The organism is Paenibacillus qinlingensis (genome assembly GCF_013204845.1).
Taxonomy (GTDB): domain Bacteria; phylum Bacillota; class Bacilli; order Paenibacillales; family NBRC-103111; genus Paenibacillus_E; species Paenibacillus_E qinlingensis.
Genome location: NZ_JABMKY010000011.1, coordinates 115,344 through 173,014, shown reverse-complemented (window position 1 = coordinate 173,014; position 57,671 = coordinate 115,344). Strand labels below are relative to the sequence as shown.

The following is a 57,671-nucleotide window of genomic DNA, read 5'->3' as shown; positions in this document are numbered from 1 at the left end:
AGTAGTCCGTTACAACTTGATCCAACTGCTGCTCACAGGACTCAGCCAACTGCTTTAAACCCTCTTCCTTGGTATCACGGTATAATAACCACAACAACCCAGGCCAGAAGCCCGCTGTCCACCAGTAAGCAGGCTCCAGTTTATACTCTCCACCTACACTTGCATGTGGAAAACCATCACCAATGCGTTTACTTGTTTTGTCTACTTTCGCTACGGTTTGTGCCCATGCTTCTTGAGCCCAACCCTTCTGAATTGTCGTCATCTATTACACTCCTCGCCAGGTTTAGTGAAACGTTTAACCTATTATACCACCTGGCTTCGCGGAATGCTCGCTTGTTTAAAATTGGTTATTCTGTTGTATCTACAATGACACTTTCCATGCGTCCAAACTTTCTAAACAAGCTTCACCATGCCTTGCAAAAAGCCTAACACCTAGACTGTCACCACTCGGATAAATCCGATTCGTTATCGTTTTCACTCCGTTATTCGCGAACAGCTCCAACGAAGTTTGATCCACGAACAGATGAAGCTTGATGCTCCCATCCTCCATCGGTTCCACCTGAGCTTCGCTCACACCGGCTTCACCTGCACCGGCGCATGTACGATCAACGCGGAGTGTATGCTCCGCTACGGAGTACGAGACTTCCGTGTATTCAGATCCATCCTCTGAACAACGAATGAGAAGTCCAAACACGGCTTCCCCGTTAGATTCCTTTGTGTTAAACACGGCAATCAGTTCTAGCTGATCGCCTTGAATAGCTGGCAATGAAACAATCGATTCCGCAGGTATCACCTGTCGATCGATGAACTCCCTGCCCTTCCGCAGCGCCGCCAGTTCCGCCACAGGCTGCATCCGCAACGTGCCATCCTCTGCTAGCGTCAATTCGCGCGGCAAAGTAAAAGCCCCCATCCAGCCATCTACTTGCTCCGGCATTTGAGCGCCCCATATGTTCATCCATCCCAGCAGGATGCGCCTTCCCTGTCCGTCCACCAACGTTTGTGGCGCATAGAAATCGAACCCATAATCCAACCGTTCTGCATAACGGTAGTCGAAATTGCCTATCTCATAGTTTAATTTGCCGGTGAGGTACATCGTCTTTGTAGACCCCATGTTCATCGGGGAAATAATAAGCACATGATCATCCCCAGCACCGAGTGGAAATAAATCAGGACACTCCCACATATCTCCCATGGTGCCGTCACTCTCTGCTGCAACACCCAAATAACGCCATGTGAGCAAATCAGAAGACGTGTACATCAGCGCTTTGCCCAAGCCATCCTTACCATAACCGACGACCATGTACCACTGACCGTCATCCTGCCAAACCTTCGGATCGCGGAAGCCGAACCCACCCTCCTCCGGTGCGTCACCAATAATAGGATTTGCCCCTGATTTGCTAAAAGCAACCCCATCTCTGCTGGTCGCGAGGCACTGAACCTCCACCGGCGTACGTCCATCTACATGCCCCGTATAAACCAATGTCAGAACGCCGTTATTATCAACTGCACTGCCCGACCAGCAGCCATAACCACCTGTTTCCCCGCTATCATAATCTTCGGAAGGCGCCAACGCGATAGGCAAGTGCTCCCAGTGCACCAAATCCTTACTTTTGGCATGCCCCCAATGCATCGGGCCCCATTTCGACTCATAGGGATAATGCTGATAAAACACATGATACTCTTCATTCCAATAAATAAGCCCATTCGGATCATTCATCCAGCCCGCTGGAGGCATAAGATGATAACCAAGCCTATATCCATCCTCCGCGATTAACTTGACGGCTTGCCCCAATGCTTGATTTGCTTGTTCCACGCGTTCCATGTGGAGCTGATTCTTTTCGCTTTCTGTCCGCTGACTCATCCTAGAACATCCTCCCTAGCTCCATCTCGTATCAACGCTTGAATTTCCTCCATTGTTCCAAGCGACGGAATCGCACCTTTCCGAGTCGTCGCCACAGCTCCCGCCGCATTCGCAAAGCGCAATGCGAGCTGAAGCTCCTCTTCTTCCCACAACTGCAACGCCTTTCCCTGCTCCAACACTTCATATAACAATGCCCCGAAAAACGCATCCCCAGCACCAGTCGTATCAAGCGTAAGAACGGGGAAGCTCTCTACCTTGCCCCACCACTCCTTCATCTGATAGAAAGAACCCGCTCCTCCTGCCGTGACCAAAAGCAAAGTAATTCCATACTGTTCAACTAGTTTTCTCGCTGCCTTTTCTAAATCCTGCTCAGCCGTCAAGAAGACAAGCTCCTCTTCGGAAACTTTTACCACATCTGCGAGGCTTAGGCCAACGCGAATTACTTCTCGTGCGTGCTCCTCATCTCGCCACAAGGAAGGACGCCAATTCGGGTCATAGGAAATAAGAGCACCCCTATCCTTCGCAAGGTGAACAGCGTTTAAAGTAGCCGTATAAGCAGGCTCTGTGGTCATTGAAATCGAGCCAAAATGGAAAATACGAGTCTCCTCCAGCATGGCAAGATTCAACTCATCCGCTCTCAACAGTTGGTCAGCGCCAGGATGCCTTGCAAAATGAAACGATCTATCTCCATCTGCATCCAGCTGGACGAAAGCCATCGTCGTATGCGCCTCGTCCGTCTCGACTAGCCCACGATCTGACACGCCCACATCGAGCAAAGTTTCTCGTAAATACGCACCGAATGGATCGCTGCCCACTTTCCCGATGAACCCCGTATTCTTGCCGAGCTTCGCCAGCGCAGCTGCCACATTTACCGGTGCTCCGCCTGGGTTGCGCTCAAACAACGTCTGTCCCGCTTCGGATCGACCATAAGGTGTAAAATCAATTAAGTATTCCCCAAGCGCAACTACATCGTAGTTCATGCCATCTGCTCCTTTCTTTTTAGCCTAAACCATTTAACCCTTAATACCCGACATCGTAATCCCCTGAATATAGTAACGCTGCAAAAATAGAAAAAGCAGGAGAATTGGCACCGTAGATAACGTATTCGCCGCCAAAACCTTCGACCAATCTGTCCCCTCATTCGAGGAAAACGTAGAGATCCCGACTTGGATCATCTGCATTTTCTGATCATTGATCACAATAAGCGGCCATAGATAGGAGTCCCAGTTTCCTAGGAAAGTCATCAGTCCGAGCGTAATTAGCGCCGGCACGGCGGCTGGCAGCACAATCGTTACAAAAGTGCGCGGCAATGTCGCTCCATCAATCCGTGCAGCCTCCATCATTTCGTTCGGAACTTCCGCGAAAAATTGCCGCAGCATAAAGATGCCGAACACGGACAACATCGAAGGAATAATAAGTGCTTTATAAGAATTGAGCCAGCCCAAATCATGCATCAACAAATAGTTAGGTACTAGTGTTACTTCACCTGGGATGATCATCGCAGACATAAATAAGGCAAATACAACCGTTTTAAATGGAAATCGAAGCTTCGCAAACGCAAACGCCGCCATCGAATTAATAATCAGCACCAGTATCGTTACGATGGTAGCTACGAGCCATGTATTCCAGATATAGCGCAAGAACGGATTTCGTGTATTAAAAATGACATTGTGGAAGTTCTTCCATGTCCATTCTACGGGAACTATTAAATGAATATTCAATGATGTATATTTGAAAAGCTCCTGATAGGGTCGAAAAGCGCCACTAACCATCCATAGGATAGGAGCGACAGAAATCAGAGCAATTACGATCATGACGATCATCGTTACGACGTTTGTTAGCCTCTTCACTGCGAATCCCTCCTCGTTGTTAGTCTGTGTCTTTGTTAAAAAGCTTCATTTGGATTAGTGAAATGGTCAATACAATCGCGAAAAGCACAAAAGCCGCCGCCGTCGCGTACCCCATCCGCATTTGCGTGAAAGCTTGTTTATAAATATAGAAAACAACCGTTTCCGTTGAGCTATTGGGTCCACCATTGGTTAATACGAAAACTAAGCCCGAGAGCTTGATCGCATCGATTGTCGTCATGATGACCACAAAGGACATCGTCCGATTCAATAATGGAAGTGTGATTTTGAAAAACTGTCCAATCCGTGATGCGCCATCCACTCTGGCTGCTTCATAGAGATCGGGTGAGATATTGTTCAAGCCTGCTAGGAAAATAATCATGAAAAAACCGGCACCCTTCCAAATTCCGAGTACAATAATGCCGTTCATCGCTGTTTTCGGATCAGATAGGAAGCTTGTAACCGGCATATGCAGCGCTTTGAGCACACTGTTCAGGAGGCCAAATTCCTTGTTATAAATGAGCTTAAAAACCGTAGCCGCCACCGCTGTCGAGATAATAACCGGGATAAAATAAAGCGTTCGGAACAGCCCGGCTGTCGCGGTTTTCTTCTGAATTAACAGGGCAAGGCCTAGTGCGATGCTCGTCTGAATCGGAATCACAATCAGTGCGAAATAAAACGAATGCTTCAAGCTATTAAAGAAGGCACGATCCTTCATAAGATGCACATAATTGTCCATGCCGACGAACACATCACCGGCGCCGACTAAGGAATAGTTCTTGAAACTGATTAGAAAAGCTTGCAACATAGGATAGAATACGAACACAAGCAGCAAGGCTATTGCCGGGAAAATAAACCAGAAGGCCGTAGCTTGCTCATGCTTGCGAAAGCTTTGTGATTTTTTATTGCTTGAACTAACCGATTTCACTGTTTTCATCGTTTCAACAGTAGCCATAGCTCACCTCTCCATTCACATCTGTCATTTGCCATCATAAACATACACTTGGAGACTCGACATGACAGTCCCATCCTGGCTAGTCGCCTTGATTTCAGCCTGGCCAGTCTTAATACCACGCACCGTTGCCCCTCCGTTATTCACTGAAACAGACGCGATTCCTTCATCGCTAGATGTCCACTTCAGCTCCTGTGGTGCACTCAGTGGATTAACGGATGCTGCGATAAGTTGGCTGCTGTTCACCGCTACATCAAACGTAGTATTGTTCAGCACTACTCTCTGTGGCGTTGTACCGTTCACATCTTCCTTACGCCAAACCGTCCCCATCGGATAAAACTGCGCTTTTTCCAGCGTGACAGTGCCCTCTAACGCAGTCAGATCCAGTCGATTGCTCGTGGGATCAGGGAAGATCAGGCTAGAAACAACAGCCTCGCCATCATTAGCAAATACCTCCAAACTAGCCTCATCCACGAAAAATTGAAGCTTGAGCTTGCCGTTCTTCAGTTTCAGCGGGGCCGATACTTGTTCGGCAAAGCCTTTCTCGAATGAGGTGATACCCGATTGGGTTCTGTCTATCGTTAGCTTTTCCGTCTCAGCATCATAGGTAACTTTCGTTGCTTGATCCGTTCCTTTGCGGAGCTGGAATTCGAACTTGCTTTTCGGCAGAACTGTAAGCTCCGAGATCAGCTCATAAGATGTACCTTTTATAGGATCAAACGGATTAACTCCTTCCGCTAATTGCTGCTTATTCACCATTACTTCGTTGCCCCGCAGCGTCTGTAATTCGTTGATCGGCTCCTGAATCAAGCGTATGCCTTGATCAGGAATATTCCTCAACCGCAGCTCACGCGGGATAGACATATTCCCCTTCCAAGCTCCTGTCGGCATCGCAAACGGATAGCGCCAGTTCGACATCCAGCCTAGCCAGATTCGTCGGCCATCCTTTGCCGGAATGTCCGAGTAGGATACTGCTGCATAGAAATCCTTCCCGTAATCCGTCCACAAGACATCGGAAGCCGGATTGTCGTTCTTGAACGTGTGACCGTCGAACGTGCCAACGAAGTATTGAGCCGTGGAGCCTTTGGTCGTGTTGTTGCTACCGATGCTGACGGCTAACACCCATTTTTTCGTTTTGGCCCCCTCTACAGGCAGCTCAAACAAGTCCGGACATTCCCAAACCGCCGCATGCGAGCCCTGATCGCTTCCAAACTCACTTGCGAGCTTCCATGCTTTGAGGTCAGGTGATCTGTAGAATTGAACACGATTATCTACAGACACCACCATCACCCAGGATTTCGTCGGCTCGTGCCAGATCACTTTGGGATCTCGGAAATCCTTCAAACTCGGATTCGGAATCACTGGATTTCCTTCATATTTGGTCCAGGTACGGCCTTTATCTGTGCTAAATGCAATACTTTGCGATTGCAGGCCGCCTTTGAAATGCGTAAAAATCGCGACTAGACCCGCCTTGCCGCCAAAAAAGCCACTCGTATCCTTCGCATCCACAACCGCGCTGCCTGACCAAATTTCACCGAGCGAATCCCTAGCTAGCGCGACCGGCAGATGCTCCCAATGGATTAAATCGCGACTAACCGCGTGACCCCATTGGCCGCTATTTTGATAGAATTGATGATACTCTCCTTCAAAATAGACCATGCCATTCGGGTCACTTAGATTGCCTGATTCCGGTGATAAGTGATACTGTGGGCGAAACTTTTCCGTATAATAAGTCGGATCCTTCGCGTAAGAGAAAGCCGATTCTTCCGCTGAGTCCGTCGATTTGTTATCACCTGCTACCAAAGCCGTCCCCCCCCAACCCAGAAGTATGATCACAACGCTACCCGCCACCCATAATCCAAATTTCTTCCGCATGGTACCTCCCTCTATTCGCTGTCTATTATGATGTATCGTTATTGTACCGAGTCAGCGAATAGAAAGATTTCAATATCATTGGGAGTTTGCTTTTAAAATGATTTGCAGAGACGTGCCCCGTCCTCGCTCCCCCCTGTTAGCGCTGTTTTTTAGACGGCTTGGCACACCCCCGATCACTAACTGGAAAACCTCCCGTTATTTTTCTGATTTCAGCTGGAATCTATAGATTAACTGGAAAATAAGTAGGTAATTTTAGTGTTTTCTGGCTGTTTTGGAACAATTACTTGAAACTAACTGTATTTTTTACAGTTACTTTTATAAAATCAAGGATTCCCGCGGAATTACCTGTATGTTTTCCTGTTATTTTTGTGCAAGCAGCTCTTGACTTAGCCAGACAACAAAAAGCCCCCAAAGCCATACACTTACATGGCTTTGAGGGCTTTTTACTAATCACTAACTCGTAATTCCTCCCGATACTCCTTCGGACCTTTCCCGTAGAACTTCTTAAAAGCCGTACTAAAATAGCTCGAACTAGAGTACCCCACCAACGTAGCAATATCCGTTAGCTTAAGCTCACTTTCTTGGAGCAAATCCGCAGCCCGACTCAAACGCAACCTCGTGACGTAGTCACTAAAAGTCACGCCCACACTCATCTTAAACAAACCAGATAAGTACGTTTCATTAATATGAAACATCTCGGCCAAAGAGGCCAGCGTAAGCTCATAGGAAAAGTTCTCATTCACATAATTGCGAATGGCTTCCATCATTTGCTGACCGCTGGAGAACCTGGTTTTCCTCACTTCTTCCATAACTAGTCTGGCCATGTCGTGCAGCTGATCGAGCACTTGCTCCCGAGAGGAGTAATCTCTCACGCTCATCTGGCAGTTCCAGAGATAGCTCTGTAGGGACGCATCCCCTAGCTCAAATTTCTTCGCAATGGCGTTAAACAAGAGAATTATGCGTAAGGTCAAAAAGGTGAACACAAACATCGGCGTATCTCGATCCAAAGCGAAAATAGCGTGCAGCTGCTTGGTAAAAGCAGGCATATCGAGATTTTCGATGGTTTGCATCAGCTTTCTCTCCACCTCTGGTGAAAAGCTATGCGTCATGGCGAGCACATTTCGGTCCGGCTCAGCTTTATCGGAATGAATCGTGCCCTGACTCCAGGCGAGCATACTTGATGCGTAGCCGTCCTTCAGCTGCCTCAAACCATGGATAGGCTCGCCAATACCGAGCACACTATCTACTTTGAGGTAGCTTTGGATATCCCGCTTCAGCTTGCGTACGAAGTCAGCCAAGAAGCGGTCATGCTGGGCATTTTGAATCCGAATGACAAAATGTATCATCGCAGGGTGACTCATCGCGTAGAACGGATAGATGTGCTCCCATTTCTCGGCGGACTCCCGGCACAACATCTGAAAAGCTAAGTACAGCAAGTCTTTCCGCTCACTCCAATCGTCCAAACGTCCTGGGGGAATACGCATCTCTACGGTTACAAATTGAGCATGAACATCGTCACTTGCTAACGTTGATAACTGTAACTGCTCCATCCGCTCCTTCATGGTGGATATGCTGAACCATTCGTCCTTCACCAGTTGCCAAAGAAGCTGCTCTTGCATCAGCACAAGCTGTTGATGGTTTTTGATTTCCTCTTGATCTTGCTCCCGCAAGCGATTGCGATCTTCTTCCAATTCCGCGGCTAGCTTGCCAAGAAGTGCGGTCAGCTCACTGCGAACCACAGGTTTGAGCAGATAATCTTTCACCCCAAGCTGAATAGCAGCCTTCATATATTCAAAATCCGAGTAGCCAGAGAGCACAATAATACGAAGCGCGGGGTACTTTTCCTTGCATGCGCTAACGAAGGAAATCCCATCCATTTGCGGCATGCGAACGTCTGTAATTACAACGTCCGGCAACGGATGTGCCTCCAGAAGTTGCAGCGCTTCCAGACCATTAGCCGCTTCCTGCGCAATCTCGTACCCGGCGGATGTCCAATCGATTTTGGCTTTAATGCTATTTCGAACGCCGACCTCATCATCAATCAACATGATTCTGTACATCTCGGTTGTCAGCTCCTTATCAGCGGCAGGATCAGGTTGATTTCCGTCCCCTCACCAAGCTTGGCATGCAGCTCTAAATGAAATTGCTCACCATAATTCAATCGACAGCGGGATAACACATTGCGAAGCCCTATACTCTGCCCCTCGGTACTAAGGATTGCCACAGGATCACCCATCTTGATCTCTTCCCGCAGATTTTGAACCAATTCCGGAGACATGCCAATGCCATTATCCTTCACGGAGATCAGCAATTTATTCTCTTGCAGCTTCGTCCTTAGGGTAACCCGCGCAACGCCATCCTTCTCTAAACTATACTTCACCGCATTTTCGACCAGAGGTTGAATGATGAATTTGGCGATCAAGAAATGGGCTGCCTCGGGATCTTCTTCGATCACAATTTGCAATCGCTCTTCATGCCTCAAATGAAGGATGAACAAATAATCCCGGATATACGCCATTTCTTCCCCTACTCGAACCAAATCACTACCCAGGTTAAGCGAGTATCTCATCATTTTGCCCAAAGATTCCGTGGCATCCATCACAAGGTCTTCCCGCTTCATCGCCGCCAGACCACTAATGATTTCAAGCGTATTATTATAAAAGTGCGGATTGATCTGCAGCAGCAGTGCTTTGTACTCGGCATTTTTCCTACGCAGGTTCGTCTCGAACTCGGTCTCGATTAAATAGCGCAGCCGATGGGTCATCTGCTCGAAAACCCTTGTCACATAGTTCACTTCACTATGGCCCTGGCCAACCTTCGGCATCATGTGCAGCGCCTGCTGAAACTCCCCGCGCTCTACATGTTTCATTGCTCTCCCCATCGCACTCAGCGGCTTGGTAATGCCTGCAGACAGCCAAAAGGCTGCCAATATCGCAACGATTAGCAACAAAATACTAACGACAAGCATCGTTTGGCGAATGTGTGTGATTTTTTCATACAATTCAGCCTCAGGCACACTCCCGATAATCGTCCAATTCTGAGCAGGCAGCTTGCGGAAAAAGAGCAGATTCGTCTCTCCTTTCGCCTCCATTGGGAAAATGCCACTAGCTTCCCCGTCATAACGTGCATCAATCTGCTGAAGCCCCTTCCCTAGCATGTCCTTGTCTTCAGACAGATTCTGATCCAGCACACTGTTGCCGTCATGCGTCAGCAAAACAACCTTCCCTGTCTTCCCCACATGAATCTTTTCAATGGCATTGCGAAGCAGGGTTGTTGGATAATTCACTTTGATGAAGCCCATATTTTTTAGCGATTGTAATTGAACGAGTGGGAAAAGGAAGCTATTAATCGATCGAGCTCTCATAAAATCATCCGACTGATCGACATCCTTGTGTGCGGTCGTCCAACGCTTGTTTTCATGAATAAAATCCTGAAACCACGCGCTGTTCTTGTAGGTTCTGTCTTGCGTCCACACACCGCCTGCATCTTCGGCGAACGCACTAATGGAAATACCGCTGGAGTTGTTCACCCCATAGGAGGAGAAATACTCCCGCAATCGTTGCTTCGTGAGCACTCGTTCCTGAATGGTGCTATCTGGGTTCAAATGAACGGTCAGCCAGTCCTGTGTAACTCGGGAGCTCATTACCTGATTGCCTGTATCCTCCACTTGTGTCAACAGCGTCCCCACATGCGAGGCAAACTGCTCGATCGTTTGAGAGGTTGAAGCTTCGATCGACGACTTGATTGACTTGGCCGCTTCCTCACTAAGGATATAGGCCAAAGTGGCAAAAGGGAGAAGCAGTAGAACCGAGAAAACCGCCATTAATCGGCTCCGCAATGAGAAAAACATGATATCCCCCCGTTATGTCTGATTCTTTATATCATACCTCTCGGCCGTCTGACGAAACAACGACAAAGAGACGATCATCGAAATGATTCGTCTCACTTATCTGGAACTGCTTACTTCTTCTGCTGTGCTAGGACATCTGCGTACGCTTTATCAATTGTCGTAACGGCCTCTGCGATAGACGCATCAATGTTCCTTTTGCCGATCGTGACATCCTCAAACATTTTGTTCACAGCATCTGACATTTGCGGGAAGATCGGCGTGATTGGACGTGGTCTGCCGTACTTCTGATTCTGAATAACGAAGATGTTCTTCGGATATTCATTCAGCTCTGGGAACGCCTTCGCAGAAGAATAACGGGATGGGATATCTTTCGTCATACCTGCATACGTTTTCTGACCTTCTTCACCCGTTACCCAGTTGATAAACTTCCAAGCTTCATCTGGATGCTTGCTTTTCCCTGAAATGCCGAGTGCCCAGCTGCCGTTAGCTACCGCTTGCGCTGTTCCTTTTGGCAATGGCGCAATATCATAGTCTTCGCCCAACTTGAAATTAGGGAATTTCTCCTTCAAATTAGCCAAGGACCACGAGCCATCAATCGTAATGGCCAGCTTGCCGTTCGGGAACGGATCCGGTGGGTACTCCAATGCAGATACTTTATCTTTGTTATACAAATCGGAGAAGAACTGTACGGCTTTTTTCGTTTGCGGTGAATCTAGGTAGCCTTTGGACGTTTTACCATCTGGGCTCATGATCTCGCCACCCAGCTGCCATATAATTGGATACTTGAAGTAAGCTGTACCTCCCGCGTTACCAAAGCCCTGCGCAGGATCGATACCAAAGATCCCCTTCGCTGGATCGTTCACTTTCTTGGCAGCATCCAAAACTTGATCCCATGTCCACGGTTCATCGGGGTTTTTGGAAGGAAGCGGAATGCCTTTCGCTTGGAATAGCTTCTTGTTATAGAACATCGCAATCGAAGACTCGGTTAGCGGTGCCATGTAGATTTCATTTTGATACGTGTAGGTCGCAAGTGTTGATTTCGGAACATCCTCCATATTGCCGTCTGCTTTGAAGTAGGCAGTTAAAGGTTTAAGAGCTCCCGCGTTCGCATACGAACCAACGGTTGGCGCATCAAGGGCCATGATGTCAGGTGGACTTCCGGAAGCGATGGATACACGCAATTTCGTATCATAATCCGAGTATGGGATCGGTGTCATTTCCACGGAAATATTCGGATACTTTTGCATAAAAGAGGCTACTAACTTGTCATAAGCTGCATTCTCTGTATCATTCCCCGAGTTTCTCCAAAATGTAAGTTTTACTTTTTCTTCTTTTTTCACGGCTGTGTCTGTTTGGCTTGGTACGGATGACGAAGATGTGCTTGCTGTGCCTCCATTATCACTTTGGGAAGAACATCCCGCCAACAAGCCACCAACTACGAGAGCGCTTACGACTGTTTGACTGAGCTTTTTCATACGATTATTGCCCCTCTCAATACTCTATTGTTGTTCTTGTCATCATCTTATCAAAGGGGACGAAACATTAAATTCAAAATGCTCTGCTTCTAACTTATAAAATTATCATGCCTTGGAGGGAAAGTAAAAGGGGAGGCGTTGGCGGGTGCTGGGTGGGAGAGGAACTGTATGCAGCTGACGTGGGACTTGGGGCGCTAATTGGAATTAGACATGCTAAATTGAGATGAAGGGGAACGTGCGTGCACTATTGGATCATTTTATCGGCTAATTGCATCACGAGAGGAACGTCAGTTCGCTATTCACCCAATTAAGGTGTGTTTTCCCTTTGTTTCTCGGGAATAAGGCATCCACGTTCCCCCTCTGCTTGAATGTAGCCATTTTCGTAAAAATAGCGCATCCTCGATCCCTTTCGAATGTACTTCGAACTACTGGGAGGCTGTCGATTCTGTTGTATCTACAATAGTCTCCTTTAAAGAAACGCAAAAACGAACCCCCTAAAGGGTTCGTTAGTCTGGATAGCAGTTCCAGAACAGGTTCTATTACCAATCAACCCACTGTGGTCGCACGCTGGCCGGCTTGAGTCACTTCCAACTCCCTCTTCCGTGATTGGTAGCTTCCAATATGAAAAGCTTGCCAGCAACTTACGCCAAAGACGAGCATAGCGGTAATGAACCAGCCACGAATGCCGAAATGAGCGACGATAACGCCACCGAGAAGCGGTCCCGTTAGGCAGCCAAGGAACATCCATGAGTTCACCATGGCGAAGGTCTGCCCTTCCATCCCCTTGCGAACTAAGCCTCGCACCTGGGCTTGAATGTTGGGCATCATCCCTGCTACGCACAGACCGAGCGTGAAACGACACGCAAGGATGAGCGGATACAGATGCGTCACAGCTTGCACGATGCAGAGGAGAAATGCGGTGCTGGTCGCTATTTTGAGCAACAGTAAAGGTCCTACGCGATCGGAGAGCATGCCCAGCAATGGGGAGAATACGATAACGGCAAGTGAGGTCGCCGATAAGGTGATGCCGAGCAGCCATTGATCGTTGAAAAAGGTGAGCGTATGCGTGGCTTGCCGCAAGTAGTAAGGGATAATCGGATTCGTCCCGACTAATGCGAAATTAATGCATAGGGCACTAAGCAGCAGCGAGGGGAGCGGCTTCATCCTCCAGATGATCTTCCAGTCCGATAGCAATGTGCTCCGTTCACTTTTAGAAACAACAGGTGCACGTGGTCCTTCTTTGACAAAGCAAAGGACGCTGACGGTCGCAAGCAAAATGCACACACTCATAGCTGGATACGCGCCTCGTACCGAGTAAAATGTAAGTAAAGAGGAAGCGATCAGTGGTCCGACTAGCGATCCGGTCTCGCCCATCATTTGCATGGTGCCAGCCGAAACGCCAACCTTATTCTTGGCAGCTCCAATCAAGATCAGCACCATGGTGAATGGCAGGATGCCAGTGAAGCAGCCCTGTGCCAATCGCAGCAGCGCCAACTGCCAAGGCTCGGTGGCAAGTGACATGCAAGCCGTAACGATGGTCATCCCGAATCCAGACCATAGCATCACAGGCTTACGCCCGTAGCGATCTCCGATACGCCCAAGGAAGGGCATGAGGAGCATCATAATCATGAAATTGGCCGAGAATATAGCGCCTGACCATATGTAAAGCGAATCCCCCCTTACTTGCCCAACATCCTGAAGAAAGCTGGGCAAGAGGGGAACGAACATGCCGTGCGCGGTCGATACAAGCAATTGTACAGAGAGCAACGCTGCAAACTGCCGGTTCCACGAGTCCATCGAACTAGAAAGAGCCTTCGATGATACTTTCGCTCAATGCACGTCGTCCATTCGGCAGCTCACGCTGTTGAAAGTCTTCTGCCAACGTTTCACGTGCTCCACGGTAACCTAAAGCAATCACGGCATGAAGCTCATACTCCGCCGGAATTTGAAGTACTTCACGTGCCTTTTCTCTCTCATAGCCGCCAACAGCACGCGTAGCCAGACCTAACAAGTGAGCTTGGAAAGCAATGGATGCCCAAGCCGCACCCGCATCAAACGCATGCGCACCACTAGGTTCACCATCCTGACGGAACTTGTTAGACAGGATCAGCAACAGAACAGGAGCGTGCTCCGTCCACAATTGATTGTTCGGCTTAATAAACGATTGAAACTTCTGTTTCTGCTCTTCTGTGTGGGCGACTATGAATCGCCACGGCTGCAGGTTCGAGCTGGAAGGTGCCCAGCGAGCAGCCTCCAGAATCGTATACAAAGTCTCTTTCGTTACTTCCTTCTCTTCAAAAGCACGCGACGACCAACGATTCAGAAACAGCGAATGAACAGGATAATCCGCTTTACGATGGGCCTCCACTTCTGGAGTTAAAACAGCTTGATCAACTACTTGTGAGGATACAGTCATGTCATCATTCCCTTTCCGAATAGGCGTGTCGCCTTTATTTAAGTAACCACTGATTCAGATCAAAATCCTTCTCGGCCAACTTCTCTTCAACCAAGAATTTCTTCGTTCCATCAAGCAGCTTCACACCATCATCCTTAAAATTAACCTCTTTAATCGTCTCTATTGGTGTAACCTTCTTGTTTAATTCCGGTGTGAACCCATTTAACTGAGATAAAAATTGGTAATATTCATCCGGTTTGGATTGTAAATCCTTGAGCGCTTTCTCCCTAGCTGCATTCCACACCTTCGGGAAATCAGGGAATTTCTTCAGGTAATCCTCAGAGACAACCGTAATGCTGCCGCCAATTAAATTCGGATGCTTGGTGGCATCATCAATTAATGGGAATCCATTTTCAATTTGTTTCAAAGCGAAGATCGCACTGTTCGTCATCGCGTCCACTTCGCCACGAGACAACGCTGCTTCACCATCAGGACGCAGCATATGGATGAACTTCACGTCGGGCACATTCTGTTCCTTCACGAGGCCGGCAATATAGCGATGCATGAAGGAGCCTTTTTGAATTGCGATCGTTTTACCTTTCAAATCAGCAATCGTAGTTGGTCCACCTTTTTTACCAATCAAATAACCTATATTGTCTGTTGAGTTCTGGGTAATCGCTCTCGTCTTCGCTCCAGTCGAACGAGCAAGTATCGCTGGCGTATCGCCCAAGCTGCCGAAATCCAATCTGCCGCTGATCAACGACTCACTTTGGTCAGGTCCGTTCGGGAAAGCTACTGGCTTAACCTCGGTGATGCCGTATTTTTTGAGCTCCTCTTGGATAATCCCTTTATATAAGCCCCAACCCTCTGCGCCACCTGGAAAATTCAACTTGTTCGTGCCAATGTATCCGTAATTGATCACTGCTGGTGGTTGTACCTTGGCGGCTCCGCCACTTGTCGCTGCTGCACTAGCACCAGCTGTCTTGGCGCCTCCATCGGAATTGCCGCAGGCCGCTAAGAAAGCGACCATGGCTGTTAAAATTATAACCAAATGCGTGGTACGGAAAAGTCCGAATCCCCTTTTAATATGCTTCTGTCTCTCTATCATGTTTCATTCTCCTTTCAAGTTAGCCACACAACGGGTACCTACTGCCTTACCCGATGGAAGTTATTTTCGATAATTCATACATATATGGATGCTCAGCAACTGGCTTACGACCTTTACCCCAGCCGACTTTCTCACGATAACCGCCAAATAATCCCTGCTCATCGAGGATTTCCTCGCTGACTAACGAAGGTCCTTCAGCATCAGGCGCCACATACAGCGCATCCGCTGGGCAATACAGCTCGCACATGAAGCAGGTTTGGCAGTCGCTTTGCCGAGCAATGACAGGAATCCCATTTTCCACGCGATCGAATACATTCGTTGGACATACTGACACACAGAGGTTACATTCTACGCATTTGGACTCGCTGACTAGCTCAATCATGGTGTAACAGCCTCCTTGTTTACTTCAGCCTTTTGCGTCCAGACCTTATCCAGCCCTCCGCTAATTAATCGGTACCCTTGCGCTGCATCAATTTCAGGGAAATCTTCCCGCTTGTGCATGCCTCTCGTTTCAGTACGCTCGCGTGCCGTGTTGTACATAAGGCGAGCTGTTGCTGTCATAGCCGCTGCCTCACGATGACGAACACCTGCGATATCTAGCGTCGTCACGCGTTCACGCAAATCGTTCCAAAGTCCATCCAGACGAGTGATTGAGCCTTCCAACCCTTTCTGAGTACGGAACAAATTGCGATCATACGGCGTGACTTCCTCTTGTACCGCTTGAATGGCTTCGCCTGTTTTGCTTAAAATCTGACCCGATCCCGACTTCGTGAAAGTTGTCGTTGAGACGCTTTTAAGTGTACGATTATCTGCTTTATCTCCAAGATCCTTAGCAAATTTCGCAGCACCTTCTCCTGCAAATGAACCAGAAGACATCGCCCAAGCCGCATTATGGCTGCCACCGCCTGTGAAACCTCCACAAATCAGCTCACGCGTCGCCGCATCGCCAGCCGCATATAAGCCTGGAACAATCGTTGAACATTGCTCATCCACGATCCGAATACCGCCTGTTCCACGCACCGTGCCTTCTAAGCGAAGGGTAACAGGGAACTTATCTTTGAATGGATCGATGCCAAGTCGATCAAAAGGCAAGAAGAAATTCGTTTGATTCACACGCAGCAAGGGACGAATCTCTTCCGGCGCTTGATCCAAGCTGGCGTATACCTGACGGCCTTGCAACAAATTGCGTGCAATGATTGAGCGGCCACGTTGTGACCCTGCGCCTTCTACAATGGAACCATCTTCGTAGTAGAAGGAGGCATATCGGTAGTAAGCTGTTTTGGTTACGGAAGAGAAGGTTGGGCAGATTGCGTAGGCATTCGAGAATTCCATCCCGGAGAAGTCAGCACCGGCTTCAGCAGCCAATAGATAACCATCCCCTGTTAACACGTTCGTACCTAATGCTTTGCTCAAAAATGCACAACCGCCTGTCGCGATTACCACCGCTCCTGCACGTACCGTCCAAGTCTCCCCGCTCTGCGTTCTCACACCAGTTGCACCGCCAACGCCATTCTCATCGGCAAGCAATTCGAGCACAGGACTGTGATCGAGGATTTTCACACCTGCTTTTTGAACCAATTTGCGCATCAGCTTCATATATTCAGGCCCCTGCAAACCGCGTTTATACGGATCGCCGATATCATCCTTCGGAAACGGATACCCTAAGGAACCTAGCTTATTCATATTTTCATAAGTCTGATCGAGCACTCGGTTCATCCAAGGAATCTCCGCCAGCTTGCCACCCAACAAATAGCGACTCGCTCTTGCTTCTTCTCGCAACTTTTCTTCAGGTTTAACGTACCAAACTCCCGTACCTGATGGTGCTGTTGCTCCGCTTGTTCCGCAATAGCCTTTGTCCACCAAAACTACCTTAGAGCCTTTCGTTGCAGCCGTTAAGGCCGCCCAGGTCCCCGCTGGTCCTCCACCAATTACCAAAACATCCGCAACTAGACGCAAATCATTCTCTTCCAAAACCTTTGCCATCTACATGACCTCCTCTAAAATGAAAATAAAAAGAGGCATCCCTTTTATGTAGGAACGCCTCCGTGTGTACGGTTGGACAGGATATGCATTTGTATCACGACAAAACCAAGTTGTTTACTAAGATTAAACACATAGTAGCACCGTATTTCAATGCCGTCAACACTATTTATTAATATCAACCTATCGTCTTGAAGGTAAAATGCGATCGATAAACGGGGTTGTGTCCAGCTCCGCCAACGTTGTTCGCCCCTTGCCCCAGCCGAGTGTTTCTCGCCAGCTGCCCAGCAGATTGGCTTCAATCAACTCCTCTTCTGTCGGCACTTCCTCCAAAGGGGAGTCATACGGAGATACATACAAAGCATCCACGGGGCAATACGCTTCACAAATAAAACAAGTCTGGCAATCTTCCTGCCTTGCGATGCTCGGAATGCCATCCATCCCTTTATCAAACACGTTGGTCGGACACACCTTCACACAAAGCGTGCAACCCACACACCGCTGCGTACTTACGAATTCAATCATCGTGCCGCAACCTCCCGATCCGCCGCCAGCTCTTTGCGCAGCTCAATCTCCTCAATGCCAGAGACAATCAGGCGGTACTGCTGCGCAGGGTCTGTTTCCGGATACTCCTCAAGCGAATGCAAGCCCCGCGTCTCCTTGCGTGCAAGCGCAGCGGTGTACATCCATCTCGCCGTCGCGATCATCGCCGCGACCTCACGCGCCCGAACCCGACCCTGCACCGTCGGGTGCACGGCCGCTCCCCGCAAGCTCGCCCACAGACCGTCCAATCGCGCCAGCGATTGACGGATCACGGGCTCACTGCGGAAATAATTGATGTCCAGCGGGAAGACCTCCCGCTGGACGGCCTCGACCAAGCCCCCCGCATCAAGGATGCGATCGGGGGCTGCATCAGGGTCGACCAGGCCGTAGCGGCCTGCTGGTCGCAGATCTCTTGCGCTGCGCCTCAGCGTCAGCGCATGCTTCGCAGCTCCGGCACCGGCCCATGTGCCGGAGGAAATCGCCCAGGAGGCGTTGAACGCGCCTCCGCCTGACTTGGCACCCGTAACGCGTTCACGGGTGGCTGCATCACCAGCGGCATAAAGACCCGGAACCGTTGAGGCGCAGCTCTCATCGGTAAGGCGGATGCCGCCCGTCCCACGGACGGTTCCCTCGTAGCGAAGCGTGAGCGGGAACCGCTCGGTGAAGGGATCTATGCCTGCGCGGTCCAGCGGCACGAAGAAAATCGCGTGCGATTTGCGCAGGATCTGCTGCTTTTCTTCCGTGTCCGCGTGGTTAAGAACCGCGTAGACTGGGCCTTTGCTTAGCATTTTAGGCAGAAAATCCCCTGCTCTCGGACCACCACCTTGCAGCACCGTGCCATCTTCCGAGGTATAGGTAGCCCAGTTCAGCAATCGACCACGGGTCACCGTGCCGAAGGCTGCGCTAGGCGCATACTGACGCGTGAATTCCATGCCGGAAAGCTCAGCTCCGAGCTCCGTCGCCATCAGAGTTCCCTCTCCAGTAAGGACATTACACCCTAAACCTTTACTTAAAAAAGCACATCCGCCTGTTGCAATCACGACGGCATTCGCTTGGATTTCCCATTCCGAATCATCTAAGCGTGAAATACCTCGGGCACCACCAACCCCATGCTCATCGACGAGCAGCTCTAAGGCTGGCGATTGATCAAGGATCTTCACACCTGCCCGACTGACCTGACGACGCATTAGCTTCATGTACTCCGGTCCCTGTAAGTGATCCCTTAATGGAATACCCTGCTCATCACGGCGAAACGGATAACCCCACTTCTCCACGAGCAGCAAGCTTTCATACACTTGATCAAGCACACGGTGAATCCAGGCAGGCTCTGCCAAATACCCACTTTCCTTGTACCGCTGCTGGACTGCCTTCTCTCTCAGCTCAGGATCTGGCGGCAGGTACAACAAATTCGTACCTCCTGGTGCGGTAGCTCCGCTGGATCCTAGGAATCCTTTGTCTACGAGGATGACCTTCGCATGCTGCTGGGCTGCGCTCCAAGCTGCCCAAGCCCCAGCGGGACCTCCACCGATGACTAAGACATCGGCTACTAATTTCGTAATTTTGCCCGAGCTCATCGCTACCCCTCCTTGATGTATCCTAGCCCTGGAAGCTGTCACGCCAGCTCAGCCATCTTCTTTCTAGCCAACGTACAAGTGAATCTACCAGTTTCCCGATTACCGCAAAAATGATAACCCCAACGAAAATAAGCTCAGCGCTTGAATTTTGTTTGCCATAGTTAATGAGAAAGCCAATCCCTTCCTGCGAACCAATAAGCTCAGCTACGACGAGACCCAGCCAAGAAATAGCCACAGATAAACGTAAGCCTAAAAGAATGCCAGGCAGGGCGGCAGGGAGGATTAAGCGGAAAATTTGCTTCGACTTGCTGAAATTCAATACTTTAGCGACCTCGAATAATTTGTGATCCACATTTCGAATACCGAGAAAGGTGTAGATATACATTGGAAAAAAGGCACCATTCGCAATGATCACGATTTTCGACACCTCACCGAAACCAAACCAAAGTATGATTAACGGTGCAATCGCGAGATGAGGAATCATGCGCAGCATTTGAAACGAAGGATCGAGCATGAACTCCAGCTTTTGAACAAAACCAACGATAAATCCGAAAAACAGCCCAATAGATCCACCAATTAAAAAGCCGATGACGGCGCGTTGTAAAGAAATTGATAAATGCTGGGTCAACTCACCCGAAGCGATGAGTGAGCGAAATTCCGCAGCAATTTGTAACGGTGTGGGTAAAAATGATGGCGAAAACAGCCCCAAATCCCCAGATACTTGCCAAATAACAAGGAGTAATACGGGTACGATCGCGCCGATGACGAAATCGTTCACTCTCTCCCACAACCATTTGATCCGAACAAGCTCTAACTTCTGCCCCTTCGATTTGCCGATTCCTTGCGTAGCTTGGCTTAGCGCCTCGACACGATTGCTCATACCTTCTCCCCCTTAACTTTGTGCGGTAATCTTTGTAGTGATTATTGCCCTTTGTAGCTGTCTTGCCAGCTAAGCCATTTACGTTCAAGCAGCCTCACAGCGGAGTCCGCGACGATACCGAAAACGGCAAATATGAGAATCCCAACGAACACAACGGGTGTTTTGGAGAATTGCCGTGCATCCGACATCATATACCCGATCCCTGCGGTCGATCCCATTAATTCAGCCACAACAAGTCCAAGCCAAGACACACCTAATGAGATACGAACGCCTAATAAAATATGAGGCAGCGCTCCGGGAATTGTTAACCGGATGATTTGTTTCCATTTGCTAAACCCTAGCACACGTGTCACATCGAAAAGCTTGTTATCCACGCCTCGGATACCCAAGAAAGCATTGATATAAAGTGGAAAAAAAGCGCCTTTGGCAATGAGAAGAACTTTGGCTGTTTCGCCAATACCAAACCATAAAATAAACAAAGGCGCGATCGCCAAGTGAGGCACCATGCGAAGCATCTGGACCGTAGGATCTAGCGCTTTCTCCGTTCTACGGAATAAACCAACGAGAATCCCGAAGGCAAGGCCCAAAGATCCGCCTAACAAGAAACCTGATAGTGCTCGGACGACACTCACTCTAATATTGTCATAGAGCTCTCCTGTTTGAATGAGTTGAATGCCCGCGTTTATAATGCGAAGCGGCGTTGGAAATAGCAAGGATGAAATCACACCCAGGTGGCCAAGAATTTGCCAAGAAAGCAGTACGAATATTGGTACCAAAGCGCCAAGAAGCACGCGATTTAATCGTTGCTTGTATCTCTGTTGATCAACACCTACCAATTGTCCTTGTTGGCTCATAGAGATCCCCCTTTCTCCTTAAATACCGGAACTATCTATTAATTCTAGCTCTTCAATTTTCTCGAATTCACTAAGCACCTTAAGCCGCAGCTCCTGAAAAGACGTCGTCGTCTTCTTTCTCGGGATCGGCAGATCGATAGGCACAATGTTCCTGATGGCGCCAGGGCGCGGTTTGAGGATCACGACTCGATTGGCTAAATAGATGGCTTCATCAATATCATGCGTGACGAAAATCATCGTTGTTTTATTTTTTTGCCAAATATCAATCAACACTTCCTGCATGTGCGTTCGGGTAAAAGCATCTAGTGCACCGAACGGCTCGTCAAGCAGCAGCACTTTCGGATTACGGAGCAGAGCTCTCGCTATGGCTACACGTTGAGCCATTCCGCCAGAAAGCTCTTTCGGAAACGACTTCTGAAAGCCTTCCAAGCGAACGAGTTTAATCAGTTCATCGACTTTCTTCCGAACTTCAGGATCTCTCAGCGAAAGGTCAGCAGCAATATTCTTCTCGACATTCAACCACGGGAACAACCTTGGCTCTTGGAAAATGAAGCCCTTGTCAATGCCCGGCCCTTGTATCACCTGACCGCCTAGTTGAACCTCGCCGGTATGCGTAACATCCAGTCCAGCAATGATCTTGAGCAGCGTGCTTTTGCCGCAGCCGCTGGGTCCTATGACTGTAATAAATTCTCCTTCTTTCACTTGCAGCTGAATATTGTGCAAGGCTTGAACTGACCCTTTACTGGACTGAAAAGTTTTGTTCACATGCTCGAGTTTCAACAACGGTTGGCTCATTCCATTCAACTCCCTTTTTAATAAAAAAAAAGACACTTTTCTCCCAAAAGAGAATAGCGTCTCCGTTCATACGGTGGTCACATTTCTAGAGTACCACTTCGGATGAAACTTCGTCAATGATAATTTGTTATATCCCTATAAGTTTTATCGGAATTAAAATATCCATCTTATTTAATGACCCACATGCTCCTCCCGCATCCCCATAATTGAATTGCCCGTTAAGCACTGCTCGAACATATCAATGATGGCTAGGAAGCGTTCCGCCTCACGGAACACGTGATCCGCAAGCAAGGGATGGATAATACTCTTAATTTTGCAGGCCTCAATTAAATCACGGGCTGTCTTTTTGAAATCACGCAGGGCAACGACAGAGACACGATTCTGGTCAAGGAACTGATCCAACAGCGGATTCGTTTGGGACTGCGGCCGCATCCCGCTTAAATCAATAGCTTGAAAGAGAAGTTGGTCAAAATCATGACTAAAATTCCTTGCTTGTTCCACTAACTGACGCTCGGATGGGTCCAGCAGGTGACCAATGAACTTGGCGTGATCCGCCATGATGCGCAAGAAGAATATATTTTCATCTATAATCGCGTCCGGTAAAGGCTCTAATCGCCCTGTGTTTAATTCATGTAACCGATTTCGAAAATAGTTTGCCTCACGGCTCGTATGGTCGACTAACAACGGAAAGTTGTTACCACCAGGCAGTTTGCATTGGATAATGAGTCCGAGAACTTTTCTTTTGAACGCCCAAATATGTGCAGCAGCCGAAGATACTTCGGTATTGAAGCGTCGAATTTGTTCGGGATCTGTCAACTCGTTATAAGCATGTGATCGACCCTCGATATGTTCAAACATATGATAATAATGATTCGCTTCTTGGATTAATGTCGTATCCTCACATCGAAAACCCAGTTTGAGAAACAAGGAATGCTCCTTCATAATACGCGACCAGAACCGGATCTCATCCAATGAACGCATCACGAACTCATTTGACAATTCACGCACTCTCCTCACCTTGATGTTCTCCTACCCCATGTATAATGAGCAAGTGTCGTACATATGCTACGTCACCACAATTAGGACAACCACGAGTGCGGTATTCTTTCGTTCATATTCTTCCATTCGTATTCTTTCAGGCATGCCATTGCAGTAAATCATCTAAAATTTGGTTTTGGCCGCTAGGTGCCCAGCTCATACTGATCCAATTCGAAATTACGCGAACCTGGTTGTTCTGTACAGCTTTCATCGCATCCCAAGAGGTTCCCTTAAACATGCTATTGTACAGATTAGCCTCTTCTTGCGAGGTAAGTCGTTTATCAATCAGGAGGAAATCCGTATCGAACGACGGCATGATTTCTACCGCATACTCCTTCGTTCTCTCGTTCAATGGCACACAACTCCCTGGCTTTAACCCAAGCTCTGTATATAATAAGTGGCTTAGCGGGTGATCGATCATGCCGTGCACGCGAATTTTCTCACTATATAATCGAATGACTGACACACTTTGGAGTCCGATGGTGTCCATCAACGCTTCCCTCGTAAACTTCACGCGAAGATCTAGTTGACTGAACGTTTGTTGTGCTTCTTTTTCCCGTCCAACCAATTCAGCAATCCTCACATAATACGCACGCCAGTCCATTGAAAAATCTACCATAACCGTTGGTGCAATAAGCTTTAACTGGTTATACATCGGCAGATGCCTATAATCTGCAATGATTAACTCTGGTCGATAGCTGCGCATCTCTGCTAGTTGAACTTCAATTTGCCGTTTATTCTCCTCGATGCCTAACTCCAAATGTCGATAGCCATTCAATTCATAGCTGTCCTCCACGCCAAGATCTCGCAAACAATCCTGAAATCGAAAACATGATGCGACAGCTACCTTCAATTGTTTCCTTTTCACATACATCGTTGGTGAGATGCCAAAGCTATTCTTAAACATTCGGCTAAAATAAAACTCATTCCCGAAACCAACAGCTGTTGAAATGTCCTTGATGGAAGGCTCGTGCAGTAGTAAGAGTTCTTTCGAAGCATCTATACGAATGTGATTTAAATATTCAACTGGTGACATCTTCTTCGTTTTTTTGAAGCTTCTTGAGTAGGACGTTGGCGTCAATCCTGCGATGTCCGACAATGTTTCTAGTTTGATTTTGCTAGTAAAATGCTTGTACATATACGTGATGCTTTGATCAATTCCTTTGGACGCATCCTCAAGTTCAATCGGTTCCGGCACTTCCCCCGGTATTTCTTGGATAAGACTTTGAAATTTGAGTTGAATACTTGGATCCTTAACTGACTTGGATCGGCATTCTTCATAGAGCTGTGCTATGCCCTCGAGATGCGGCTTCCCTTGTTTTAACTGCAGCTTGCCCGTCTGAAAGAGTGAGGGATCGGATACCGCATTGGCACAATGCCAAGTTCCCTTCTTCTTGGAAAATGTCACGCGTCTTATCACTAGGACGTAGAACTCGATAAAGTCCGACTCCAGCATCACTTCAATAGGCTTATTTCCAACTAAATAAAAAGTCTGATTCGGTTTGATCGGTATAGCCTGATTATCGATGCAAAGGATGCCCTTGCCTTGTGTTACAACGAAGAGCATATCGCCTGGGATATTTTTTTTATGCAGCGTGTTTCGTTTGTGGAAACGACGTTTGCGTATGGATGAAAGCATTAGAAGGGAATATTCCTGTCCTTGAACCGGCAGCATATACAGCTTTAACCCCTTTCACGGTCATCATTGATAATGATTATCAGTAGATTCAGTATAAATGCTTTCCATTTAATTGAAAAGGGGTTAAACGGGTCATAGCTAGACGCGCGTTTGGGATTAGCTGTAGAAACTACAGTTATTTTTGAGAAATTAGTTGGAAATTTAAAATTAACTGGAAAAAATGTAGGTAATTCCATCCGTGTTAACCTCTTTTGGGTTAAACAAAGAAAAGTAACTACATAAAATCCATCTAAACGATGATTTCGTTGAAAAAGTCGCGAAATAGCTGGATTAAATCCAGTTATTTCTAAGTTGGTTTGTGTTTGGGGTTGGGCCTCTCACGCAGAAATGCAATAATACAACCTTTGCGGCTAGTTTATGCTTGAGATTGGTAAATACGTGCAAATAGGCAACCTTTTTTACGTATTTCATGATAATCTCCTGAAATCACTCTGAATTGATGCCTATTTGCATCAATTTCCAATAACGAAGGTGGGGACCCATTCGAAAAGTGCTCTTTTGCATGTTTGACAAGAGGGAGAGAGCTTGAAATGGCGAGTTCTTAGTAAATTAACAACCTTACTCTATCGGACTATCATTTACTGGCTTTGCTACCTCGCTACACCATTACTCCACATACTCCTCCTACTTCACATCACTCCACTTTTCCCACATTCTTCTCCTTATCCTAACTACTATTTAATTACGCATCACTCTACATTACTGTCCTTATTACTTACTACTCAAATATGTGGAGAGTCGAGGTGTGTTGGGCGGCGGGGATGGAAGGGGTTCGGGGGGTCGGGGGGTCGGGGGGTCGGGGGGGGGGGCGCCGGTCGGGGTTCGGCGTTCCGCATTCACCGTTCGTGATTTGGCGGGCGGCGTTGAAATCAAAGCTGGCGGGGCCCCCCGGGGGGCCAAGTTGCGAAGGGCACCGGACCCTACTAATTGACAGACAAAAAAGTGACCCACAGCAACGGGCTGAGGGTCTAAGTTTATATATTTAAAAAGGGGGTCGAGTTCAATTATAGTCCTAATACATTAATGCCAGATGAATATAATATTTCAATTATATTACAATTTACTTATATTTAAGTCAACGCGGTTGGTCTAACCATAATTTCGCTGATTAGTGTGTCATCGGGTTCATTAATGGCAAACGCAATGGCCCTAGCAATACTGCTGGGAGAAATCCCTAAGCCGCTTATTTGATTGGCTATCGCTTGCACTTCCGGGCTGGTAATGCTGTCAAAAAGTTCGGTCTTCGTCAGACCTGGTGCAATCAAAGTAGATCTAATCCCCGAAGTCGCTGATTCTTCCAGACGAATTCCTTCGGAAATGGCTCTAACGGCAAACTTTGTGGCCGCATATACGGCTGATGTTGGGGACACCTGGTACCCAGAAGTTGAGGATAGGTTGATGATATGACCGGAGTGCTGCTCACGCATGATAGGTAATACCGCGGCGATACCGTACAAAACGCCCTTAATATTCACATCAATCATGTGATCCCATTCGTCTACTCGTAATTCATTCATCCTGGAACTTGGCATGACCCCTGCATTGTTCACCAGTACATCAATTCGGCCATACGCACCCAATGCAAACTTAGCCAAATTCTGCATATCATCAGTAGAAACGACGTCTGCTTTTATAGAAACAGCTTCACCTCCCGCCTGTTTAATTTCATTCACAATCATATGCAGACGTTCCTCTCTTCTTGCAGCCAATACCACCTTTGCCCCACTTTGGGCCAACAATTTCGCTGTAGCTTCTCCTATTCCACTGGAGGCTCCCGTAATAATAACTACTTTATTTTGAATGTTGTCCATTGTTATATGCTCCCTTACCTTCAATATTGAACACCTGTTGTATATTTAACGGCCGTTGATTAATATTATAGACAGAAGCACTAATTACTCAATGGTTGATATATACGCAATTGTTTCATATACAACAAAACCCGTAGAATTGTTGATTAACTGAAGGAGGTAACGCAAAGAATGGAGTCCGTTGTTAAGACCGACCGCCGTATTCTCAGAACCAAGCAATCCATAACGAAATCGTTTCTGGAGCTTTTTTCGGAAAAGGATTTTGAACAAATCACCATTAACGAGATCGCGGAGCGCGCCAACGTTAACCGCGGCACCGTGTACCTGCATTACAGTGACAAATACGATCTTTTGGACACATGCATTGAAGAGCATATTAATGAATTGATCTCATTGTGCACGAAACGGGAGGACGATACGGTTAACCAAGCAATGGTTCAAGAACCTAAACCGGTTTTTGATTACTTTCGTGAGCATTTCCCGTTTTTCTCAGCTATGTTTTCCAATCAGAGGGCTTTTCTATTCCGGGATCAATTGCTGAACTTTATTTCCGTCAATCTGATGATTAAAATGGAACGGCCGGACAACCTGCCCATTATCGACAATAAGATCAAAGCCCAATTCATGGCCTCTGCTTTTATTGGCATTGTGGAGTGGTGGATACGTCATCACATGCCGCAATCGACACAATTTATGGCCGACCAGGTTAGGAATTTATTTGAAAATAATCAAGTTTACCCGAAGTAGACTGAAATAGCTACAGAGTGCTGTCACTAAAATTAAAAAAGCCACGAATCTATTTACACGATTCGTGGCTATCGCTCATTCGTTGGAGTCTCACTCCGCCCAGGGTTGCGTCGTCGTCGTCAGTTCCTCGCCCGACTCAATAGCGGATTGCATCATGATCGATACATAATGGTCCTGCATCGCCTCAGCCAAGTCATAGCAAGATGGCCCACCCTGTAGATAGTCCGCCATTCGAATCAAACTAGTAGCAATCGCGATCTCATCATCGGATAAACGCCCGGGAACGACTGGGTTTTCGTACACCCAATCTTCACCCGCGATAATCCCTTGGTGATAATATCCTTCCAAGTTACCGTCATGACCGGTATCGACTCTACGGAAATTGCCTGTGATAGGTGTTTTAAAATCCCTCAAATACCGGAACGTTTCATCCGATAATTCGCCACGGTTTCCGCGAACAAGGACACGGTTTTGGCGAATCCAAGAGAAATACTGATCACCTGTAAAATCAAACAGCGCCAGTTGGTTTCCAAAACGAAGCGTAGCGATATCCTGCACCGAGTTGCCAATCTCTTCACTTTCCGGAGGCCCATTACGCCCCGGACCTTTCACGATTTCAGAGGTAAATCTCTGTCCGCTAATAATGGCGTTCTCGAATTGAATGCCAAGCAACTTTCGGATCAGACTGATGCCATGATAACCGTGAGCGGCCGATACTTGCACCTGAGAAACGTCACCTAATTTACCTGATCTCACGAAAGCAATACGTGCAGCATGCATCGGCTGATACAAATATTGTTCGGCTACCTGTACGCGCCCCTTTAGCTTGGACACCGACTGATACAAGTCAATCATACCCGAGATGTCATTGGCCGGAGGCGTCTCTGTCAATACGGGTATGTTCCTTTCTGCCAACTCCAGTGTGCAGCCAGGCATGGCATCCCTCGAAACGCAAACAACCACGAATAGGAGCGGTCCGCTTGAAACGAAAGATTCCATGTCTCGGTAGGTTTTCACGCCCCATTTCTCCTCGATTTCCCTGCCTCGTTCCTCATCACGGACTAGCATCGCACGGACGGCGAAACGGTGAGGCTGCATTTGCGCAATGCGCAAATAAAATTCAGCTCTCCACCCTCGCCCTACAATTCCAAATTCGATTAAAGACATAACGGTTATCCCTCACTTTACGTTGTACACCGCTTGACTTGGCAGTTCTAGACAATTCAATTGTCCACCATAAACGGCGCCGCCATCGATGCCAATAATACGATTTACACCAAAATAAACATGATAATTATCCGAATCGCCGTGCAGTGTATCGGTGGATGAATGGCCGAAAACCACAATTTTTTCACCTCTATACCCTGAATGAAATTCGCCACGAATCCACATCAGCGTAAATGGATCCGTTTCCGAAACGGGCACTCCTGGCTGCACACCGGCATGGACAAATATATAGTCATCCGTTTCGATATAGTGCTCCAGCTTCGTTATGAATGCCAAGTGCTCTGATAATATATCCGACTGCAGTTCTGGTTTAGTGAACGACTCCGCGTTCTCATCGAGGGCATAATCAGCTTCCGTAAACCCATAGCTTTGCAAAGTCATATCGCCGCAATTGATTTGTGCCCAGCGTTTCCATGCCCGTTCATCCTGCGTCGTCAATGCTTTGATCATTAAATCCTCGTGGTTCCCTTTTAACACTCGCGCTCCGGCCTCTTTTAAAGCCATAACTCGTTCAATGACACCCTTGGCGTCTGGCCCTCGATCCACATAATCGCCCAGCAAAATCAGTTGATCTTGTTCCGAGTTGTATTGCGCGGCTGCTAATAAAGCTTCGAACTTGGCAAGTTCGCCATGAATATCGCTAATGACAAGAATTCTTTTCATCTGTATCCCCTTGGTGTCTGGTTAAAGTCCCTTTATTATAAAAGGCCAAAGGCCGAGATGCAATTATCGAAAAACCCCCGAATCGCCTTAAGCGTTTCGAGGGTTTTTCTAGGTATCACTTTTGCTATTTACTATCCTATTGAGAATCAACGATCATCAGCATATCTTCCGCGGCCTTACGCGGCTGTACTTTGGGAATGGATGCTGGATATCCAACATGCAGAAGGCCGACAATTTTCTCATCTGCCTGCAGTCCGACGGATTGTTGGAACTCAGACTCGTAGTTATAATTGTTTGTTTTCCATACGACGCCGAGCCCTTGCTCCCAGGCAGCTAGTTGGAAATTTTGAATGAGGGCGCAGACGGCGCCGTAGTCTTCATCCCATTGCTTTTGGCGTGTATCTTCTTTCAGAATCACAACGAGATGCGCGGGGATCGCCATGAAATCGTTCCATTTGGGTTTCCCATGTTTTTCTCTCATCTCATCATCATCATAGGTCTGGAGCATCGCATCTGCCAATGCCCTGCGTCCATCTCCTTTATACAAAATGAACCGCCAAGGCTGTCTATTTCCATGATTCGGTGCCCATACGGCTACATTCAGTAACTCAAGCAGCAATTCGTCCGAAACAGGATCTTGTTTGAAATCACGAATTGTTCTTCTTTCTTTAATTAACGCAGCTACCGTTCCCACCGGTTTAACTTCGGATAAGCTCATGCTTCACATCCTCCTCATTTTTTTTAGGTATGAGCTTGTCGGATTTCCGACCTTTTCCTTTCGGAATGCACATGGGCGTACCGAAGAACGGATCCCCGATAATTTCACATTCCATGCCAAATACATGCCGCACAAGCTCCGAATTAATGACATCCTCTGGCTTCCCCTGGGCAAAAACGGACTTATCTTTGATCGCCACGAGATGATGCGCATACCGACACGCGAGATTGAGATCATGCAGTACCATGACAATCGTACGCTGTTCACGCTCATTCAGTTCAAACAACAGATCCAAAATATCAACTTGGTGAGCCATATCCAAATACGTTGTAGGTTCATCCAACAGGATGGTTTGGGTCCCTTGCGCGAGAGTCATCGCGATCCACGCCCGTTGACGTTGTCCGCCGGACAAGGAGTCCACCGCGGTTTCCGCCAATTCGGTTGTTTTGGTTACCGCCAAAGCATCATTCACGCAGCGCTCATCTTCATCTGACCACGATTTAAGCCAATTCTGATAGGGGTACCGGCCTTGTTTCACCAACTGAAAGACTGTTAACCCTTCCGGGGCAATCGGGCCTTGCGGCAAAATCGATAGCCGCTTCGCGATTTCTTTGGTTGGAATTTCTGCGATATGTTTGCCATCCAGAATGATTTCGCCATGAGCTGGCTTCAATAAGCGAGCCATCGCACGCAGGAGTGTTGATTTCCCACAGCCATTAGAACCGATCAACACCGTAATCTTTCCTTTGGGAATAGACAGATTCAGCCCCTCGATGATATTTGCGTTGCCATAGGTCAAATTGAGATTTCTGGTCTCCAAGGTTGGCACTCTCTTCACTCCTATCTTGAATTTCGCTTGGTGTACAGCAAATAGATGAAAAATGGTGCCCCTACTGCTGCCGTAAATACACCGACTGGCACATCGAGCGGTAGAAAGAACGTTCTTCCCGCTAAATCAGCCAACATCACAATAGCGCCTCCGAGAAGAGCTGAGACGGGTAACAGACTGTCAAAGCTCGAGCCTACCCATTTGCGTGCCATATGTGGTGCGATTAAGCCTATGAATCCGATCGCGCCAGCTACAGAAACAGCTGAACCCGCTAACGCCACGCTGATGAGCAGCAATAACAAACGATTGATCTCCACTGCGCTTCCCGCGCTTGCTGCCACATCATCCCCGAGCTGTCCAATATTGACATGGCGTGCTAATAGAAATGCAAGTGGAATCAAGATGACTGTCCATGGCAATACCGTCATCACATTTTCCCAATTAGCCGCATAGACCGATCCTGTCAGCCATAAGTAAGCTGTGCCGGGATCGTTCTTCGGACTAAACACGATCATCATCGTCGTCCCAGCCGACATCAGCGAGGACATCCCGATGCCGACTAGAATAAGGCGGATGGGGGTGACCCCTTTTTTCCAAGCAAGCATATACAAAATGACAGAAACAACTGCCGCACCCAGCATCGCCGAAACCGGCAGCCACCGAATGCTGATCATGCCATTAAAATACGTGAGGAATGTGACCGCAGCCACCGAAGCTCCACCGGTTACGCCCATCATATCTGGCGATGCCAATGGATTCCGAATGATCCCTTGCATAATCGCACCTGCCGCAGCCAGGGCTGCGCCAACTAACATGGAAATGATAATGCGCGGAAGGCGGAGCTTTTGAACGACCATCGTGTAATCATCAGCGCCAATACCTATGACACTTTTGACAACATCAATCGGAGATATGTACATTTCCCCCATCCCCGTGCTCACAATCGCAATTACGACGCAAACCACGAATAACAAGAGGGAGATCTTTAACGCTTTCTTTTCGACTAAAAAAGAAATCCTACCTCGCCGCAGTCGAACCGGAACATGACCCTTCATGATTTGATAATCCCCCTTCGTGCAATATAAATAAAGAATGGGGCACCAATGATGGCCGTCATCACGCCGACAGGCATTTCTTCAGGAATCATAATAAATCTTGCAGCCAAGTCCGCCAGTATAAGCAGAATCGCCCCCAGTACGGCACAATAAGGAATGACCCAGCGATGATCGCCACCGACGAAAAACCGCGAGACATGCGGAATGACAATGCCAATGAATCCAATTGGACCTGCGACCGACACGGAGCAGCCCGCAAGCACGACAATTAGAAGGCCTGCAACTGATTTAACCCAGATCGTCTTTTGACCCAAACCTTTCGCCGTATCCTCACCCATGAGAAGTAAATTCATATCACGCGCAATGAACCAGGCAGCTACCCAGCATATAGCCATGAAAGGGATGACTGTAATTAACATTTCCGGAGATCGTCCGGCGATTGTACCTGTCAGCCAGAACAGCACCGTGCTAAGCCCCTGTTGGTTCAACACCAAGATGCCTTGTGTAAAGGAAGAGAACAGAGCGGTCATGGCTGCACCTGCGAGCACGATTTTGAGTGGCGTTAAGCCATCTCGGCCAAAAGAGCCCAAGATATACACGGATAAGGCACCGACTGCCGCTCCGATAAAAGAGATCCACATCAAGGCTTGCATCGATGAGATCGATAACGCAACCGCTGCAAGAACAACGAATAGCGTTGCTCCTGCATTGACCCCGAGCACACTCGGCGAAGCTAGTGGATTACGTGTGAGCGTCTGCATCAACGTACCTGCGATTGCTAAGCTTGCGCCAATGGCAACAGCAATACAGGCCCTCGGCACACGCGTTGTTCGAAGAATGATTTGATTATTGATATTCTCGTCGTAATGAAAGATGGAAGCCCATGCCGTATGCCAATCAAACTGCGTCGCACCAAACAAAATACTGGAAACAAAACTCCCAAACAGGATAAGAATCAGCGCGAACAGTCCGGCGGACTTCCATAAGCTCGTATTCATAAGGTTCATGATGACAATCTCCTTGTAATCCACAAAGGAATGAACATAACGTTCATCCCTAAGTGTTTCAACTATTTAATATCAAAATATTTGTAGAGATCCGCTAGCATGGCTTTTGCAGCCATCGATCCTCCAGATAAGTTCCATGTAATCGTGTCGACTTTAAAGTATTTACCGTTTTTCACGCCTTTCAGATTTTTCCATAGCGGGTGAGACGTCCAATCGTTCTGTGATTTCTCTACCGCAGGTTCTTCCGAACTCAAACGCGTAATATCAAAGATATACTCGCCATCCAACTGAGACATTTGCTCCTTCGTTGTGATGTTTACTACAGCCTTACCTTCTACAATCTGTGCCTTCGGACGCGGTAAGCCGAGTTCCTTAAAGATCGTTCCTGCAAATCCTGTTGCATAAAAACGTGCACTGCCATCTCTTTCAAAGCGGATAATCGAAACTTCGGATTTCGCCAGTTTATCTCCGGCTTTTTGTTTAAACTCCGCTACCCCTTTATCCCAATCCGCTAAAATCTTCGCACCTTCTTGCTCCTTATAAAGGGCATCCATGGCATATTTCAAATTCGCTTTCCAATCAAAGATCTCTTCAGTCATGATTGTAGGCGCAATACTCTCCAGTTGCGGGTAAATTTTCTCGTGACGTGGTTTCGTCCCAATGATCAAATCTGGCTTCAATGCAACGATTGCCTCTACATTCGGCTGTGTTTCTTCACCCAAGTTCTTTACACCTTCCATATTGGATCTCAGAAAGTTGTACCATGGCTTCTCTTCCCATGACTCAACCGAACCGACAGGCTTCACGCCTAAGTGTGTAACAATATCCGTCATACCATTGAACAGAACGACGATCCGCTCTGGTTTTTTCTTCAACGTAACTGTCCCCATCGCATGCTTGATTGTTTTCTCTACCGCAGCTGCAGCTGTTGCTTTAGCCACTTCTGGTGATGCCGTCGCACTACTTGCATTTCCGCCTGTTGTTGTTGCCCCGCTGCCACAAGCCGTAACGGCTAGTGCTAGCAACAGCACGATCATCATTTTTAAAGATTTCATTCGGTTTCTTCCTCCTTGTACAGCAGAGCACACACTGGTGATGAACAAGCCATCTATTTAGAATGCTAATGCTGACTCCCTATTTTTATAATTGATAATAATTCTCAATCTCAATTATAAGGGCATGAAAAAACATTGTACATATCCGATTTTATCCGATTCGTGTACTGAATTTATCTTAAAAGCCTGCATTCACTTAAAAATAGATACGAGCAAAATATTCACAAAAATTGGATTATCTCTTATACTTATACATAGATATCCGATGCATCGTAATTCTATAGTAGAGAAAGGAGTCATCCATGAAAATCAGTAAAGAGCTTATGAAAGGAAGCACTGTCATTCTAATTCTTACCCTTTTGGATCGCAAAGACATGTATGGCTATGAGATGACCAAGGAAATGGAGAAACATTCCGATGGCGTGTTCACCTTAAAAGAAGGAACGCTCTATCCGATTCTGCACTCGTTGGAATCTGAAGGCTTTGTTGAAGCCTACTGGGATGAGAAAGATGGACGTAAGCGGAAGTATTATCGGATAACGAAGCAAGGTAAAGGTGAGCTCAAAGTCAAGAAGCAGGAATGGTCGCTTTTTCGCAATACGGTAGATCGTGTACTTGGGGAGGGCAGCGTATGAATGGCTATCGTCAGCATGAGGAGATTACCCTATTCCTTAAGCAAGTTTGTCGTGAAATTAAAGCGAAAGACGTCCACAAAGAAGTACGCGCGGAGCTTGAGAGCCATTTGCAGGAGTTAATTGAAGAGAAGCTCCGTACAGGGGTTGATTTAAATACAGCAGTGAAAGAATCCATTGCTCAAATGGGGATGCCTGCTGTAATCGGGCAGCAATTTCATCTTGCCCATCGGCCTCGTTTTAATTGGGGGCTACTGGTAATTATCGTTGTTCTAATGGCAGTCGGGTTAGTAGCTATATTTTCTGCACAAACCGCCTCTTATCGTCAAAACCTCACTTCGATCGGGCTGAAACAAATTGTCTATTTGGGCATCGGCTCAAGCTTAATGCTGCTTATTGGTTTTAGTAATTATAGAAAACTAGCTAGGTACGCTTGGTGGCTCTATATGGGTACCATTGCATTACTTAGCTATGTCATCTTATTTGGGATTAAGGTGAATGGAGCTACAGGGTATGTGCATTGGTACTACTTCCAAGTGAATATTCCAGCTCTTTCTCCCTATTTGCTGTTGATTGCCATAGCTGGTATTTGGAGCACACTACCGACAGTTGTTGCAAACGAGTCCTCTGCGCAAGCATTCTTACGTAAGAGTTGGATCAACGTGGGAATCGTATGGCTACCAGGTTTACTCATTATAGCTACACATTCTATAGATAATTTCACTCTATTCTTTATTGGATGCTTGACTATGTTGCTCGTTTTGAGGAAAAAGCGATCCATCCTCGCTGCTCATTGTAGCCTACTTGCAGCATTTGTTGGTTACATTTTTTCCAGTCAATCCTACATAGTGCAACGTCTTCTTGCCTTTACACATCCAAATGAAGATCCACAAGGTATGAATTATGTCCTCACGCAATCCAAACTTGCTATACAATCCGCAGGTTGGTGGGGACATGGATTTGGTGCTCCACTTCGTGGGCTGCCTGAGCTTCAATCTGAAATGATGTTTCCTTTTCTCATCTATTGTTTCGGTTGGGGGGCTGGGATTGTCCTGGTGATTATGGTTGCTCTATTCGTTCAACAAACTGTTAGTGTTTCCCGGAAGGTGAGTGATCCCTACGGAAAGACTATTGTATCTGGACTATTGACCGTGTTTGTAGCACAGTTCATGTGGAATATGCTCATGTCGATCGGCCTGGCTCCGTATAGCTCCTTCCACCTTCCTTTTATAAGCTATAGCGGCTCGCTTGTCGTTTTTCAATTTGCAGCCATCGGCCTCATGCTTAGTGTGTATCGGCGTAAAGACCTCCGTGCTTGGCAGGTTACATAAGCGCACAGCTCGCAGCTCTTTTTTCAACCACTCAGCAACTATCCCTTACCCATTTGTCCCACAAACATATACTTAAGAGAAAAGACCTATGGGGAGGTTCTGTGTGACTATGAAATCAGACCGTCTCACTATCATTATTGAAAAAGGGAAAAAGCGCATCATCACGCAATCGCCGATTCATGGCATCGATAGACTGGTATTCGTGATCAACCATCAGTTTACGAATGCTCCCAACACGACGCAACTCGCAAGTGGTGCAGGCCGCAGCAGTGCAGCTGGCAGTAACGCCGCTATTAAATCACCGAACAGCCAGCAGCAGCAAAGCGTCGGAGCAGGCGGCAAGGCGCGGAACCGACTAGGGAAAGATGCCAAAGGCAAGTTATCTGGCAGCAAAAGCCTCACCGAAATCCGCCGCAAAGGCAAAGAAATCATCGTTGTCGTTAACGATCAAGTCGTTAAACTCCCCAAACATGCTGCGAATGCGTCGGCTACCCAGGTGGCAAGCGGCGCTGGCAAGTACAGTACGAGTGGGACTAACTCTGCCATCGAAAGCCCGGGTACGAAGCAGCAGGATGCCGTAGGTGGGAGTGGGAAGGCATCTAACACATTGGCTAGCAAGCGTCGTAGGAAGAAGCAGTAGCGTGTGAAAAAGAGAGGAGCTAAGCCGCTTGAATGCGCTTAGCTCCTTTGCTATGGATTCTAGTTGGCAATCCTCCCATACATCACTAACGGAGCCAATGTGACTTCCATTTCATTTTTGCAGAAAGTAGTCATAGTAAGCACCTTGGAACAGCAACACGACATCGCCAAATACGCCTACACTAAAAAACAAGAAATAATAAGTTGCCTTTGATATTTCTTTGTTAAATAGCTCCTTAAAAGCTTGAATAACCAATCGTTCAAATTTAAACCAACTTAGTATCCAGCCTACAATAAGAAATGTCATAATTGTCATTAATCATGTAACCTCCAAATAAAAGGATTCTATCTTCGCTACATTTATATCTTTGGCAATGGCCGTATCCAAAACCAATTCGCCATCAAGCGTCTCTGTTCGAAGATCCTTATAGTGTAGTTTGAGATCCGTTAAATTCGTTATCTTTTGATTAGGCAAAGGATTAATACCTCGTATCGCCAGTCTCTCTGACCAGAGTGACTCATCGCTGCATATACAACGAATCGTAATCAATTCCCCGCCTTTTTCTAAAATCCATTGCTTTAATTTCCAAACATCACCATTATGATTCAACCCAAAATCCAGTATGATGGCAGATTCGGAATCAATGACATTATGTAAGAAACGATACATCAAATCGAAACAAATTTTGTTTCTTATCTCGTGTTCCTCCACATACCCAGCGACTGAATCGTAGATATCATCTTTATGCAAAACGGGTACTTGCAGCTTTTTAGCTAATGCTTTAGATAAGGTCGATTTACCTGTTCCAGCCATCCCTCTAAATAATATGATTTTGGACATCCGGCTACTCCTTTTTGCGCACGATTATAAACGATCCCAAGCCACATACAAACATAACCCAGCTAACACATAAAACGCACCAGAGAGCTTAACTTGCCTTCGAAATTGTATTGCATACGTGCAAAAAAAGATCGCCGCAGCGATTTTACCTAGACTTTGCATATTCGGCGAAAACCCAGAACTACTAAACACAATCGAAATTATCAGTGTGGTCAGGACAAGTATTTTAAACCATAGTGGCTCTTTCAGAAATTGCTTATACATATACTTAAACCGCTGCATAATTCGGAATCTCCTTCTTCTCCTGTATTCTTCCATATCAGGTATGCCCAACTTCCCTAATTATGCCATTACTTCAAACAAGAAATCTAGAATAACCGCTGACATGCCTACTTTATTTCTATTTCTATTTCTATTTCTATTTCTATTTCTACTTCTACTTCTACTTCTACTTCTACTTCTACTTCTACTTCTAACTCTACTGCTACTGCTGCTACTATACTGAAACCAAGCTACCACAATCGGCATAAGCACCACACTAAGTCGGACGAATAATTTAAATGGATTTTATGTAGCTAATTTTGCCGTTTCTACTCATTTAGAAGCAATAGCTGGATTTCATACAGTTAATTTCCGTCAAAAGTCCATATACCCTTAATTCTACTTATATTAACTGTATATTTTCCATCTATTCATCAAATTTCAGGAAATGCAGCATAATTAACTGTACATTTTCCATTTAATCGCCAATGGGAGGAGAAGGGATGGCGAGCGTAGAGGAAGTTGGCAGAGGATGCGCGCGCAGAGTGCGGACGAAGGATGCTCACGGGAGGGTACGGGCGGAAGGTACGAGCAGAGAGTGCGGACAGAGGCTACGAGCGAAATGTACTAGCAGAGAGTGCGGACGGAGGGTACGCGCCGAAGGTACAAGCGAAGCAAAAAGAAGCCGCCGCGCAACTCTAACATATTTGAACGACGAATAGATTTCTAGGAATTCCCTTCCTATTTCCGTCTATATTAAAAAGCAGCCTAAGACACAAATGTGCCCTAGACTGCTTTAATTTCATTATTTTCAAATCCGCTGTACTGCAAGCGAGCACTCGATGAATGCGATGTTCACCTCAGGAAACGCCTCGCGCAACATCTCCACGACAGTCAGCATACCTGCTTCTTCGCTTTTCTGGTGACCCGTTACGATCAAGGCCTTCTTAAGCCCCATATCCGCAGCGTCCCGCACATATTCGTTGGTTTCCCATTCATTGGTCTCACCAACAATCAGCAAGTCGATATCCCGACTCCCGAGGAAGTTGATATGAGAACGGCCGCCGGACGCTCCAGGCATTAGGCCCATACGCTTTACGGGCAGATCTAAATCGCCTGCCACAAGCATACTTTCTATGCCCAGTTTACTTTTCAAATGAGCAGCAATGGTGCGTACGGTATGCGCTTCGCCAGTTGGCAGCGTAAGCAGCCTCATCTCTTCTGGACTTGCATACGACTCCCATTCCAGCTGTTTCAACATGCCTACCAGAATACCGTCTGGTTTATAGCTATGTACATAATCGTGCAAGCGAAAAATCGCAATACCAGACTCCTCAATGAGCGCACGCTTCTTTTCATACACAAGATTCCCGCTAAGCCACTCGCCTTCATCCAAATGGTTGTAATACGTCGGTTCGTGCGTGATGATGAGATCAACACCTGATTCGACAGCTTGCTTAATAGCTGCATACGTCGTCATAAATACAATAGCAACTTTCCGAACTTCTGCATCCAACCGTCCGCTTTTCAGCGTATCGACAGTCTTCTCTAGTTGTCCAACGGGCTCAATAAGGCGATCTAACACCATTTGCACCGTAATCATGATAAATGAAACCTCCCCATAGGTTTTTAATCATTACTTACATGAACTAGGAATACAATGTATGAACTTTTCGAGATAACCATCAAACGGAAATTCCTTTGTCACAACTTTCTCCTTTAAAGTCACCAGTTCTTGCTCAGCTTGTCTAATCAGATCAACGGGATACCCAAATTGAATCGCATGGGCTGCAAATTCATCTTCGTCAATAACCTGCCAGACACCATTTCTTCTCACATAATCTAAATCCAAATCGACAAAAGAAACGGTATTCCCCTTCATTACAGCTGGCTGGTTGATATTACAATAAAATTGTCCCAACTCACCGTCAACAACTTCGGCACTAACTGTAAACCAAGATTCAAAAGAGAAAAATTCAATGGACCAATTATTAATCGTAAATACACTTTGCTTCGTGTAATGATGAAGCTGTCTCCCGTACTCACCTAGAACAATTATATGTGAATCCGTCTTTTCTAATAAGATTGTGTTCCATTCATAATGTTGGCGATTGCCATATATTAATGCCTGAATTGTGATTTGATTTGCCATGGTTTCGTCCTTTTACGTTTCGATCAGACCTCTGATTTCCCCCATGATTGCATCAGGGAGCGGTTCATTCATTAGTCTTTTCAGAACGTCTTTATTAGCACCGATTTCTTTCAAATAGGACAGCAATATCGCCGCTTTCGCACTCCTATTCATCAGCGCATACGCCACATACCAGACTTCAGGACTGCCTACATGAATACCGTTCCATATAGTACTTGGAATGGAAGGCAGTCTACACAGACCTTCATCCGTATAGATGGAGAGTCTTCCGATGAGCTCTACCTGAGGGGCCTGACTGTGTATGACTAGCTTATACGCCGTGCCAAATGGGTAGTCCCCACTCGTTATTTCTTCGATGTGCTCGTGCTGCAACGCACTCTTGACCTGCTCTTTTGGGGCATCAACCATAACATCCCAGTCACCCACCGTGTTCGTTAAACCAAGGCTAAGCATTAAGCCACTGCCACCTAACGAGTAACAAATGCCGGCATGCTCTAATGTTTGAGTTACAGCAACTAGGTTCTTTATATCTGGAATCACTTAGGGCTCTCCTTTTCAAAAACAAATCAACTTTCTTCTATTCTATCACGTTTCAATTCTTGTTCAATTCAATCCCCGTTGTTCGTTTCTGTTCCTTCCAATAAGCATCCCACTTACTTAACGTTTCCGCAATTGTGGCATTCCCTGATAGCATCGCCTGCCCCGATTCCATCGCTACCTTGTCCCAGTTGCTGTTGCCTGGATATTGAAAAGGTGGTTTGAAGAGAAGAAAAGTATCAGGCTTGAGCGTCATATCGAGCAACGTTTTATAGGGACCCGTTTGGAAAAATGCATCAGAAACCGCGGAGGTGTGAATCGGTATCAGGCCGTATTTTTTGGATAATTCCGTATTCTGCTTAGCTCCAGAAAGAAAAGCGATCAACTTCCATGCTTCAGCTTTATGCTTGGAATACGAGGCAATGCCCCAGCCAGCTCCGCCTACGCTTACAAGCGCATTTCCTTTGGGACCTGTTGGCAGGGGGGCTGTTGCCCACGTTCCTGGCTGCATGCTATCCTGAATCGTTTGGATAACATCTGGATCCTGCAGCAATATCCCTGTCACACCTGTGGTGAACGCATCCACCTGCTCTTGAAATCCCCAGTAAATGGAATCGGGTGGTGAAGCTTCTTTATACAGGTCCATATATAATTCCATCGCTTTCACCGCTTCAGGTGAGGAGTAAATCGTCGACCCGTCATTCAGGAATTGACCATCTTCCAGATTCACGCGATCCCCATTATAAGCCCGGATCAACGTATCCGAGGTAGAAATCGACCCTTTAGCGCCACGAAATGAAAAGCCATACTGATTCTTAGAAGGATCTGTTAGTTTTTTACTCGTTTCATACATTTCTTCCCAGGAAGAAGGTGGTTGAAGGCCTGCAGCCTCCAGCCAATCTTTGCGGTAGAACATTTGACGTTGATACAAGCCGTTCGCAATAAAGTAATTCTTTCGTCCGACAACTGAGATCGATTTGGCTGCATGCGAGAACGTATTGATTTCATCCCAAGAAGACATGTATGTATTTAAAGGATCAATATAGCCTTGACTAGCCAGATCAGCAACATTAATATCTCTGACTTCCATAACATCGAGCTCTTGCTTCACATTCAACATTGTCTTTATCGTAATATCCGCCTGTGCAAACGGAGGTGAGATCAATTCCACATGAATATTCGGGTTTTGACTTTCAAATTGAGCAAGTAAACCTTTTAGAATTAACGTTCGATTCGAATTCGTCAAGCTCTCGATCATACGCAGCGTTACTTTCGTGTCGTTCGATGGCGATGAAGTTGGCAAGGGATTTTCCTGACCGGAACAGCCCATTACGAAGGTCACAAGCACAATCCAATTCATAACGATCAACCAATTCTTTCTATCTCCTTGTTTCATTCTCATCATGGTTTCCCCCTCGCGCTCAAATGGTTAGCCACTTTGTAATAGTTTCCCAGTTGTGTCAAACACCCTGCTCTCTGCCAGCAATTCTGCGCATTCGTTTGTTGGAATGGGACGACTGTATATGTAACCCTGAATATCATCGCAATTGCAGGCTTGTAATAATGCCACTTGTTCCATAGACTCTACGCCCTCGGCTGTCACTTGCAAATTCAAACTGTGTGCCATGATAATAATTGCTCCGACGATGGCACGTTCTTTCTCATTGGTGACAATGTCATCCAGAAACGATTTATCAATTTTCAAACGTTGAATCGGGAAGTTTTTCAAATAATTTAAAGACGAATAGCCTGTACCGAAATCATCAATTGAAATTTTTACCCCTAAGGCATACAAACCTTGCAAGGTTAAAATTACCTGCTCCACATCTTGCATCGCAATAGATTCCGTAATTTCCAATTCCAAATATTGCGGCTCCAAGCCTGTTTCCTCCAGAATCTGTGCAACGGTTTGGATAATCTCTGAATTCTGGAACTGGTGAATCGATAAATTGACAGCTACATGCACCTTAGGGAGCCCTGCGTCCTGCCATGCTTTGTTTTGCTTGCACGCTGTGTATAGAATCCATTTGCCGATGGGCACGATGAGCCGTGAGTACTCAGCAATTGGAATAAACTCCGAGGGTGGAATGAAACCATGCTTCGGATGCTTCCATCTGGCTAGCGTTTCAACCCCGATGATGCATCCCGAGTCTAGTTCGATTTGAGGCTGATAATAGAGAAACATCTCATCCCGCTCTATCGCATGGCGTAAATCTCTTTCTAATGACAGCTTCTCATATGTATTTTTTTCCATCGTGGTGTTATAAAACTTGTGATTATTTCTGCCGCTTTCCTTCGCACTGTACATTGCCGTATCCGCGTGCTTAGTTAGACTTTGGATATCGTTGCCATCCTTCGGATATATACTAACACCTATACTAACAGAGACATGAAGCTCCTTCTCCTCATAATACACAGGCTTCTGAATCTGAGTAGTGATCTCCTGAATGGTTGCCAATATCGTATCATGATGTCCCGAGTTCGGTATCAGTATTAGAAACTCGTCTCCGCCAAAACGAGCGATAGTACATGATTTATCCAGCGTATCTTCTAATCGGCGTGCAGTTTCTATTAGAAGTTTGTCGCCAGCTTCATGGCCAAATGTATCATTGATAATTTTGAACCGATCCAAATCCAGAAAAAGAACGGTAAATTCCATCTTATATTGACGCGCGGCTTGAATTTCCTTTTCAATAATTTCCATAAACAACTTTCGGTTTGCTAAGTCCGTCAAGTGATCATGGTAAGCCATATATCGGATCTTCTTCGCATTCCGCCGCCTTTGCAAATAGTAGTTAAATAAGTAGGTAATAATTGCAATTCCGATCATACTAATCAACATACTATTGCCAATGGTGTTCGCATCTTTGAACAATTCCGAGCCTGGGATCACTGCTTGTACGATCCAATCACTGGCCGCTATTTTCTCGGCAACAACCAGTTGCATCTCGCCATTCACCTTGACGGTTTTACTTGCGGAAGGATGTCCAGCATGAATGGGGTTTGCTTCGAATACGTTAGGAATTCGATAGAAGTCACCTTCGATCTCTGAATTCGTCCTAGTCAACAATTGATTGGCTGGAGTTAGAATGGCCATTTCTCCACTTGGTATTTCACCTATGGAACGCTTTAATACCTCAGAGCTAATCTCAATAAGAAGCACATATTTCATGCCCGAACTCAATTTAATGAGACGATTAATGGCAAATGAAGGTTGCCCGATGTTCGAGTAGCCATATCTTTTTGTAGGGAGCCATCCGATTTCGCCATTGGCAATAACCGCCCTTTGAAACCACGCTTCCTTACTATACTCGATTAATTCCGCATGCAGCGTATCTGTTGTTATTTCTTTCAGCTTCGGATCCACCGGAATCAAGTGAATATTTGTGATATCACTTTTGCTAAAGAAACGAATGGCGAAGCTCTCCACAATTTTATTCTTAGCCACGAATTTGTCATTCTGACTAGTTAGCGCACTGCCGTAAACTTGGAGTTGATTCAACATTTCCTCATCGGTCAAAATACTAAAAGTTAAATCCTCGTAATTTCTAAAAATGATATTTAACGTATCCCTGGATTGCGCAACCGTCTGCTTGGTAGTTGAGGTCACCTTGTCTATGACAATTTGCTGCGAGTGTGAGTAAGAAAAAAAACTAAATCCAACAAAAAGAATAGCCGTGCCGCCAACTGCCCAGACTAACAGCTTCAGACCCACCGACTGTACGCCCGGGGCCTTGCGGAACAAGTTAATATTATGCCCCCATTGCCTAGCGAGCCTGGATAATAGGTATATCAAAAGGATGGTCAACTCCTGTCTGCTCTACGGTTACTGAACTAGAACCTATCATAACCTATAAATGTTTAATATCTATATAGAAAATAATTAATAATGTATTAGCATTACGATAGTTTCGTTGTTTAAGCACGGCTAGAAAGCGCAAAAAGAGCTACCCTTGTTGGGGTAGCTCTTGAATTTAAATGTTTAAGGTCCACTTCCATCCGCTATCACACGATAGCCTAACCCATTCTTCTTCACCCAAATATAAGATCGCGATATTTCACCAACATAATATAATTGGGCTCCACCAAACGAAGTGCTCCCTGAATTTACAACTTTGGTGCTGAGTGACTTGATCGGATGTAATGAAAAGAATACTTGGCGTCTTACTGCTAATTCAGCCATTGGGAGAGGAAGCATAAGCGAATAGACCATCACGAGTGAAATGCTGGATATGAGCCATATCTGCTTTTTTCTTTGCATTGTATCCTCCTTCCTACGCATCTTTAACATTCCTACTACTTGGGCAATTCCAGCCATTGCATTACTTTATCATCCATTTCTTTGAGCAAATCTGGTATGTGACCTGTATCACGATACGCCTTTTCCAAGTATTTCGCAGGAAACATTCGTTTCAGCGAAGATTGATATAAGTTTCCATCCTGTGGTTCAGTGTAGGCGATCACCTTGTATCCTGTTTCACTCTTCTTCAATTCAATGACAGCAGGAAGCGAATGCCCTCCTATACTTTCTAACCCTGTACTCTTATTAAAGCCACCAAAATAGGAATACATATAGACACGGATGGTTCCGTTGGACTCGCTCGTTCCATACACCTTGTGGACCTCAAATTGCTTCTCTGTGTTCACATATACCTTTGCGTATTTATTAATAATGTAGTTTGAAATGAGCTCATGCATTTCGTCTGAGACTTGACTACTGCCATCTTGAATCTGCACTTTATTTTCCTTGTGCATGGTAAAAATCGTAAGAACACAAACGATTGAAATGATGTAGATCAAGATCTTTAATTTCAACTAATCACTCCTTTGGACCCGTGCGCTAACTATATAGACGCGGTGGTAAATGGTAAAGTTGACTATCCTGTTACTATGAAAGAAAAGCCATCCAGGAAGGATGACTTTTCTTGTTTTGTTCCGGCGTTAACTCCGAATAACCCTTTTATCCTTCGCTGCCTTAAGCCATAATGGAAATTCATTCAACAGCTGATTATATAAATCTTCATCCGATATCTTAGCAATATCCTTGATGTGAATGAAATTAGCATTATCTACGATTCGCCCTTCCATCGTATCCAGCTTCTTCAAGACTTCGAAATCGGAATCTCCTATTCCGACGAATTGCCAAAACAGCGGTTTGAGAGAGGCTTCCACGATTACTTTTTTAATTGATTTTACAACGCCGCCATCGTTAATAAAGATAACAAACGCTGGAAGAGGTGAATCCTCTTCCACGGTATATTTACGAATAACATCATTCATAACAGGAGGTTCATTATTACGACCAAACTTATGGATATCTCTGTTATTCAAAATATTTTTTAACACATACTGATCAAAATCCCGCTCCGTTGCAGCAGACAATCGACTAAATTCGTTGTCATACACCCAAATGTCCAGAGCCGCATTATCATCAAATTTACATGCAACCGCCAGTATCCGTTCAACAACCTCCTGAACCGTCCCGTTCTTATACAAGAGTTGCATAGATCCAGAGATGTCGAGCACTAAACCAACTCTTGCAGCAACATTGTTCATCTTTTTCTTCTCTAATGTGATTTGAACAAGCTTCTTTCGTAGATCGATAGTTGAGAGGTCAGGTTTCTTTTCTATGTCAACCGTTTCATGCACGACCTCCTCCTCAATCACTAAGCCAAAGTTCGTACATAACGCCGCTAATCCGCCAAAAAAACCACTGCCAATCGCATTAAACTTCCATTCCCCATTGTGTCTATATAACTCCCCAACGACTATGGCTGTTTCTTTTGACAAGTCTGATCCATATTCATACCGAAATAATTCCTCGTTACGATCGGCATCCATTAATCTTACATACCTATTAGAGACATCTTGCATGCTGTATCCGAACTTTTCACCTTCATGAATGGTTAACGAAAAAGCAATTCTTGCTGTACTTTCTGGAATCTTCGACAGAGATAAGGAGATGGCTTCTTTATCTGGTCCACTAGCTTGACCATGCGTCACTCCGCCATTTAGCGCAGATGAATTCCCGTAAAAGATAAAGTCTTCGTCTTTCTCACATCGATTATTAGCAGATAATATAAAACAGGAAGAATCAATGCTCAATTTGGGGTCTGCCGACCATCCGAATTGCAATTTTAAGTTTGATAACCCTTTTCCCTTGGTTACATCGATCTTTTGTCCTTTTGAAAGAAGCATGATTTATCTCCTTAATACTAAAGAATGTAGTCATATCTTCAACAGTACCATACAATGGTGAACTCTCAAAAACTATTTATTCCGTGCTAGGGTAGCAGCTGAATTAACGACATAAAATCCATCTAGTTTGTGGGAGAGAGGTTGAGTTACGGGGACGCTTGTGAAGGGTATCGCAGGGCGTGGGAGAAAGGTGATCGGGTATCGTATGGGTGATCCATGGTGGGCGCACAAACAAAGAAGCCACGATGATTTCATCGCGGCCACTTCATTAAACAATTTGCGACGCTGCTCGCTTTAACATGTGTTCTCGATACTCGGTTGGTGTTAAACCCGTGTATTTTTTGAACGTACGCAGGAAGCTCCTCGTATTCGCATAACCTACTGCATCCGATACATCATTCACTTTAATCGACTTGTCTTTCAATAACTCCATGGCAGCCTTAATGCGAATCTCAATCATATAATCGATAAAATTGCTCTCCGTGTGATCCTTAAACAATCTACTGATGTAAGGAGGAGTCAGATGAAACATGCTAGCCAGTCGTTCCAAAGATAGATCATGCTCTTGATAATGCGTACGAATGTAATCCAGCATTCGATCAATCGTCTCATTCTTCCCACGTTGGCTGCGCTTTTCTTCTATTTGTGATGCCAAGCCCTCGAGAATATCCCCGACCAGCTGTTCCGCTTCCTTCCAGTTTTCACACTTTGCAATACGCTCATAAATGCTGCTTAAGGGCCCCATCGATATTTCCGGTTCAATCCCAATCGCACTTACGGTTTGCAATGACTTCATCATGAGATCGTAACACAGCTGCCTAATTAGCTCCGGTGGAAGATTACTTTCGACAGCTGCACGGAAGGTATCTGACAAGTAAGCAAGCATCTTACCCCGATCTGTCTGCCTTAAAGCTTCCATGACGGGCTCAGACATTCGGCTGAGCTTGTAATAATCCTGGCGGTCTGGTGGCTGTAAATCGTCTACAGAGATTACCGAATGCTTACCGAAAATCATTTTATAGAGCAGTGCCTTTTGTGATTCATCGAACGAACGTGGTATCTCCTGCATATCCATACGGCATGTGCCTACACCGACTGTCACTGACAAACCGAATTGTTTTTTCATAATATCGAGAATTAACTCAAGAATGACCAATGTCCGCAAATGGTTTTGCTCGGGGTCACCTTCAGCAAAGCTTAGCAAGACGGCTGCCCTGCCGCCTCCTAAGTCAATAGCTGCTCCCGCATGCTCTGATCGAATCAGCTCTTCCGTAACATTACAGAACATATAGGTGTACAAGGCTTCGTCACGCGGTGACAGCTGTTCGCCATCTTTGCTAATTTCTGCTGTACACACAAGGAAGCGCTCTGGATACATGCGTATCCCCTGAAACTCCAAATGATGATACACCGCATGGAAATCAGAACGACTGCCATTCAATAGCTCCATCATGATCTTCCATTTGAGCATGGGCTTCGAATCCCGCACATGCTGCTCCAAGTGCTCACGGTCTGTTAGGATTTCATCGAAAATATGCTCTAAGCTGCTCAGTCCAATGCTCTCCGTCCCCTGTCCTCTTCCCTTCTTCATACCCGACATCTTGCCTGCTAATCGGTCTAACGGCTTAAAGGTCCAGCGATTTACATAGAATAAGGCAGATAACGCGAGGCTGAACATGATAACAGCAAAAATGAGCAGCAGATTGCGTGTAACTTTCAGGGGTTCAAATACCGTCGTTTCCGGCATAATACTGACAACTTTCCATCCCGTATATGCACTTGTTCGATAAAAAACAGACTGCTTCACGCCATCCAATTTCACGTTAAACGAACCGCTATCCGAATCTGTTAGTATCGTAGTTATGTAGGGTAATGATTTCATATTGCGGTAAAGCTGAGTTTTATCATCATGCGTAACGACGTTTCCTTCTGCATCCAGAATGAAAAAATGACCAGGATGACCATCCTCATAGATCGTCTTAATCATTTGGAACAATTCATCCTCTTGAATACTAATGGCCATGAGACCCTTCCTAAAGCCAGGACTGCTAAGGGCAGGAAAACTGCGGACCAAGGTAATGACATCCTCTGTCTTTTGACCATCCCATACTTTCTGCGTCGACAACCACTTGAAATATTCCGGCATATCCAAATACTGAGCTAACCAATTAAACTCTGTCGAGGCTTGTTTTAAAAAGGTTTCTTCAGTCATTAAGTCTCCGCTGACATGTGAATAAGCAAAAACAGAGGAATAATTCGGATTATTCGCGATAAAATCCCTCAGTCTTGTAGTCAGTGTGTAATGGATACTGTATCTTTGTGCATCATCACTATAGCTATTATTCATAAAATAAATAAACTCCAACCCTTCCGCCATGGAGAGCAAATCCTTTTCCGTCTGGCGGAAGGCACCTTCGATCTTGGAGTCGACTTGCTTCAAGAGTGCAAGATTGGTATCTTTCAAATCCTTCTGCAGCTTACCCACTGTCCCCGTATAGGACAGCCAGAACGTTAGGCTGATTATAAAAAGGAAAACGATGCCATAAATCACCATAGCCTTCGCAGAAATACTGTTTCTCATGGTAGGCCTCCATTCGGTCGTGCACTTGTTCTTATTGTATCATTAACACGACCTTCAGGAGGAATAATCATCCATTAATTAATGGAATTAACAGTTACGTTCGCCAGAGAGTAGATAAACAAAGGTGCTCCTGTGAGAGATACACTTACAACTCCCGAAACTGCAGCGACATATTTATAACTTCCATCAATGCCAACAATCGTTACTCCTGGTTCAGTCGTCTCTATAGCGGCTGTTCGTGTAGTGGTACTTGTTGTTTGCCAACTGGCATCCCATAAAGATGTGATGTATCTATTCTTATTCTCATCCCAGAATTGATAGCCATAGTAAGGATTGGCAATGCCCGGTACCACACCTAAATAGTTTGCATCTTTTAACACTCTAATCAGTGTATAGTAACCGTAATAACTCTCCTTGGGCTTACCATTCCAGTCGATCAACCCTAAATTATGCTCCAAGTTATTCGTCTCCGTGCCATCATCGGCAAAATCGTACCAGTGCATGGTACGAATGCCGTTTGCAATGGCATGCATATAAGCTCTAGCCAAATAATTACGTTGGGTCGCACGATCTACTTTTTTCAAGTAGCTTCCGCCTGTGTAAGTGCTCCACCCTAACTCCGTAATAACAATCGGTTTGTCTCCATCACCGTGGCTCGTCATCGTGTCTTTCAATTGCTTCAGCGTATCGAGAAGCTTCTCCGGAGTACCTTGATCAAGTCCAGGTACAGCTGGATATTCATATTTGACATAAGGATGGACATCCATGACGTCGAAATAGGTCTTCACTAAAGCACCGTTCTGCCCATCGGAATTATAGAAATCGTCCAGCCAATTCAAACCTTTGGTGGGATCTAAACGATCGAGACCCGCAAGTGCAGGCTCTACAAGTAAGCTCTTGCTGTTGATGGCTTTCAAGCTATCATGGTTTATCTTAAGTTGAGCTGCTACAGAAGCCGGATTTCGATTGGCAAGATCAGGTTCGTTGTAGGTCGAGAATGTATAGGCTCCTCCATTATTATCCGCCTCAACATAACTCGGTCCATGATAGAAATAGTGGAAATTCAATCCACTTTTACCATACAGGGTTTTCATGGCATTACTGTGATCCCACCATCTGTTCTTATTCATACCTCCGAGATCTCTAAGCAAACGCAATTTTGTCATCAAAAAGAGATCTTCCGTCTCACCATGGTGCATATAGTTTCCTCCCCCATAGGGAGCATCATTGATAGCGAATATATCTCCGACACTTTCACCTCCAAGTACAGATGGTGTCGTGACTTTCAAAGTTTGCACATCGCGCCTTTCAACACCCGTCGTTTGGAAGGGGGTCACTGCTACATAATAAGTTGTCTCTGGCTTCAAAGCGAAATAGGGTAGAAATTTGCCTAATTGTTCAATGGACTTTGCTTCAGCTGTAAACTTAGGCTTTAATTCTAATGTACTTGTAAAAGGAGATGTCTCCACGTAGACACTATATTTGTTCACATTATTAACCACACTGTTGTAACTGGACCAATCCAGATACATCGTGCTGTAATTTTTGAGCTTAGCCGTGAACTCTACTTGATCCGGTGTTGCCTGCTTAGGAAGTGACACATCATAAAGCTTCCACCCCCAAATGGCGATTTCTCCCACCGTCAGGATTTCCGAATTATTTGCGTTATGCATAATGATTTTGACATATTTGGCAAACTGACCAGGAACGCCGTAGCTCGGTGTATTCACGAACACATTGGCCGTACGACTGCTTGTATTCGTAGTGTAACTAAGGGATGTGTAATTCACACCATCTGTGCTGACGAGCACTTCATACCCGTCCATGAACTTATTCCCGCCCGATGCCAAGGTCCATACGTCAATTTTCCCAATTTGATACACATCATTTAAGTTAAATACAACTGCACCGAATTTCCCTTTGGAGCCCCAGATCGAGTTAGTCGTTGAAGCTGCATCCGATTCCGTGCTAGATCCGTCAATTAAATCCGGCTGTCCCCCTACCGTATCGTTCTTGGATCCATCGTTATCAAACTTGATTAAATCGCCATCTGTGATGAAGGGATTTTCGGTTAACCACGAGTAGGAAGCACCGGTTGCAATTTTCGGTTTGGTCGTATTGTAGGTACCGGAAGCTCTTAAATAGTTATTGCTGAGTATCGCCATAGGCTCAAGCGCATCTCCATAAACCGCCACTTCACCTAGCCTCATGACTTGCTTGTTCGGATTTTTATGCATAATAACTTTGATATATTGCGCATTGACTATAGGCTTAATGGCAAGTGAAACAGGAGCAAAACCCGTATCTTGCGCATTCGTGTTCTCCTGAACCCCGACTCGATTGTAAGTTAAACCGTCATAGCTGGCGTATACCTCAAACTGATCCATACCACTCTGATTGTTCGTGTCCGCCCATACGGTAACAGAGGATACTTTCAATACGGACTTCAAATCATAGATGAGTGTTCCGTATGCCGCCGCTCCTACCACACTCCCCGTCGAATTGCTGGCATTGTCATCTGGGCCGTTACCACCATCCGTCATATCTGGTGATGCTGATTCATCCGATGCAAGGAGACCTGGCTCCGTCGCATGTGTCCCTTCGGACAGCCAAGTATAAGACGCACCTGTTGCAATTGCTGGCGTATCTGTAGGAAACAATTCACTTCCAACTGCGTTCCCACTTAGCAGCTTTTGGTTGACTGCCGCCTGTACGGTTTGACTAGCAGGGAACACTACGGAAACCGAGCCAAGAAGAAATACAAACGCACTTATCAGAGCACAACTCTTTTTCGTAATACGCATGGCAAAGCTCCTTTCTGGATGGTTAGATAGTGGGTCGGTATACCATCTGAGAACTTTGGTTACCGACCCTATTCAAATTCACATAAATAACAGGCCATAAATGATTTTTGCAGCTTGTGCACGTGTCGCATTCCTATCCGGTGCGAATCGATTCTCATCTAATCCGTTAATGATACCAGCCGCTTGCATCGACTTAACTGCTTCCTGAGCATAAGCGTCAATGTCTAGCTGATCATCGAAACGCACAGGATCGATCAATGTCTGAAGCTCAATCTCTGCTAACATAATTACTCTAGATGCCATAACCGCCATATCTTGTCTTGATATAGGTTGATTGGCACCAAACGACCCATCCTCATACCCTTGGATGATTCCCAACTTCTGAGCGCTTGCCACTGCTTTGTAGAACCAATCGTCTTTTTTCACGTCGCTGAAACTCGCTGCAGCATCCGCTTCTGTCAGATCGAAGGCATTCATCAGCATCTGAATAAACTGGGCTCTCGTAACCTGTTCATTCGGAGCAAACCGATCACTTTCGAGACCATTTACGATTTCTCTTGCTGCCAATGATTCAATGCTATTTTGCGCCCACACGGCATCCTGAAGATCCGAGAAAGTCACATGCGTATACAAGGCTGTATATGAGCTAAGATGATTTGTCGTAAAAGTGACTTGACCTGTTGCGGCCTCATATTTCCCATTCTTCATCACTTCAAGCGTCTGACCGTCTAGGATGTGGTACACAATGATTTGATCGCCGTTCTCGTCTGGTGCGAGCGTATAGTCCATCGAGATCTGAACCGCATCTCTGCGGGAAAACGAATGAATGCTAATCCCATCTAGGATGACTTTAAAATCATATACAGCTTGGTTTCCTACACGAGAACCCGCTGCTCCAGTAAGAGCATCTGAACGAACCTCCTCCACGAAAATCTCCAAAACAGCTGAGTTCGACTTCACTTGGTCCGACAATGCATCAGGTGTCAAAGCTATCGTCGCCAACCCTGTTCGGAATTGGATGTTTTCGATATGATTCTTTTGAGCTATGTCAAGAATGGATGCAGGGAGCTTAAGCTGAAATTTCTTGGCACCTGTCACTTTTGCAATATCGATGATAAGCGTTCGATCAGATGATAATGCTCCTTCTATCGCTTTCTCCAAGGAAGCCATAGGGACTTCAATTTCAACCGTTCCGTCTTGCTTCAGCACTGGGTTTGTGAAGCGGATCGTTCCAGCCTGAATCTCAGGAAGATCTGGCGCTGGCATCCATGCTCCCCCGCCTGAAGGCACATTACTTTCACCTGAAGGTAACTGAACGGTTACTCGACTAGTCGCCGAATAGCTACCATCGACGGTCGTCACACGAACCGTTGCCGTTCCAGCTGAGACACCTGTCACCGTTGCTTGCAAGCCATACACCTCTTGCGATACGCTAACCACTGCTTGATCGCTGGTTGTAAACCGAACCTGTTTGTTGGTTGCATCGCTCGGAAGTACAGTTGCCTTCAGAACCATGGATTGCCCTCTGTTCAAAGTCACTGTCGGTTGGTCAAGCTTCACGCCAGTCACCTTAACTTCAGGTGCATGAATTTGGCTGAATATGAGATCCTCAAATAACTGCGTGTTCTTACTGGAACCAATACCGCTCATGTATTCAAGCCAACCTCGGCGGGTTGTTCCATCATTCTCATTGATGAGCATCGAAAAGCCAAAAATGTCTTTGTCCGTCACTGTACGACCTGGAGGCAGTAGCTCTGTCCAAGGAATCGCAAGCTCATAGGTAGTCGCGATGGCGCTTCGATAAACAGCTGACTGCACAGTCGTCATTTCCCCAATTGGCTTGCCGTTAGCCGCGAGCCATCTCCAAACCATCGGCCCTTGTTCGCCAAGTGCAATGCCGAACTCATTGTTGGCTGAGCTGCCGACTCCGCCTTCTCTTCCCGTATCAATGGCGAATTGGATGCTATCCCCTTGCCACAGATCACCGCCAGCTCCTACTTGATAATGCTTGTCATCTTGAACTTCCATACCGAAGTATAGCTGTTTCATATCCCACTTCAGGAAGCCCTTGCCGCTTAAATCAGCTTCACCGCCCCAGTTGACTATGTTTTTAATTTGATCTGGTCTGTTAATGACGATGGGCATGCTATTACTCCAGCTTTCCTCAGATAGCTTGCCATCGATAATTGGCGCTGTCTGGTCGTTTACAGCTGCAATAAAATTAAACGGTCTTTCCACAATCTTCGTAAATCCATTATCCAAATCAATGGATAATTTCAATTTGGCTCTTGCTTGTTCTGGAAGAGAGGTAATCGGCACGGTGATCTTCGTAATTTCACCTGGCAATAAGCGATTGAAAGTAATTGGGCTTCCTTGGTCTAGGGTTAGATATACCGCGTCCGTAACTCGAACGATACCGGTTAGCTCTTTGTCAGCAGTCGCATTCTCTACATAGATTGCTGTATTCCATTCATTCCATTTTCCAGGCACTGCAACCTCAGGCACAATACGAACTTTGACGGTCTCTAGTACGTTGACCTTCAATTTCATGGCTGCAATGAGTGACGTACCCGAGATAACTTGAATCGTAACCTCATGAACCTTCTCTTCCGCGTTAAGTGGGATAGGGATAGCAACCGGAATCGCCGTTGTTCCTGCAGTAAAGCTTGCTTCACCTTCGAGTTTCCAATCACCGGATGGGCCCATGAGTTGAATCTTTCCATTCAGTTCGGCTCCCAAGCCAGAACGTTGAATAACCGTATGGAGCGTATCGCCACGTCTGACATCCACCGAAGTGTTTTTTAATACAAAGGAATCATCAATCGAAGAGATTTCCAAGCCCGTGCTCGAGTATATGAAAACAGGTGCACCACTAATTGTTAAGCTCGCAATCCCATCATTAACCGGTAAGTAAGAGTAACTCCCATCAATACCTACAACAGTAAGGCTGGTATCCTTCGTTTGGAAAGTGGCTGTTTTGGTAGATTCATCAGCAGCCCATAGCGATGTAATGTACTGATTTTTCCCTTCATGCCAATATTCATATCCATAATACGGATGATCAACATTCGCTTTGGGTCCAATAAACTTGGCGTCTTTCAACACTTTTGCCATCGCATAATAGGCATAATAGCTTGGCTTCGGAACGCCATACCAATCGATCAAGCCCAGATTATGTTCCAGATTCGTCGGATCGACTCCGTCATCTTGGAAATCGTACCAATGCATGCGCTTAATACCGCCAGCAATTGCATGCATATAGGCTCTAGCTAAGTAATTACGTTGCGTTATCTTATCTACAGGTCGAAGATAGCCGTTTCCTGTATAGGTGCTCCATCCAAGTTCACTGAATATGACGGGCTTAGGCTGATCGCCATATTTAGCTTTCAACGCATCGATTTCATTTATTTTCCCAATTAGCATTTCCGGGGCACCTGGAACGAGACCTGGCAGACTACCTTCATGATTTTTCACATAAGGATGCACATCAAGAACATCAAAGTACGTTTTTACTAAAGCGCCGTTCTGGCCATCGGACTTATACAAATTCTCAAGCCAAGTCATACTTGCTGGCTCAGTCCCGCCTAACGCAGGCTCAATAAGTAAATTTCGGTTGTCTACTGCCTTCAGGCTCTCATGGTTTTGTTTAAACTGTAAGGCGAGAGCAGAAGGATTCGTCCCTTTCAGATCAGGCTCATTGACGGTAGAGAAGGTCCAGGTCCCTTGCTTATTTTCCATGGGTACATCTTGAGGACCATGGTAAAACGTGTGGAACCCGATTCCGTATGTATTCGAGAATGCTTTAACCCAAGAATCATGAATCCACCACCGATTAAAATTAATCCCTTCAATGCTTCGCATGAGCATAAGCTTACGGATGATATTCTCTTCCTCTTTATCCCCGTGATGAACATAATTTCCTCCCCCGTAGGGTGTATCATTAATAGCGAAAATGTCCCCAATCTTCTCCCCGCCCAGGACACTAGGCGTCGTTATTTTAATTGTGCTGACATCCTTACGCTCGCCCGAAGTTGTGCTCGTTGGCGTTACAGCTATGTAATACGTCGTCGCTGGCTCTAAGGATGAAACGAGCAGGAATTTCCCCTTCTGTTCGACTGACCCATTTTCGGCTGTCACCCGAGCGGCAAGCCCATTCGTCGATGTGAAGTCATTCTTCTGTATATAGATACTGTATTTATTTACTTTATTGACCACCGAATTATAGGCTGACCAATCGAGATACAACGTGTTGTAATTTTTAATAGTCGTGGCGAGTTCAACTAGATCCGGCATGTCTTTCTTGACAAGTGTCGCATCATAAAGTCTCCAACCCTTAATCGCAATTTCGCCAGCAATTAACCGATCGGAATCGTTGGCGTTATGCATGACGATTCTGACATACTTGGCGTGCTTGCCAGGAATGCCGTAGGAGGGCGAATTGAGCATCGCATCTGCGTATCGATTGTTCGGATTGGCCGTGTAACCGCTGGAGAAATAGTTGATGTTATCCAAGCTTAACAGCACCTCATAACCATCCATGAAGTTTGCGCTGCTCGCTTTGGACCAGACATCAATCGAACCGATCTGATATACGTCATTTAATGTAAACGTGACGGTTCCGTATTGACCTTGCGAACCTGCTGTCATGCTGGCTGTTGTATCGGCTGTCGACTCTGTACTTGAGCCATCAATGAGATCAGGCAAGCCGCCTGCACTGCCGTCGTTCTTCGCGCCAGCCTCATTATCCGTTGCAAGTAATCCTGCTTGTGTCACAAAAGGTTGCTCCGTATGCCATTTATACGTCGCTTTCGTATCCAACTTCGGCGTCCCCGCCCCGTAGTAACCACCGGTCTTTAATTGATTATTGCTCAGAATCGCCGGCTCCTGAACAGCATCACCCCAAATGGCAATTTCCGCGATACTCATCATAAGCTTGGCTGGATCTTTATGAAGCACAACCTTTACATATCTGGCATAGGGGGCAGGTTTCATCTCGCTGCTCACAGGTACAATGCCCGCGTCATTGCCATATACACTCTCAGTTACCGCAACACGATTGTAATTAATGCCATCGAGACTTGCATGAATCTCTACCTGTTTCAATCCGCTTGCAGCTGAAAAATCTGACCACACCTGCAAGGATGTAAGACGGTTTACAGTTTGCAGGTCATAGACCACTGTCCCATAAGCTTCTCCAGATTGACTAGCCGAACTGACAACGCTTACAGAACCGTCCATCATTTTATCCGCCAAAGAATCTGAAGCGACAAGATTGGATTCCGTTGCATAAAGCCCATCTTGCTGCCAGGTATATGAGGCTCCTGTATTCATGACAGTTGTATTCGCAGGGAACAAGTCACCTAGAATATTACCGCTCAGCAACTTTGGTGAAACGGAGTCAGCCGCTTGTGCGGTCATAGGACTCATCGAAGCCATACCCAAACCTTGTATGAAAATGATCATAGCGAAAAGGATGGAACATATTTTTTTTAGGCGCTTCATCACAGAACTCCCTTTCTCGAACGATTGACCTGACCGACATGTCATTTGATCTTACCGTTGTATCAACCCACGTTTTAACACGTCCTCTCTGGTCAATGATCACAACTGGATGCTGAAATTAACTTAGTCAAATACGAACAAAATCACAAGAGACACTTTTTATATGACGTGGCATTTCTTTCGATCCTGTTCAATCGACTATCGTTTAGCAGATTGCTTATGTTCACCTTAAAAGATGTAACCTGAAGCATGATGAGGTCACTCCATTCAACATAAAAAAAAGCATTTCGAGCAGAGAAAAATCCCTGCTGCAAAATGCTTTATCGCTTAGTTCGGATGTTTATCGTTCGGCTTC

At 46.1% G+C, this 57,671-nt stretch carries 48 protein-coding genes and 1 pseudogene (2 of these 49 cut by a window edge); 4 read left to right on the top strand and 45 right to left on the bottom strand.

The genetic code is table 11. From position 1 onward, the window contains the following. From HQN88_RS20335 to HQN88_RS20230, 22 genes are all read right to left on the bottom strand, one after another. Nucleotides 1–262 carry the start of a glycoside hydrolase family 88 protein gene (locus HQN88_RS20335; RefSeq protein WP_173115915.1) on the bottom strand. 869 nt of this gene lie to the left of the window's left edge, so the window shows 262 of its 1,131 coding nt (coding positions 1–262); its start codon is at nt 260–262; the stop codon falls past the left edge of the window. 99 nt (nt 263–361) lie between these two features. Beyond that, complete coding sequence (locus HQN88_RS20330; RefSeq protein WP_173115913.1) at nt 362–1,861, bottom strand: glycoside hydrolase family 32 protein; 1,500 nt, start codon at nt 1,859–1,861, stop codon at nt 362–364. Beyond that, nucleotides 1,858–2,841 carry a PfkB family carbohydrate kinase gene (locus tag HQN88_RS20325; protein ID WP_173115911.1) on the bottom strand — a complete coding sequence of 328 codons (984 nt, stop codon included), beginning with the start codon at nt 2,839–2,841 and terminating at the stop codon, nt 1,858–1,860. Before HQN88_RS20325 ends, HQN88_RS20330 begins: the two co-directional genes overlap by 4 nt. 33 nt (nt 2,842–2,874) lie before the next feature. Beyond that, the gene (locus HQN88_RS20320; RefSeq protein ID WP_274319255.1) at nt 2,875–3,711 is read right to left on the bottom strand and encodes a carbohydrate ABC transporter permease; all 837 of its coding nucleotides are present in this window, start codon (nt 3,709–3,711) and stop codon (nt 2,875–2,877) included. Between the two features lie 19 nt (nt 3,712–3,730). Next, nucleotides 3,731–4,663 (bottom strand): carbohydrate ABC transporter permease, encoded by a 933-nt coding sequence (locus HQN88_RS20315; protein WP_236290680.1) that lies wholly within the window; start codon nt 4,661–4,663, stop codon nt 3,731–3,733. A gap of 24 nt (nt 4,664–4,687) precedes the next feature. Continuing rightward, a complete protein-coding gene (locus HQN88_RS20310; protein WP_173115909.1) occupies nt 4,688–6,535 on the bottom strand; it encodes a GH32 C-terminal domain-containing protein in 1,848 nt (615 codons plus the stop codon). 446 nt (nt 6,536–6,981) lie between these two features. Then, on the bottom strand, nt 6,982–8,595 hold the full coding sequence (locus HQN88_RS20305) for a response regulator transcription factor (RefSeq protein ID WP_173115907.1): 1,614 nt from the start codon (nt 8,593–8,595) through the stop codon (nt 6,982–6,984). An 8-nt stretch (nt 8,596–8,603) separates the two neighbouring features. Beyond that, on the bottom strand, nt 8,604–10,385 hold the full coding sequence (locus HQN88_RS20300) for a cache domain-containing sensor histidine kinase (RefSeq protein WP_173115905.1): 1,782 nt from the start codon (nt 10,383–10,385) through the stop codon (nt 8,604–8,606). 110 nt (nt 10,386–10,495) lie between these two features. Continuing rightward, nucleotides 10,496–11,860 (bottom strand): ABC transporter substrate-binding protein, encoded by a 1,365-nt coding sequence (locus tag HQN88_RS20295; RefSeq protein ID WP_173115903.1) that lies wholly within the window; start codon nt 11,858–11,860, stop codon nt 10,496–10,498. Nucleotides 11,861–12,406: 546 nt separating this feature from the next. After that, nucleotides 12,407–13,657, bottom strand: a complete 1,251-nt coding sequence (locus tag HQN88_RS20290) for an MFS transporter (RefSeq protein WP_173115901.1) — start codon at nt 13,655–13,657, stop codon at nt 12,407–12,409. A 4-nt stretch (nt 13,658–13,661) separates the two neighbouring features. Beyond that, nucleotides 13,662–14,276, bottom strand: a complete 615-nt coding sequence (locus HQN88_RS20285; protein WP_173115899.1) for a nitroreductase family protein — start codon at nt 14,274–14,276, stop codon at nt 13,662–13,664. A gap of 34 nt (nt 14,277–14,310) precedes the next feature. Beyond that, nucleotides 14,311–15,363 carry an ABC transporter substrate-binding protein gene (locus HQN88_RS20280; protein WP_246320353.1) on the bottom strand — a complete coding sequence of 351 codons (1,053 nt, stop codon included), beginning with the start codon at nt 15,361–15,363 and terminating at the stop codon, nt 14,311–14,313. Between the two features lie 46 nt (nt 15,364–15,409). Beyond that, nucleotides 15,410–15,745 (bottom strand): 4Fe-4S dicluster domain-containing protein, encoded by a 336-nt coding sequence (locus HQN88_RS20275; protein WP_173115897.1) that lies wholly within the window; start codon nt 15,743–15,745, stop codon nt 15,410–15,412. After that, nucleotides 15,742–17,346: an FAD-dependent oxidoreductase gene (locus tag HQN88_RS20270; protein ID WP_173115896.1), complete on the bottom strand. Its 1,605-nt coding sequence runs from the start codon at nt 17,344–17,346 to the stop codon at nt 15,742–15,744. Before HQN88_RS20270 ends, HQN88_RS20275 begins: the two co-directional genes overlap by 4 nt. Before the next feature lie 180 nt (nt 17,347–17,526). After that, nucleotides 17,527–17,868 carry a 4Fe-4S dicluster domain-containing protein gene (locus tag HQN88_RS20265; protein WP_173115894.1) on the bottom strand — a complete coding sequence of 114 codons (342 nt, stop codon included), beginning with the start codon at nt 17,866–17,868 and terminating at the stop codon, nt 17,527–17,529. Further along, nucleotides 17,865–19,460, bottom strand: coding sequence for an FAD-dependent oxidoreductase (locus HQN88_RS20260; RefSeq protein ID WP_173116017.1), 1,596 nt, complete (start codon nt 19,458–19,460; stop codon nt 17,865–17,867). Before HQN88_RS20260 ends, HQN88_RS20265 begins: the two co-directional genes overlap by 4 nt. A 22-nt stretch (nt 19,461–19,482) precedes the next feature. Then, nucleotides 19,483–20,340, bottom strand: coding sequence for an ABC transporter permease (locus HQN88_RS20255; RefSeq protein WP_173115892.1), 858 nt, complete (start codon nt 20,338–20,340; stop codon nt 19,483–19,485). A 41-nt stretch (nt 20,341–20,381) separates the two neighbouring features. Next, complete coding sequence (locus tag HQN88_RS20250) at nt 20,382–21,194, bottom strand: ABC transporter permease (protein WP_173115890.1); 813 nt, start codon at nt 21,192–21,194, stop codon at nt 20,382–20,384. A gap of 18 nt (nt 21,195–21,212) precedes the next feature. Then, the gene (locus HQN88_RS20245; protein ID WP_056623312.1) at nt 21,213–21,989 is read right to left on the bottom strand and encodes an ABC transporter ATP-binding protein; all 777 of its coding nucleotides are present in this window, start codon (nt 21,987–21,989) and stop codon (nt 21,213–21,215) included. A 171-nt stretch (nt 21,990–22,160) separates the two neighbouring features. Continuing rightward, on the bottom strand, nt 22,161–22,970 hold the full coding sequence (locus HQN88_RS20240; protein WP_173116015.1) for a DUF2935 domain-containing protein: 810 nt from the start codon (nt 22,968–22,970) through the stop codon (nt 22,161–22,163). A 154-nt stretch (nt 22,971–23,124) separates the two neighbouring features. After that, nucleotides 23,125–24,702: a helix-turn-helix domain-containing protein gene (locus tag HQN88_RS20235; RefSeq protein WP_173115888.1), complete on the bottom strand. Its 1,578-nt coding sequence runs from the start codon at nt 24,700–24,702 to the stop codon at nt 23,125–23,127. A gap of 1,094 nt (nt 24,703–25,796) precedes the next feature. Beyond that, nucleotides 25,797–26,537, bottom strand: a complete 741-nt coding sequence (locus HQN88_RS20230; protein WP_173115886.1) for an SDR family oxidoreductase — start codon at nt 26,535–26,537, stop codon at nt 25,797–25,799. 171 nt (nt 26,538–26,708) lie between these two features. Between HQN88_RS20230 and HQN88_RS20225 the strand changes: the two genes are divergently transcribed. After that, the gene (locus HQN88_RS20225; protein WP_173115884.1) at nt 26,709–27,284 is read left to right on the top strand and encodes a TetR/AcrR family transcriptional regulator; all 576 of its coding nucleotides are present in this window, start codon (nt 26,709–26,711) and stop codon (nt 27,282–27,284) included. 90 nt (nt 27,285–27,374) lie between these two features. Here the strand turns inward: HQN88_RS20225 and HQN88_RS20220 are convergent, their stop codons facing one another. The 7 genes from HQN88_RS20220 to HQN88_RS20190 form a co-directional block, all read right to left on the bottom strand. Further along, the gene (locus HQN88_RS20220; RefSeq protein ID WP_173115882.1) at nt 27,375–28,451 is read right to left on the bottom strand and encodes a Gfo/Idh/MocA family protein; all 1,077 of its coding nucleotides are present in this window, start codon (nt 28,449–28,451) and stop codon (nt 27,375–27,377) included. Between the two features lie 12 nt (nt 28,452–28,463). Continuing rightward, entirely contained in the window at nt 28,464–29,174 is a 711-nt protein-coding gene (locus tag HQN88_RS20215) for a metallophosphoesterase family protein (protein WP_173115880.1), read from the bottom strand. A gap of 136 nt (nt 29,175–29,310) precedes the next feature. Then, the gene (locus HQN88_RS20210) at nt 29,311–29,892 is read right to left on the bottom strand and encodes a nitroreductase family protein (protein ID WP_173115878.1); all 582 of its coding nucleotides are present in this window, start codon (nt 29,890–29,892) and stop codon (nt 29,311–29,313) included. After that, on the bottom strand, nt 29,873–30,721 hold the full coding sequence (locus HQN88_RS20205; protein ID WP_173115876.1) for an ABC transporter ATP-binding protein: 849 nt from the start codon (nt 30,719–30,721) through the stop codon (nt 29,873–29,875). The genes HQN88_RS20210 and HQN88_RS20205 overlap by 20 nt, the downstream gene beginning before the upstream one ends. An 11-nt stretch (nt 30,722–30,732) precedes the next feature. Beyond that, nucleotides 30,733–31,776 (bottom strand): FecCD family ABC transporter permease, encoded by a 1,044-nt coding sequence (locus HQN88_RS20200; protein WP_173115874.1) that lies wholly within the window; start codon nt 31,774–31,776, stop codon nt 30,733–30,735. Beyond that, the gene (locus tag HQN88_RS20195; RefSeq protein ID WP_337995186.1) at nt 31,773–32,783 is read right to left on the bottom strand and encodes a FecCD family ABC transporter permease; all 1,011 of its coding nucleotides are present in this window, start codon (nt 32,781–32,783) and stop codon (nt 31,773–31,775) included. The genes HQN88_RS20200 and HQN88_RS20195 overlap by 4 nt, the downstream gene beginning before the upstream one ends. A 62-nt stretch (nt 32,784–32,845) precedes the next feature. Next, nucleotides 32,846–33,838 carry an ABC transporter substrate-binding protein gene (locus HQN88_RS20190; protein WP_173115872.1) on the bottom strand — a complete coding sequence of 331 codons (993 nt, stop codon included), beginning with the start codon at nt 33,836–33,838 and terminating at the stop codon, nt 32,846–32,848. A gap of 302 nt (nt 33,839–34,140) precedes the next feature. Between HQN88_RS20190 and HQN88_RS20185 the strand changes: the two genes are divergently transcribed. The 3 genes from HQN88_RS20185 to HQN88_RS20175 all read left to right on the top strand — a co-directional run bounded on the left by HQN88_RS20185 (nt 34,141) and on the right by HQN88_RS20175 (nt 36,441). Further along, nucleotides 34,141–34,473 carry a PadR family transcriptional regulator gene (locus tag HQN88_RS20185; RefSeq protein ID WP_173115870.1) on the top strand — a complete coding sequence of 111 codons (333 nt, stop codon included), beginning with the start codon at nt 34,141–34,143 and terminating at the stop codon, nt 34,471–34,473. Next, a complete protein-coding gene (locus HQN88_RS20180) occupies nt 34,470–35,801 on the top strand; it encodes an FtsW/RodA/SpoVE family cell cycle protein (protein ID WP_173115868.1) in 1,332 nt (443 codons plus the stop codon). The genes HQN88_RS20185 and HQN88_RS20180 overlap by 4 nt, the downstream gene beginning before the upstream one ends. A gap of 109 nt (nt 35,802–35,910) precedes the next feature. Further along, on the top strand, nt 35,911–36,441 hold the full coding sequence (locus HQN88_RS20175; protein ID WP_173116011.1) for a hypothetical protein: 531 nt from the start codon (nt 35,911–35,913) through the stop codon (nt 36,439–36,441). 111 nt (nt 36,442–36,552) lie between these two features. Here HQN88_RS20175 and HQN88_RS20170 read toward each other — a convergent pair whose 3' ends face one another. From HQN88_RS20170 to HQN88_RS20100, 16 genes and pseudogenes are all read right to left on the bottom strand, one after another. After that, complete coding sequence (locus HQN88_RS20170) at nt 36,553–36,756, bottom strand: hypothetical protein (RefSeq protein ID WP_173115866.1); 204 nt, start codon at nt 36,754–36,756, stop codon at nt 36,553–36,555. 3 nt (nt 36,757–36,759) lie between these two features. Further along, on the bottom strand, nt 36,760–37,281 hold the full coding sequence (locus tag HQN88_RS20165; protein WP_173115864.1) for a P-loop nucleotide/nucleoside kinase family protein: 522 nt from the start codon (nt 37,279–37,281) through the stop codon (nt 36,760–36,762). Nucleotides 37,282–37,305: 24 nt separating this feature from the next. After that, on the bottom strand, nt 37,306–37,563 hold the full coding sequence (locus HQN88_RS20160) for a hypothetical protein (RefSeq protein WP_173115862.1): 258 nt from the start codon (nt 37,561–37,563) through the stop codon (nt 37,306–37,308). Between the two features lie 790 nt (nt 37,564–38,353). Next, nucleotides 38,354–39,145, bottom strand: coding sequence for a Nif3-like dinuclear metal center hexameric protein (locus tag HQN88_RS20155; protein ID WP_173115860.1), 792 nt, complete (start codon nt 39,143–39,145; stop codon nt 38,354–38,356). Between the two features lie 33 nt (nt 39,146–39,178). Next, nucleotides 39,179–39,694: a DUF402 domain-containing protein gene (locus HQN88_RS20150; RefSeq protein WP_173115858.1), complete on the bottom strand. Its 516-nt coding sequence runs from the start codon at nt 39,692–39,694 to the stop codon at nt 39,179–39,181. Between the two features lie 12 nt (nt 39,695–39,706). Next, the gene (locus HQN88_RS20145; RefSeq protein WP_173115856.1) at nt 39,707–40,234 is read right to left on the bottom strand and encodes a hypothetical protein; all 528 of its coding nucleotides are present in this window, start codon (nt 40,232–40,234) and stop codon (nt 39,707–39,709) included. A gap of 52 nt (nt 40,235–40,286) precedes the next feature. Continuing rightward, the gene (locus tag HQN88_RS20140; RefSeq protein WP_246320352.1) at nt 40,287–41,636 is read right to left on the bottom strand and encodes an ABC transporter substrate-binding protein; all 1,350 of its coding nucleotides are present in this window, start codon (nt 41,634–41,636) and stop codon (nt 40,287–40,289) included. Nucleotides 41,637–41,660: 24 nt separating this feature from the next. Beyond that, the gene (locus HQN88_RS20135; protein ID WP_173115854.1) at nt 41,661–43,976 is read right to left on the bottom strand and encodes a bifunctional diguanylate cyclase/phosphodiesterase; all 2,316 of its coding nucleotides are present in this window, start codon (nt 43,974–43,976) and stop codon (nt 41,661–41,663) included. A gap of 237 nt (nt 43,977–44,213) precedes the next feature. Then, a complete protein-coding gene (locus HQN88_RS20130; RefSeq protein ID WP_173115852.1) occupies nt 44,214–44,492 on the bottom strand; it encodes a hypothetical protein in 279 nt (92 codons plus the stop codon). A gap of 35 nt (nt 44,493–44,527) precedes the next feature. Then, on the bottom strand, nt 44,528–45,046 hold the full coding sequence (locus HQN88_RS20125; RefSeq protein ID WP_173115850.1) for a hypothetical protein: 519 nt from the start codon (nt 45,044–45,046) through the stop codon (nt 44,528–44,530). Nucleotides 45,047–45,172: 126 nt separating this feature from the next. Then, nucleotides 45,173–45,787 carry a vWA domain-containing protein gene (locus HQN88_RS37755; RefSeq protein WP_246320361.1) on the bottom strand — a complete coding sequence of 205 codons (615 nt, stop codon included), beginning with the start codon at nt 45,785–45,787 and terminating at the stop codon, nt 45,173–45,175. Between the two features lie 129 nt (nt 45,788–45,916). Further along, nucleotides 45,917–46,429, bottom strand: a pseudogene (locus tag HQN88_RS37750) (TerD family protein); the annotation flags it as partial. A 268-nt stretch (nt 46,430–46,697) separates the two neighbouring features. Next, nucleotides 46,698–49,010: a helix-turn-helix domain-containing protein gene (locus HQN88_RS20115; RefSeq protein ID WP_173115846.1), complete on the bottom strand. Its 2,313-nt coding sequence runs from the start codon at nt 49,008–49,010 to the stop codon at nt 46,698–46,700. 74 nt (nt 49,011–49,084) lie between these two features. Next, entirely contained in the window at nt 49,085–51,814 is a 2,730-nt protein-coding gene (locus tag HQN88_RS20110) for a discoidin domain-containing protein (RefSeq protein ID WP_173115844.1), read from the bottom strand. Nucleotides 51,815–51,892: 78 nt separating this feature from the next. Then, nucleotides 51,893–57,316: an S-layer homology domain-containing protein gene (locus tag HQN88_RS20105; protein ID WP_173115842.1), complete on the bottom strand. Its 5,424-nt coding sequence runs from the start codon at nt 57,314–57,316 to the stop codon at nt 51,893–51,895. A gap of 327 nt (nt 57,317–57,643) precedes the next feature. Next, nucleotides 57,644–57,671 carry the 3' portion of a hypothetical protein gene (locus tag HQN88_RS20100; protein ID WP_173115840.1) on the bottom strand. 1,733 nt of this gene lie beyond the right edge of the window, so only the last 28 of its 1,761 coding nucleotides appear in the window; the start codon falls outside the window, past its right edge; its stop codon occupies nt 57,644–57,646.

Excerpts from the sequence above, each read along its gene's own strand:
- HQN88_RS20330 (WP_173115913.1), bottom strand. The coding sequence starts at position 1,861 with ATGAGTCAGCGGACAGAAAGCGAAAAGAATCAGCTCCACATGGAACGC.
- HQN88_RS20325 (WP_173115911.1), bottom strand. The coding sequence starts at position 2,841 with ATGAACTACGATGTAGTTGCGCTTGGGGAATACTTAATTGATTTTACA.
- HQN88_RS20315 (WP_236290680.1), bottom strand. The coding sequence starts at position 4,663 with ATGGCTACTGTTGAAACGATGAAAACAGTGAAATCGGTTAGTTCAAGC.
- HQN88_RS20310 (WP_173115909.1), bottom strand. The coding sequence starts at position 6,535 with ATGCGGAAGAAATTTGGATTATGGGTGGCGGGTAGCGTTGTGATCATA.
- HQN88_RS20305 (WP_173115907.1), bottom strand. The coding sequence starts at position 8,595 with ATGTACAGAATCATGTTGATTGATGATGAGGTCGGCGTTCGAAATAGC.
- HQN88_RS20300 (WP_173115905.1), bottom strand. The coding sequence starts at position 10,385 with ATGTTTTTCTCATTGCGGAGCCGATTAATGGCGGTTTTCTCGGTTCTA.
- HQN88_RS20295 (WP_173115903.1), bottom strand. The coding sequence starts at position 11,860 with ATGAAAAAGCTCAGTCAAACAGTCGTAAGCGCTCTCGTAGTTGGTGGC.
- HQN88_RS20290 (WP_173115901.1), bottom strand. The coding sequence starts at position 13,657 with ATGGACTCGTGGAACCGGCAGTTTGCAGCGTTGCTCTCTGTACAATTG.
- HQN88_RS20285 (WP_173115899.1), bottom strand. The coding sequence starts at position 14,276 with ATGACTGTATCCTCACAAGTAGTTGATCAAGCTGTTTTAACTCCAGAA.
- HQN88_RS20280 (WP_246320353.1), bottom strand. The coding sequence starts at position 15,363 with ATGATAGAGAGACAGAAGCATATTAAAAGGGGATTCGGACTTTTCCGT.
- HQN88_RS20275 (WP_173115897.1), bottom strand. The coding sequence starts at position 15,745 with ATGATTGAGCTAGTCAGCGAGTCCAAATGCGTAGAATGTAACCTCTGT.
- HQN88_RS20270 (WP_173115896.1), bottom strand. The coding sequence starts at position 17,346 with ATGGCAAAGGTTTTGGAAGAGAATGATTTGCGTCTAGTTGCGGATGTT.
- HQN88_RS20265 (WP_173115894.1), bottom strand. The coding sequence starts at position 17,868 with ATGATTGAATTCGTAAGTACGCAGCGGTGTGTGGGTTGCACGCTTTGT.
- HQN88_RS20260 (WP_173116017.1), bottom strand. The coding sequence starts at position 19,460 with ATGAGCTCGGGCAAAATTACGAAATTAGTAGCCGATGTCTTAGTCATC.
- HQN88_RS20255 (WP_173115892.1), bottom strand. The coding sequence starts at position 20,340 with ATGAGCAATCGTGTCGAGGCGCTAAGCCAAGCTACGCAAGGAATCGGC.
- HQN88_RS20250 (WP_173115890.1), bottom strand. The coding sequence starts at position 21,194 with ATGAGCCAACAAGGACAATTGGTAGGTGTTGATCAACAGAGATACAAG.
- HQN88_RS20245 (WP_056623312.1), bottom strand. The coding sequence starts at position 21,989 with ATGAGCCAACCGTTGTTGAAACTCGAGCATGTGAACAAAACTTTTCAG.
- HQN88_RS20240 (WP_173116015.1), bottom strand. The coding sequence starts at position 22,970 with ATGCGTTCATTGGATGAGATCCGGTTCTGGTCGCGTATTATGAAGGAG.
- HQN88_RS20235 (WP_173115888.1), bottom strand. The coding sequence starts at position 24,702 with ATGCTGCCGGTTCAAGGACAGGAATATTCCCTTCTAATGCTTTCATCC.
- HQN88_RS20230 (WP_173115886.1), bottom strand. The coding sequence starts at position 26,537 with ATGGACAACATTCAAAATAAAGTAGTTATTATTACGGGAGCCTCCAGT.
- HQN88_RS20225 (WP_173115884.1), top strand. The coding sequence starts at position 26,709 with ATGGAGTCCGTTGTTAAGACCGACCGCCGTATTCTCAGAACCAAGCAA.
- HQN88_RS20220 (WP_173115882.1), bottom strand. The coding sequence starts at position 28,451 with ATGTCTTTAATCGAATTTGGAATTGTAGGGCGAGGGTGGAGAGCTGAA.
- HQN88_RS20215 (WP_173115880.1), bottom strand. The coding sequence starts at position 29,174 with ATGAAAAGAATTCTTGTCATTAGCGATATTCATGGCGAACTTGCCAAG.
- HQN88_RS20210 (WP_173115878.1), bottom strand. The coding sequence starts at position 29,892 with ATGAGCTTATCCGAAGTTAAACCGGTGGGAACGGTAGCTGCGTTAATT.
- HQN88_RS20200 (WP_173115874.1), bottom strand. The coding sequence starts at position 31,776 with ATGAAGGGTCATGTTCCGGTTCGACTGCGGCGAGGTAGGATTTCTTTT.
- HQN88_RS20195 (WP_337995186.1), bottom strand. The coding sequence starts at position 32,783 with ATGAACCTTATGAATACGAGCTTATGGAAGTCCGCCGGACTGTTCGCG.
- HQN88_RS20190 (WP_173115872.1), bottom strand. The coding sequence starts at position 33,838 with ATGAAATCTTTAAAAATGATGATCGTGCTGTTGCTAGCACTAGCCGTT.
- HQN88_RS20185 (WP_173115870.1), top strand. The coding sequence starts at position 34,141 with ATGAAAATCAGTAAAGAGCTTATGAAAGGAAGCACTGTCATTCTAATT.
- HQN88_RS20180 (WP_173115868.1), top strand. The coding sequence starts at position 34,470 with ATGAATGGCTATCGTCAGCATGAGGAGATTACCCTATTCCTTAAGCAA.
- HQN88_RS20175 (WP_173116011.1), top strand. The coding sequence starts at position 35,911 with ATGAAATCAGACCGTCTCACTATCATTATTGAAAAAGGGAAAAAGCGC.
- HQN88_RS20170 (WP_173115866.1), bottom strand. The coding sequence starts at position 36,756 with ATGACAATTATGACATTTCTTATTGTAGGCTGGATACTAAGTTGGTTT.
- HQN88_RS20165 (WP_173115864.1), bottom strand. The coding sequence starts at position 37,281 with ATGTCCAAAATCATATTATTTAGAGGGATGGCTGGAACAGGTAAATCG.
- HQN88_RS20160 (WP_173115862.1), bottom strand. The coding sequence starts at position 37,563 with ATGCAGCGGTTTAAGTATATGTATAAGCAATTTCTGAAAGAGCCACTA.
- HQN88_RS20155 (WP_173115860.1), bottom strand. The coding sequence starts at position 39,145 with ATGATTACGGTGCAAATGGTGTTAGATCGCCTTATTGAGCCCGTTGGA.
- HQN88_RS20150 (WP_173115858.1), bottom strand. The coding sequence starts at position 39,694 with ATGGCAAATCAAATCACAATTCAGGCATTAATATATGGCAATCGCCAA.
- HQN88_RS20140 (WP_246320352.1), bottom strand. The coding sequence starts at position 41,636 with ATGATGAGAATGAAACAAGGAGATAGAAAGAATTGGTTGATCGTTATG.
- HQN88_RS20130 (WP_173115852.1), bottom strand. The coding sequence starts at position 44,492 with ATGCAAAGAAAAAAGCAGATATGGCTCATATCCAGCATTTCACTCGTG.
- HQN88_RS37755 (WP_246320361.1), bottom strand. The coding sequence starts at position 45,787 with ATGAACAATGTTGCTGCAAGAGTTGGTTTAGTGCTCGACATCTCTGGA.
- HQN88_RS20115 (WP_173115846.1), bottom strand. The coding sequence starts at position 49,010 with ATGAGAAACAGTATTTCTGCGAAGGCTATGGTGATTTATGGCATCGTT.
- HQN88_RS20110 (WP_173115844.1), bottom strand. The coding sequence starts at position 51,814 with ATGCGTATTACGAAAAAGAGTTGTGCTCTGATAAGTGCGTTTGTATTT.
- HQN88_RS20105 (WP_173115842.1), bottom strand. The coding sequence starts at position 57,316 with ATGAAGCGCCTAAAAAAAATATGTTCCATCCTTTTCGCTATGATCATT.